At 36.9% G+C, this 57,671-nt stretch carries 55 protein-coding genes (2 of these 55 running past the window's edge); 32 read left to right on the plus strand and 23 right to left on the minus strand.

Annotated elements, in window-relative coordinates:
• The 8 genes from QOX35_RS13715 to QOX35_RS13750 all read left to right on the plus strand — a co-directional run.
• Positions 1–470: the 3' portion of a hypothetical protein gene (locus tag QOX35_RS13715; protein ID WP_283687413.1), read on the plus strand. 145 nt of this gene lie to the left of the window's left edge; 470 of the gene's 615 nt are visible here — the last part of the coding sequence; its start codon lies off the left edge, out of view; the stop codon is at positions 468–470.
• A gap of 74 nt (positions 471–544) precedes the next feature.
• Complete coding sequence (locus QOX35_RS13720) at positions 545–1,807, plus strand: PLP-dependent transferase (protein ID WP_283687414.1); 1,263 nt, start codon at positions 545–547, stop codon at positions 1,805–1,807.
• Between the two features lie 105 nt (positions 1,808–1,912).
• On the plus strand, positions 1,913–2,341 hold the full coding sequence (gene aroQ, locus QOX35_RS13725; protein ID WP_135107067.1) for a type II 3-dehydroquinate dehydratase: 429 nt from the start codon (positions 1,913–1,915) through the stop codon (positions 2,339–2,341).
• Between the two features lie 52 nt (positions 2,342–2,393).
• Complete coding sequence (gene pyk, locus QOX35_RS13730; protein WP_135107069.1) at positions 2,394–3,860, plus strand: pyruvate kinase; 1,467 nt, start codon at positions 2,394–2,396, stop codon at positions 3,858–3,860.
• 181 nt (positions 3,861–4,041) lie between these two features.
• Complete coding sequence (locus QOX35_RS13735) at positions 4,042–5,628, plus strand: DUF6377 domain-containing protein (RefSeq protein ID WP_283687415.1); 1,587 nt, start codon at positions 4,042–4,044, stop codon at positions 5,626–5,628.
• Between the two features lie 395 nt (positions 5,629–6,023).
• Complete coding sequence (locus QOX35_RS13740) at positions 6,024–6,770, plus strand: phage tail-like protein (RefSeq protein ID WP_283687416.1); 747 nt, start codon at positions 6,024–6,026, stop codon at positions 6,768–6,770.
• A 7-nt stretch (positions 6,771–6,777) separates the two neighbouring features.
• Positions 6,778–7,395 carry a hypothetical protein gene (locus tag QOX35_RS13745; protein ID WP_283687417.1) on the plus strand — a complete coding sequence of 206 codons (618 nt, stop codon included), beginning with the start codon at positions 6,778–6,780 and terminating at the stop codon, positions 7,393–7,395.
• Between the two features lie 54 nt (positions 7,396–7,449).
• Positions 7,450–8,385: a hypothetical protein gene (locus QOX35_RS13750; protein ID WP_283687418.1), complete on the plus strand. Its 936-nt coding sequence runs from the start codon at positions 7,450–7,452 to the stop codon at positions 8,383–8,385.
• A 46-nt stretch (positions 8,386–8,431) separates the two neighbouring features.
• Here QOX35_RS13750 and QOX35_RS13755 read toward each other — a convergent pair whose 3' ends face one another.
• Positions 8,432–8,785 carry a cupin domain-containing protein gene (locus QOX35_RS13755; RefSeq protein ID WP_006841992.1) on the minus strand — a complete coding sequence of 118 codons (354 nt, stop codon included), beginning with the start codon at positions 8,783–8,785 and terminating at the stop codon, positions 8,432–8,434.
• 125 nt (positions 8,786–8,910) lie between these two features.
• Between QOX35_RS13755 and QOX35_RS13760 the strand changes: the two genes are divergently transcribed.
• The 4 genes from QOX35_RS13760 (at position 8,911) to QOX35_RS13775 (ending at position 11,456) form a co-directional block, all read left to right on the plus strand.
• Entirely contained in the window at positions 8,911–9,111 is a 201-nt protein-coding gene (locus tag QOX35_RS13760) for a bacteriocin immunity protein (RefSeq protein ID WP_135107076.1), read from the plus strand.
• A gap of 3 nt (positions 9,112–9,114) precedes the next feature.
• On the plus strand, positions 9,115–9,759 hold the full coding sequence (locus tag QOX35_RS13765; RefSeq protein WP_135107078.1) for an O-methyltransferase: 645 nt from the start codon (positions 9,115–9,117) through the stop codon (positions 9,757–9,759).
• Between the two features lie 117 nt (positions 9,760–9,876).
• Positions 9,877–10,233, plus strand: a complete 357-nt coding sequence (rbfA, locus tag QOX35_RS13770; protein WP_283687419.1) for a 30S ribosome-binding factor RbfA — start codon at positions 9,877–9,879, stop codon at positions 10,231–10,233.
• Between the two features lie 2 nt (positions 10,234–10,235).
• The gene (locus QOX35_RS13775) at positions 10,236–11,456 is read left to right on the plus strand and encodes an FtsX-like permease family protein (protein ID WP_283687420.1); all 1,221 of its coding nucleotides are present in this window, start codon (positions 10,236–10,238) and stop codon (positions 11,454–11,456) included.
• Here the strand turns inward: QOX35_RS13775 and QOX35_RS13780 are convergent.
• Both QOX35_RS13780 and QOX35_RS13785 read right to left on the minus strand, forming a co-directional pair.
• A complete protein-coding gene (locus tag QOX35_RS13780) occupies positions 11,451–11,936 on the minus strand; it encodes a GNAT family N-acetyltransferase (RefSeq protein ID WP_283687421.1) in 486 nt (161 codons plus the stop codon). The genes QOX35_RS13775 and QOX35_RS13780 overlap by 6 nt on opposite strands.
• Before the next feature lie 21 nt (positions 11,937–11,957).
• The gene (locus QOX35_RS13785) at positions 11,958–12,374 is read right to left on the minus strand and encodes a hypothetical protein (RefSeq protein ID WP_283687422.1); all 417 of its coding nucleotides are present in this window, start codon (positions 12,372–12,374) and stop codon (positions 11,958–11,960) included.
• Positions 12,375–12,499: 125 nt separating this feature from the next.
• On the opposite strand from QOX35_RS13785, the gene QOX35_RS13790 reads away from it, so the two are divergent.
• The 10 genes from QOX35_RS13790 (at position 12,500) to QOX35_RS13835 (ending at position 23,126) form a co-directional block, all read left to right on the plus strand.
• Complete coding sequence (locus tag QOX35_RS13790) at positions 12,500–12,862, plus strand: MmcQ/YjbR family DNA-binding protein (protein ID WP_135107086.1); 363 nt, start codon at positions 12,500–12,502, stop codon at positions 12,860–12,862.
• Between the two features lie 15 nt (positions 12,863–12,877).
• Positions 12,878–13,483 carry a ribosome biogenesis GTP-binding protein YihA/YsxC gene (gene yihA, locus QOX35_RS13795; RefSeq protein ID WP_283687423.1) on the plus strand — a complete coding sequence of 202 codons (606 nt, stop codon included), beginning with the start codon at positions 12,878–12,880 and terminating at the stop codon, positions 13,481–13,483.
• Positions 13,484–13,558: 75 nt separating this feature from the next.
• Positions 13,559–14,200, plus strand: a complete 642-nt coding sequence (locus tag QOX35_RS13800; protein WP_283687424.1) for a carbohydrate-binding family 9-like protein — start codon at positions 13,559–13,561, stop codon at positions 14,198–14,200.
• Between the two features lie 158 nt (positions 14,201–14,358).
• Positions 14,359–15,006 carry a DUF47 domain-containing protein gene (locus QOX35_RS13805; RefSeq protein WP_135107091.1) on the plus strand — a complete coding sequence of 216 codons (648 nt, stop codon included), beginning with the start codon at positions 14,359–14,361 and terminating at the stop codon, positions 15,004–15,006.
• A gap of 10 nt (positions 15,007–15,016) precedes the next feature.
• Positions 15,017–16,066: an inorganic phosphate transporter gene (locus tag QOX35_RS13810; protein WP_135107093.1), complete on the plus strand. Its 1,050-nt coding sequence runs from the start codon at positions 15,017–15,019 to the stop codon at positions 16,064–16,066.
• A 185-nt stretch (positions 16,067–16,251) separates the two neighbouring features.
• The gene (gene rpsA / locus QOX35_RS13815; RefSeq protein WP_135107148.1) at positions 16,252–18,045 is read left to right on the plus strand and encodes a 30S ribosomal protein S1; all 1,794 of its coding nucleotides are present in this window, start codon (positions 16,252–16,254) and stop codon (positions 18,043–18,045) included.
• 164 nt (positions 18,046–18,209) lie between these two features.
• Entirely contained in the window at positions 18,210–19,604 is a 1,395-nt protein-coding gene (locus QOX35_RS13820; RefSeq protein WP_283687425.1) for a TolC family protein, read from the plus strand.
• A 154-nt stretch (positions 19,605–19,758) separates the two neighbouring features.
• Complete coding sequence (locus tag QOX35_RS13825; RefSeq protein ID WP_135107097.1) at positions 19,759–20,751, plus strand: HlyD family secretion protein; 993 nt, start codon at positions 19,759–19,761, stop codon at positions 20,749–20,751.
• A 3-nt stretch (positions 20,752–20,754) separates the two neighbouring features.
• Entirely contained in the window at positions 20,755–21,924 is a 1,170-nt protein-coding gene (locus tag QOX35_RS13830) for an ABC transporter permease (protein ID WP_283687426.1), read from the plus strand.
• Complete coding sequence (locus QOX35_RS13835; protein WP_283687427.1) at positions 21,921–23,126, plus strand: ABC transporter permease; 1,206 nt, start codon at positions 21,921–21,923, stop codon at positions 23,124–23,126. Before QOX35_RS13830 ends, QOX35_RS13835 begins: the two co-directional genes overlap by 4 nt.
• A 22-nt stretch (positions 23,127–23,148) precedes the next feature.
• Here the strand turns inward: QOX35_RS13835 and QOX35_RS13840 are convergent, their stop codons facing one another.
• Entirely contained in the window at positions 23,149–23,391 is a 243-nt protein-coding gene (locus QOX35_RS13840) for a putative signal transducing protein (RefSeq protein ID WP_006841975.1), read from the minus strand.
• Positions 23,392–23,592: 201 nt separating this feature from the next.
• Here QOX35_RS13840 and QOX35_RS13845 point away from each other — a divergent pair, with 201 nt between their 5' ends.
• From QOX35_RS13845 to QOX35_RS13865, 5 genes are all read left to right on the plus strand, one after another.
• The gene (locus tag QOX35_RS13845) at positions 23,593–25,716 is read left to right on the plus strand and encodes a TonB-dependent receptor (RefSeq protein WP_283687428.1); all 2,124 of its coding nucleotides are present in this window, start codon (positions 23,593–23,595) and stop codon (positions 25,714–25,716) included.
• A 30-nt stretch (positions 25,717–25,746) separates the two neighbouring features.
• Positions 25,747–26,400: a hypothetical protein gene (locus QOX35_RS13850; protein WP_283687429.1), complete on the plus strand. Its 654-nt coding sequence runs from the start codon at positions 25,747–25,749 to the stop codon at positions 26,398–26,400.
• Between the two features lie 15 nt (positions 26,401–26,415).
• Complete coding sequence (locus tag QOX35_RS13855) at positions 26,416–27,036, plus strand: hypothetical protein (protein WP_283687430.1); 621 nt, start codon at positions 26,416–26,418, stop codon at positions 27,034–27,036.
• Positions 27,029–27,313, plus strand: a complete 285-nt coding sequence (locus tag QOX35_RS13860) for a winged helix-turn-helix domain-containing protein (protein WP_135107109.1) — start codon at positions 27,029–27,031, stop codon at positions 27,311–27,313. Before QOX35_RS13855 ends, QOX35_RS13860 begins: the two co-directional genes overlap by 8 nt.
• Positions 27,314–27,392: 79 nt before the next feature.
• On the plus strand, positions 27,393–27,638 hold the full coding sequence (locus tag QOX35_RS13865; RefSeq protein ID WP_252638448.1) for a GlsB/YeaQ/YmgE family stress response membrane protein: 246 nt from the start codon (positions 27,393–27,395) through the stop codon (positions 27,636–27,638).
• Between the two features lie 83 nt (positions 27,639–27,721).
• Here QOX35_RS13865 and rlmD read toward each other — a convergent pair whose 3' ends face one another.
• The 5 genes from rlmD to QOX35_RS13890 all read right to left on the minus strand — a co-directional run bounded on the left by rlmD (position 27,722) and on the right by QOX35_RS13890 (position 35,980).
• Positions 27,722–29,131: a 23S rRNA (uracil(1939)-C(5))-methyltransferase RlmD gene (gene rlmD / locus QOX35_RS13870; RefSeq protein ID WP_283687431.1), complete on the minus strand. Its 1,410-nt coding sequence runs from the start codon at positions 29,129–29,131 to the stop codon at positions 27,722–27,724.
• 224 nt (positions 29,132–29,355) lie between these two features.
• Positions 29,356–30,561, minus strand: coding sequence for a hypothetical protein (locus QOX35_RS13875; protein WP_283687432.1), 1,206 nt, complete (start codon positions 30,559–30,561; stop codon positions 29,356–29,358).
• Between the two features lie 12 nt (positions 30,562–30,573).
• Complete coding sequence (locus tag QOX35_RS13880) at positions 30,574–33,078, minus strand: DUF2339 domain-containing protein (RefSeq protein WP_283687433.1); 2,505 nt, start codon at positions 33,076–33,078, stop codon at positions 30,574–30,576.
• Between the two features lie 162 nt (positions 33,079–33,240).
• The gene (locus tag QOX35_RS13885; RefSeq protein ID WP_283687434.1) at positions 33,241–34,737 is read right to left on the minus strand and encodes a POT-type proton-dependent oligopeptide transporter; all 1,497 of its coding nucleotides are present in this window, start codon (positions 34,735–34,737) and stop codon (positions 33,241–33,243) included.
• Between the two features lie 91 nt (positions 34,738–34,828).
• Positions 34,829–35,980 carry a sensor histidine kinase gene (locus tag QOX35_RS13890; RefSeq protein ID WP_283687435.1) on the minus strand — a complete coding sequence of 384 codons (1,152 nt, stop codon included), beginning with the start codon at positions 35,978–35,980 and terminating at the stop codon, positions 34,829–34,831.
• 381 nt (positions 35,981–36,361) lie between these two features.
• On the opposite strand from QOX35_RS13890, the gene glyA reads away from it, so the two are divergent.
• The 4 genes from glyA to QOX35_RS13910 all read left to right on the plus strand — a co-directional run bounded on the left by glyA (position 36,362) and on the right by QOX35_RS13910 (position 41,533).
• Positions 36,362–37,642, plus strand: a complete 1,281-nt coding sequence (glyA, locus tag QOX35_RS13895) for a serine hydroxymethyltransferase (protein WP_283687436.1) — start codon at positions 36,362–36,364, stop codon at positions 37,640–37,642.
• 160 nt (positions 37,643–37,802) lie between these two features.
• The gene (locus tag QOX35_RS13900; RefSeq protein WP_283687437.1) at positions 37,803–39,710 is read left to right on the plus strand and encodes an LTA synthase family protein; all 1,908 of its coding nucleotides are present in this window, start codon (positions 37,803–37,805) and stop codon (positions 39,708–39,710) included.
• A 228-nt stretch (positions 39,711–39,938) separates the two neighbouring features.
• Positions 39,939–40,781, plus strand: a complete 843-nt coding sequence (locus QOX35_RS13905; protein ID WP_283687438.1) for a hypothetical protein — start codon at positions 39,939–39,941, stop codon at positions 40,779–40,781.
• A gap of 11 nt (positions 40,782–40,792) precedes the next feature.
• Positions 40,793–41,533: an NUDIX hydrolase gene (locus QOX35_RS13910; RefSeq protein WP_283687439.1), complete on the plus strand. Its 741-nt coding sequence runs from the start codon at positions 40,793–40,795 to the stop codon at positions 41,531–41,533.
• Positions 41,534–41,572: 39 nt separating this feature from the next.
• Here the strand turns inward: QOX35_RS13910 and pdxB are convergent, their stop codons facing one another.
• From pdxB to QOX35_RS13980, 14 genes are all read right to left on the minus strand, one after another.
• The gene (pdxB, locus tag QOX35_RS13915) at positions 41,573–42,688 is read right to left on the minus strand and encodes a 4-phosphoerythronate dehydrogenase PdxB (RefSeq protein WP_283687440.1); all 1,116 of its coding nucleotides are present in this window, start codon (positions 42,686–42,688) and stop codon (positions 41,573–41,575) included.
• A complete protein-coding gene (locus QOX35_RS13920; protein ID WP_283687441.1) occupies positions 42,672–43,364 on the minus strand; it encodes an ABC transporter ATP-binding protein in 693 nt (230 codons plus the stop codon). The genes pdxB and QOX35_RS13920 overlap by 17 nt, the downstream gene beginning before the upstream one ends.
• Positions 43,365–43,450: 86 nt before the next feature.
• The gene (locus QOX35_RS13925; protein ID WP_283687442.1) at positions 43,451–43,957 is read right to left on the minus strand and encodes a ferritin; all 507 of its coding nucleotides are present in this window, start codon (positions 43,955–43,957) and stop codon (positions 43,451–43,453) included.
• Positions 43,958–44,381: 424 nt separating this feature from the next.
• Positions 44,382–45,230 (minus strand): RteC domain-containing protein, encoded by an 849-nt coding sequence (locus tag QOX35_RS13930; RefSeq protein ID WP_006801096.1) that lies wholly within the window; start codon positions 45,228–45,230, stop codon positions 44,382–44,384.
• A 126-nt stretch (positions 45,231–45,356) separates the two neighbouring features.
• Complete coding sequence (locus QOX35_RS13935; protein WP_006801095.1) at positions 45,357–46,208, minus strand: phosphatase PAP2 family protein; 852 nt, start codon at positions 46,206–46,208, stop codon at positions 45,357–45,359.
• Between the two features lie 73 nt (positions 46,209–46,281).
• On the minus strand, positions 46,282–46,530 hold the full coding sequence (locus QOX35_RS13940) for a hypothetical protein (protein ID WP_006801094.1): 249 nt from the start codon (positions 46,528–46,530) through the stop codon (positions 46,282–46,284).
• 28 nt (positions 46,531–46,558) lie between these two features.
• Complete coding sequence (locus QOX35_RS13945) at positions 46,559–48,427, minus strand: heavy metal translocating P-type ATPase (protein WP_306540389.1); 1,869 nt, start codon at positions 48,425–48,427, stop codon at positions 46,559–46,561.
• A gap of 66 nt (positions 48,428–48,493) precedes the next feature.
• Positions 48,494–48,718, minus strand: a complete 225-nt coding sequence (locus QOX35_RS13950; RefSeq protein ID WP_006801092.1) for a winged helix-turn-helix domain-containing protein — start codon at positions 48,716–48,718, stop codon at positions 48,494–48,496.
• A gap of 26 nt (positions 48,719–48,744) precedes the next feature.
• Entirely contained in the window at positions 48,745–49,086 is a 342-nt protein-coding gene (locus QOX35_RS13955; protein WP_006801091.1) for a P-II family nitrogen regulator, read from the minus strand.
• Positions 49,087–49,116: 30 nt separating this feature from the next.
• Entirely contained in the window at positions 49,117–50,313 is a 1,197-nt protein-coding gene (locus QOX35_RS13960; RefSeq protein ID WP_006801090.1) for an efflux RND transporter periplasmic adaptor subunit, read from the minus strand.
• A 9-nt stretch (positions 50,314–50,322) separates the two neighbouring features.
• Positions 50,323–51,576 carry a TolC family protein gene (locus QOX35_RS13965; protein ID WP_006801089.1) on the minus strand — a complete coding sequence of 418 codons (1,254 nt, stop codon included), beginning with the start codon at positions 51,574–51,576 and terminating at the stop codon, positions 50,323–50,325.
• Positions 51,573–54,692, minus strand: coding sequence for an efflux RND transporter permease subunit (locus QOX35_RS13970; RefSeq protein WP_083820982.1), 3,120 nt, complete (start codon positions 54,690–54,692; stop codon positions 51,573–51,575). Before QOX35_RS13970 ends, QOX35_RS13965 begins: the two co-directional genes overlap by 4 nt.
• Positions 54,693–54,776: 84 nt before the next feature.
• The gene (locus tag QOX35_RS13975; protein ID WP_006801087.1) at positions 54,777–55,094 is read right to left on the minus strand and encodes a DUF6660 family protein; all 318 of its coding nucleotides are present in this window, start codon (positions 55,092–55,094) and stop codon (positions 54,777–54,779) included.
• Between the two features lie 127 nt (positions 55,095–55,221).
• The gene (locus QOX35_RS13980; protein WP_006801086.1) at positions 55,222–55,647 is read right to left on the minus strand and encodes a Fur family transcriptional regulator; all 426 of its coding nucleotides are present in this window, start codon (positions 55,645–55,647) and stop codon (positions 55,222–55,224) included.
• Between the two features lie 182 nt (positions 55,648–55,829).
• On the opposite strand from QOX35_RS13980, the gene QOX35_RS13985 reads away from it, so the two are divergent.
• On the plus strand, positions 55,830–57,671 hold the 5' end (the start) of the coding sequence (locus QOX35_RS13985; protein WP_283687443.1) for a DUF7149 domain-containing protein. The gene runs 1,860 nt beyond the window's last position; 1,842 of the gene's 3,702 nt are visible here — the first part of the coding sequence; its start codon is at positions 55,830–55,832; the stop codon falls past the right edge of the window.

Below are 57,671 nucleotides of genomic sequence, written 5' to 3' on the forward strand. Positions count from 1 at the left end.
TCAATAGTGACATGCTCGTATCGTGGTATATTATCCCTTATCTTTTTTTGTTCACTGTTGGCACTATTTGGCTAAAAGCCCTGAAAAGGCACATATTGAAAGCTGCAATGACTACAGAAGGGGCTTTTCATATTTGTCTTGCCACACCATTGGGAGACAAAGGAGACTACACTTATGCCGCATTTGCAAACAATACACGCCGACATGATAAATACTATATCACAAATCTGGTAAAAGAAATATCTCTTCACGACCTCTTGGCTAAACATGAAGTGTCTTTCAAAAAAGAAGCTATTCTTATACGTGACGAAGAAAGTGACAGTGATATATATGTAAAAGCCTATCCTAAAAAAGAAATAAACAAGCGGAATGCAGGATGGAGCTTAAGCGAGGGTTATTTTCCGGTGTTATATATAAACGACAAAAATGTTCCGATAATAAGAAGAAAAGATTTAGTGAGGAAATCATAATTCAATTTCATCTTAACAGGATTTTCACAAGTCTTTTATACCTTTGACACTCAAAATATCAAAGAACATAATTCATGGTTGAAAAAGACTCCAAAAACAAGAAATTTTCCACCCGCATTATCAGTGAAAAATTTTTCAAAAAAGATGTGCATGGTGCAATATCTATGCCTATTTATCGCAATGCTGCCTTCGAGTTTGCCGACTCTGAAAGTATAGCGGCTGCTTTTCAGTACAAAGAAGAGATCCCTTCACACACATATACACGCATAACGAACCCGTCTGTAGAAAATCTGGAACGAAAGATTAAAACAGCATCAGGTGCAGAAAACGTAATGATGGTAGCATCAGGAATGGCCTCAATCTCGAATACTTTCCTTACCATTGCTTATGCCGGAAGTAACATTGTAACATCACCTCACTTGTTTGGCAATACATTTTCGCTATTTAAATTTACCCTTGCAGCATTCGGAGTTGAAGTGCGCTTTGTAAACACCGACAATCTGGAACAGATAGCGTCAGCTATAGACGAAAATACATGTGCCTTCTTTTGCGAATTAATAACGAATCCGCATTTAGAGATAGCCAATCTCCCCGAAATATCAAAGATATTGAGAGCTAGAAATGTACCTATGATCGTTGATAGCACTATTATTCCTTGGTGTGGCTTCGATGCCAGAAAAGCAGGTGTAGATATTGAGGTAGTTTCTACAACAAAATATATATCAGGTGGAGCTACGAGTATTGGAGGAGCAATCCTCGATTACGGTACGTTCGACTGGACGCACAACAAGCGTTTAGCAAATGTAGCAAAAACCGAGGGTGTATCTCAGTTCTCATTTAAGCTGAAACGTGAGATAGCCCGCAATATAGGGGCTGCAATGGACCCAGATACAGCCTACCAACAATCGCTAGGTATGGAAACGCTGGAATTACGTTTCGAAAAAATGTCTGAAACGGCATATGAATTGGCACAATTCCTTTCAGAACTGCCGGATGTCGTTAAAGTAGGTTATCCAAAATTAACCGGCTCTGCATATAAAAATATATCGGATTCCCTGTTTGTTGGTAATCCGGGTGCTATGCTGACATTTAGCCTGAAAGACAAAAAAGCTTGTTACGACTTCATGGATAAACTTTGCATTATCCGCAGAGCAACAAACTTGTTCGATAATAAAACATTAATTATACACCCAGACTCAACCATCTATGGCACATTTACACCCGAGATGAAGGAGATAATGGGTATAGAAAGTAATCTTATGCGCCTCTCTGTAGGTCTCGAAGATCCGGATGACCTTAAAGCTGACATATTGCAAGCTTTAGGTAAACAAAACTAATCTTGATTTTTAATTGTTATAAGATTATATCATTCAAAGAAAAAGTAGTACTTTTGTGCTCTGATTATGCGAAACGCAAATAATTGGGGCTAAATAGCTGATATAATGAAGATATTGATACTAAATGGACCAAATTTGAACCTGTTGGGAAAACGTGAACCGGAAGTTTACGGGAACATTTCTTTCGAAAATTATTTTACCCAATTGCAACAAAACTATCCAGATTGCGAATTATCTTATTTTCAGTCCAATCACGAAGGAGCTATTATAGACAAAATACATGAAACCGGATTTACATACGATGGCATTGTGCTCAATGCGGGAGCATATACGCATACTTCCATTGCCATACATGATGCCATAAAGGCTGTAACAACTCCGGTAGTTGAGGTGCATATCTCAAATATTCATACCCGTGAGAATTTCCGACACAAATCAATGATCGCTGCAGCCTGCAAAGGTTCTGTCGTTGGGTTAGGTCTGTTATCATACGAATTTGCTATCGACTATTTTCTGAAAGCAAAGAAAATATAAGATTGCAAGTGCAAATCTTTTAAAGAACTATATATTAAATAAAATTCCATTTATGACTCAGAAAAAAACGAAAATTGTAGCTACAATTTCAGACATGCGTTGTGATGTTGATTTTATTCGTGCATTATATAACGAAGGGATCAATGTTGTAAGGATGAACTCTGCCCACATGACAGAAGAAGGGTTTATCAAAGTAATGACTAATGTACGTGCCGTATCTTCACACATTGGTATTATGATGGATACTAAAGGACCGGAAATACGTACAACAGCTACAGCTTCAGGAGAAAAAATAGTTGTTAAAACCGGAGACAAAATCAAAGTTATCGGTGATATCAACATCCTATCTACTCCCGAGCAAGTTTCACTTTCATATCCAAGCATTATAGAAGATGTGCCGGTAGGCAGCACACTATTGATTGACGACGGAGAAACTGCACTAAAAGTAATCGATAAAACTGCAGAATATCTACTTTGCGAAGTACAAAACGATGGTACAATCGGTAGCCGCAAGAGCGTTAATATCCCTGGAGTAAAAGTAAACCTTCCTTCAATTACAGCAAAAGACAGAAGAAGTATCGAAATCGCTATCAAAAACAAAGCTGACTTCATCGCTCACTCTTTTGTAAGACATAAACAAGACGTATTAGACGTACAAAAGATTTTGGACGAATACAACAGCCCTATCAAAATCATCGCTAAGATTGAAAACCAAGAAGGTGTTGACAATATCGACGAAATCTACGAAACAGCTTATGGCGTGATGGTAGCTCGTGGCGACCTTGGTATTGAAGTTCCACAAGAAAAAATACCTGGAATCCAACGTTTGCTTATCCGTAAAGCCGTAGAATATAAAAAACCGGTTATCGTAGCAACTCAAATGTTGCACACAATGATCGAAAATCCACGTCCTACTCGTGCAGAGGTTACAGATATTGCAAATGCAGTATATTATGGAACAGATGCAGTGATGCTTAGTGGAGAAACTGCTTATGGTAAATATCCGATCGAGGCTGTTCGCGCTATGGCTCAGATTGCTGCTGCTGCCGAACAATCTAAATTAGAAGAAAAAGCTATGCCGGTTCCTTTCAAAGATAGAGAATACGGAAGAACATCATTCCTAGCTAAGCAAGCTGTTAAATCTTGCAATCAACTTGGAGTGAAAGCTATTGTTACAGACAGTATGACCGGACGTACAGCACGTACTCTTGCCGCATTCCGCAGCAAATGTCCTGTATATGCATTCTGCAACAAAGAAGAAGTTGCTCGCTGGTTATCATTGAGTTACGGTGTAGATCCTCACTTCCAAGAAGATGCTGGTCTTACTAAAAACCACAAAGAATATTTCGTTAGAGCATTAAACCAACTTCAATTAGACGGAGTATTAAGCTCAGGTGACTATGTTACTTATTTGAGTGGAACTTTCTCTGATGGTAAAGGTGGAACATCTTTCCTTGAAATCGAAAAAGTTGGTGCTGTAATGGAACAAGGTGAGAAATTTTTCGTTCCTGTGGACTAATCGAACTTAAAATTTATTTATATAAAAGGGTGCTTCCAAAAGCACCCTTTTTATTTTGCATCTGTTGACTCTTCCTAAAATAGCTTAATATAAAAACCATTAATCTCGAAAACAATGAGAAATCATGTATATTTGAAACCGGACAAACGCAATACTAACAAAATAGACAAAGGCCCACAAAATGAAAATCCATATTTTATTATTTATTCTCCTTCTTTCACCGATCGTTTATATCATTGGGCAAAATCATGATATTAATAAAATACTAAAAGAATTAGATGATGCTTTTGACAATCAAAACAAATATGACCAATTAAAAGAAGAACGTTTGAGCGAATTAAAAAAGAAAGTCAACCTAACCCAATCTCTAGAAAAACAATACGATATAAATAAGATTATAGTAAATGAATATAATACGTACATAAGTGATTCTGCAATTTTTTATGCTGCTAGAAATGTAGAGATATCTAAAGCGCTAAACAAAAAACGAGATGAAGATGAATCCCAGATATTACTTGCCAGAACATATGCCCGTGGGGGACTTTTTACTCAAGCAGAGGAAATATTAAAATCGATAAAAGTAAAAAAGTTACCTGATGATTTACGAGAAAAATATTATTCAGCCTATGCCCGTTCATATGAAGCACTGATAGATCATATAAATAATGAAAAGTACTCCGCTAGGTATGAAAAAAAGATGATCGCTTTTTTGGATTCAGCACGTCAAATATATTCAAAAGATAAAAATGATATCATTGATTATGTTTATATTGACTATTGGGAGAAGAAAACCGGACATCTTGAGCATCTATTAACTCTTCTACCAACATTAAATCCCGAGTCTCAAGATTATGCTATTATCTCTACTCTTATAGGAATAGAGTATTGGGAACGTGGTGATAATCTAGAACTGCCAATAATGTATTTAGCCCAAGCTTCTCTGGTGAATATCAAGTCTGCAATCAAAGATCCAATAATACTAATGAACCTAGCCCTCTTGCTTCATGAAACTAACGATTCGGAGAGAGCTTATAAAATCGCAATAAAAGCACTTAATGATGCAAATTTTTACAATTCAAAACATCGTAACAAAATCATATTAGAAACCTTTCCGATAATCGAAGAAACGTATCAAAACAAAATAATAGAACAAAGACAAGATTTAACAATGTACCTTATTATTATGATAGTATTTGCTATCGGACTTCTTTTTACATGCCTTTGCGTATACAGACAAATTCGTATTATTAAAAAGAATCGGAAGCAACTAAAACTACTTAATGATAGTTTGGATAAAGCGAACAATATCAAAGAAGAATATATTGGATACTTTTTGAAACAATACTCAATTTATATAGAAAAACTGGAAGAATTTAAACAATCTGTATACCGAAAGATAAAAGCGGGCCAAACAAATGACTTATTGGCAACAATGTCAGTATCAACAAATACAAAAAAAGAAATAGAAGGATTATATAGCAATTTTGATATGGCTTTCCTTAATATCTACCCAAGCTTTGTAAATGAAATTAATGCCCTGCTAAAAGAAGAAGAACGATATAAATTAAAGTCAAATGAATTAAATACAGAGTTACGAATATTTGCTCTTATACGCCTCGGAATAACAGATAATAAACATATCGCATCTTTTCTTCGCTATTCTATGCAAACGATATACAACTACAGGAGTAAAGTCAAAGCAAAAGCTCTGGCTGATAATGAAAATTTTGAAGAAAAAATAAAAAACATAGGTGCTATCATAAAATAACTTTACTTTAAGCACAATTCTAAAAACACACTACACAGTAATATACAAATAGTTGACATCAAATAAAGAGAAAAAATATTTACTAAAGAACTACTTAATATAAAAAAGAGCGCTTAGCGAGTATTGTAGAACTTAACTTTGCAGTCAAACAATTAAACTTACAAATACACTTTTTTACTACACTAAGAGAAATTGCCAACATGTAATCTATCCGAGTTAGAATTTATCTGGAGTATAACTTTATATGTTCATTGCTTATAGAAATTTTACTTGTAAGATTCTTTACAGATATTCTTCTTTACGAATAATCTTTACCAGAAAAGATATTCTTTCAGAAAATTGCAAACTACAAATGAATAAATGCAGTAAGAGTTCCTAAATTCATTTTTATCATTATGAAAATAATTAATCTAAAAAAAACAATTCTTTTGGTTTTACCAATAATAGTAACGACTGTAGCAAATGCTCAAGTAACAATTGGATCTAACGCAGAACCGTCCAGTGCAGCTATTCTAGAAATTAAAACAATGCACAATGCGTCGCACATAATCTCTATTACCGACGACAGCAATATTACCTCAGACAAAGGAGGATTAGGTTTGCCTAGGGTAAAACTTGTAAATAGAAAAACATTGGAGCCATTCATTCAAGGATCAATAGACGATCAGACCAAAATGAAACATGTAGGGCTAACTGTATATAATATAAAACAACAAATTACCAACTCTATTGACGAGTCATTCGAACCAGGTACATACGTATGGGACGGGAAGCAATGGAACATCTCAGGTGGCAGAGGAAGTGAAGGTGCTCGTTGGTTCTACCTTCCACCATTTCATCTATCGATAACCTTAGGCAGTGTAAATTCCGGAGAAATCAAATTACATGATATATATAAAAACCAATTTACCCAAACCGGAAATGGAGCATTTATATCTAGCGACACTAGCATAAATACAATACCATCTCCACTGAATGGTAAATTATATGAGAATAGTGAATTATACTATGTAGTTACTTATTATGATACGAGTATAATGTCTATAGCAAAAATAGATCCGAATGGTACAATGCACTATACAACCAATGGTACAGCTCCAAGCGCGAAATCATATATTAATGTTATAGCTATCGTAAAGTAGAAATGTGATGAAAAAATATTTTGTAATATGCATATTTCTCCTCTCCGCCATGTCAGCAAATGCACAAAGAGAGGGAACCTGGTGGCACTTTGGCTATAATGTAGGTTTCGATTTCACTGAGGTATTTAATGGCAATGCCACCTATCCAAAAGCTATATGCAATGCCCCCTTACGCCAGAACGAAGGGGTATTCTCTATCTCGGATAAAAATGGGAATTGGTTAATGAGTTCGGATGGAAAGTATGTCTACACTCCCGGAAGTATAAAAGAAGCCACTTTTCCTTTGTCAACGAATTCGGCTGATGGTGATTTTTCGATAAATAAAAACAATATATTATTTGGAAATTCCTCTGCTACCCAATCAGGCATCATGTGTCCAGTTCCGGGTGAACCGTCTTTGTACTACATTTTCACTATCGACGATAAGCAATCCAACCCCAGAAAAGGTATTAATTATTCTATTATCGATTTAGCTGCCAACAATGGAGTTGGGGAGCTTGTCATAGGTAAGATAAACAAATCAGTTACATATGGCTATCAAAAAAATAGTTTGACAGAAAGGTACACCGCAGCAAACGTAATGGAGAATATTACATTAACACCCTCTAGTGATGGAAACTATTAGCTAGTAAGCATTTTCGGCAGTCATTTTCATGCATGGAAAGTCACGAAAGACGGAGTGTCGGATACCCCTGTATTATCTCTATCTTCATATGAGTTTGCCAGTACAACCTCTTCCAATTCTTATCGTGGAGGATTGGGACATATTCGAATATCTGCCGATGGAACCAGAATAGCATACGCTATAGACCAAGCAAGTAATACTACCCCTGTAGGGGTATTCGGAACAGCTTTTTTCAATAATTCTACAGGAGAGGTAACTTCGTCGAAACACGCCACTAAAAATATCGCAGCCTATGGTATAGAGTTTTCGCCATCTAACGAATGGTTATATCTGACAAATATGGGAAGTGCCGGCTTTATAAAGTTTAGTGACCTTGCCAATGGCTCTATGAACAACTATAGGAATATGATTACAACAGGCGAATTCAATGCAGTTATGGGACCCAAAGGTATTATGTACATGATCGTTAGAGGCAGTTCTACACTATATACAATAGATGACCCTAACAATCCTAACACAGCAGTACCGGCAAATACATACAAGGCACATCCTAATTTTTTTGCTTGTGGAGGGGCCAGCGTTTATCCCTTTAATGGATTGCCTAATTTTATACCAAGCTTTTTCTTAGTCAAAGCTCTTACAGGACCGGCAGAACTATGCACAGGAGCAGAAGGAGAATTTATATTGGAAGCTGAACAGGGAACAAGTGGATATGGAGCTGAGTATATAGAATGGGATATGGGAGATAATACTAAATATTATACAGGAGACCACCCGTTAGCTGACCCATCAACCAAACCTTGGCCAACAGACAATTTACATAAAATAAAACACACATATACATCTAGTGGAGTTAAAACTATAAGAACAAATCCTTATAACTCAAATGGACTAATGCCCGACAAAGAAGTTACACTAAATATTACAGTCAAGGATTGCGTTACTTATATTTATATAAATCCACACTTACGAGCAAAAATTATACAATAACAATCCGTGAATAAAAAATAAAGGGTGCGATTACACCCTTTATTTTTTATTCACAATCTGTTCGGTCATTCGTTGAATCATTGTCAGGCTGAGAGACAAGAAGGAAATCGATAGGCTCTGAAGTCTCATTGGCAATATAATGCTTCACCATAGGTTCTATCAAGATACCTTGCTGCTCATTAACAACTTCACGCTCGCCTTCAACGTAAAATATTGCTGTTCCTTTTGTCACAAAGAAGAATTGCCTGGCAAGAGAGTGGTAATGTAAAGTTTCTCTTGTATTTGCCGGCATGGTTTCAATTTTTACAGATAAAGAATCCCTACTCATCAGGATCCAACTGCTACATTTGTCTCCCCAAAAATAATGGGGTGCTGAATTTTTATCGACTGCTCTTCCCATGATAATTAAATTTAGATGTAACAATATGCTAAATATAAAAAATAAATTACATAAGAATGCTTTTTTAAGCAACAATTTATAAATAAATATCTTAGTTTTGCAGAATACACCGATATCTGCAGGCTATGACCAGAAAAGAATTGATACAATTAGTAGAACAAATTCTGGATGTAGAGAAGTACACAGAAGATCAATTGAATGAGATGTTAGAGTTATTACACAGAAATGTGCCCCACCCTGCAATATCTGATTTGATCTACTATGAAAATTTATCTTCGGAAGAAATTGTAGACAAAGCGTTAAATTATAAACCGATTCAGTTATAAACCATGTCATTGGAAAAGGACGAAGCTATAGAAAGCTATATTCTTTCTCGTATCGATCAAGAAAGCGAGCTACTCAAACAATTAAACAGGGACGCTCACGTAAATTTATTAAAACCAAGAATGTTATCGGGACATCTGCAAGGGCGTATGCTCAAAATGTTTTGCAGAATGATGAATCCTAAATATATTCTCGAAATAGGAACTTATACGGCATACGCAACCCTATGTTTGGCGGAAGGAGCCGACAACGATGCTGAAATACATACCATAGAAGTAAACGACGAACTCGAGGACTTCATCTTAAAACACCTGCACAAATCGAAACTTAAAGATAAGATACATCTTCATATAGGAGATGCAATGGAAATAATTCCTCAGATAGACCGCACGTTCGATCTCGTATTCATTGATGCAAACAAACGCCATTACATTGAATATTATAATCTCATATTTGACAAGGTACGCCCCGGTGGACTTATCATTGCCGATAACACACTGTGGGACGGGCATGTACTGGAAACCCCGAAACCATCGGACAAACAAACCATAGGGATACAACAGTTCAATGACATGATAGCGAAGGATGACAGAGTAGAAAAAGTAATCTTGCCAATACGCGACGGGTTGACATTGATATGGAAAAAATAAGAGTCAAATCTCCACAGACTTGAATGTACGGATAGATATATTAAAGTTGCTAACGATTTAAATAGCTTGCTACTTGTAACTATTTTGTATTACCTTTGTAAGCTAAAATAATTAAGGATGGATACGACCAGACAACAAAAGATAAACAGGCTCATCCAGAAAGAGCTGAGTGAGATTTTCAGAAAACAAACCCAACAGATGAAAGGTGTACTTGTAACAGTGAGCACTGTACGTGTAACACCCGATCTTGGACTAGCAAAAGTATACCTGAGTATTTTCCCTTCCCAGAAAGGAAAAGAATTACTTGAGAATATAAGAACCAATGTAAAAAGCATTCGTTTCGACTTGGGACAAAAAGTCGGCAAACAACTACGTGTAATTCCCGAGTTGGCTTTTTATCTGGACGACTCGCTCGATTATCTGGAAAATATAGACAGGCTTCTCAACAAGGATAATAACGAAGTAAAAGAATAAGCTTGAATCTTGCGCTGCACATAGCCCGCCGTTATCTTTTCGCAAAGAAATCGCATAATGCTATTAACATCATATCGATGATCTCGGTATGTGGGATAACTGTTGCCACAATGGCGCTGGTATGTGCTTTATCGGTTTTTAATGGTTTTACGGATGTAGTAGCAAACACATTCAGCGCTTTCGACCCCGAATTACAAATTACTCCGGCCAAAGGGAAAGTATTTGACCCGACAAGTAAGAAGATAGAAGAAATCAAAGCTTTGCCCGAAATAGAATTCACATCCGAATCACTGGAAGACAATGCTTTGATTAAATTCGCAGACCGACAAGAACCGATTATACTAAAAGGTGTATCAGCCAATTTCATCAATCTCGCCAACGTAAACAATCTGATTATAGATGGAAAGTTTTCGTTACGCGAAGGTGATATCGAAAATGGAGTTATAGGGGCAGGCATGGCCATGTTTCTTGGTGTAAGAGCCGGATTCCTCGATCCGGTAGAGTTATATGCTCCCAAACGAAACGAACGCATCAATCTGGCAAATCCGGCAACAGCATTTACCCAGTCAGAAGTATTTGTATCGGGTGTATTTGCACTCAATCAGCAGAAGTACGACGACCAGATGTTCATTGTGTCAATAGACTTGGCACGCGAACTCTTCCACTACGACAAAGAAATATCATCCCTTGACATAAAAGTAAAAGACGGTTATAATGTAGACAAGGTACACGATAAAATAAAGTCTATACTTAGCAAAGATGAACTATTGGTAAAGAACAGATTCGAACAACAGGCTGATCTTTATCGGATGGTAAACGTTGAAAAATGGGTTACATTTCTCATTTTATGTATCATTCTTATAATAGCAGTATTCAATGTTATAGGCTCGCTTACGATGCTGATTATAGAGAAAGACGAGGATGTCAGGATATTAAAAAGCCTCGGAGCAAACAATACATTGATCACACGGATTTTTCTCTTCGAAGGCTGGCTGATCACATTTGTAGGAGCAGTTTTAGGTGTAACTCTCGGACTCACGCTTTGCCTGCTACAACAATACTTCGGATTATTGAAATTAGGCAATACTCCCGGAGCCTTTGTTATAGATGCATACCCTGTATCGGTACAAGCTGTGGATATTGTACTGATATTTGTTACTGTGAGTATCATTGGATTCCTCGCTGTAATCTATCCTGTAAATAATCTAAGGAAAAGGCTATAAGATCAGTTGCCAGAATTCGACATCAATCAGTTTCCCGAATTTAACTCCCGACTCCCTGAAATTGCCGACCAGTTCAAAGTTAAATTTTCGATGAAGTTTCCTGCTTGGATCATTGGGCAATGATATTACACCAATCAGTGAATGTATGTTTATATTTCGGGCTCTGTTTATCAGTTCCTGATATAAAATACTGCCCACTCCGCTTCCTATGGCATTGCGGTCAAGATATACGCTTGTTTCTAGCGTTATATCGTAAGCTACACGCTCACGCCAATTGTTGAGATAAGCATAACCAATTATTTGCCCATCTTTCTCGTATACAAAATAAGGAAACCCCTTTGCCTGCACCTTGCCTATCCGCTTCCGGATATCTTCGTCAGTAACAAGATCATACTCAAAGGTCACGACTGTTTCCTCAATATAATAATTATAGATGGCTGCTATCTGCGCAGCATCAGCGGGCGTTACATCTCTTATCATTCGATATAAAATAAATAATCTTTACTCTCCGGTATAAGGGGGAATTTCTTGTCCTTGACTTGGCACAGCAGGACTAGCAGCCACAATACTGTCTACAATAAACTTCGTATATCCCCGCCAAGGTAAAGCCCCGTAATATTCTTTGTAGTGCAGCTTCACATTCTGTCCACTGAGAGACATCAGTTTTAGAGCCAACTCTTTATCTTCTATCGAAAATTGGAATTCATTGGATTGCAAACCTTGCTGTCCGGGACGAAATCCGGATTGAATCAACTCTCCTTCGTAGGTTTTGAATATAATCCCTTTATGCTTCACATTGTTGAGCATACCGGCTTTTACCCCCGAATCACTATAAGGTACATAATAGCGGATATAAAGGAAGGTAAAAAGACCTGCTATAAGGACTGCTAAAATTATAAGAACAACTCTTTTTGCCATAATATTATAAGATGTAAGATGGAACAAAAATTGAAGATGTTTTATTCTGAAAACAAAGATATTCATATTTTTAAACTATTTTTGTTCTACAGTTTAAAAACATAACAGTAAAAACCGAATATTCTATGAATATAGAAGAACTCAGAGAATACTGTATATCTGTAAAGGGCGCATCGGAAAGCTTTCCTTTCGACGAATCTACTTTAGTCTTTAAAGTCATGGGAAAAATGTTCGCATACACAGGCTTAGACCCCAAAGATGGATTTTTCAAGGTAAATTTGAAATGTGACCCGGAAAAATCATCTGAACTACGCACAAGATATGAAGGAGTAACACACGGTAATCACACACGAGGACTCTTATGGAATGCCGTCTATCTTGCGAGTGATGTACCCGATAAGTTGATAAAAGAATTAATAGATCATTCTGTCGAAGAAGTAATAAAGAAGCTACCGAAAAATAAACAAGCAGAATATCGAAGTTTGTAAAAGAAATATAAAACAATGATAATAAAAGACGCTCAATTTGTAATAAGCAATACCGATTATAGAAAATGTCCTCAAGACGGTAAGCCCGAATATGCATTTATCGGACGCTCCAATGTCGGCAAATCATCCCTGATAAACATGCTTACCAACCGCAAAGGATTGGCTATGACATCGTCCAAGCCGGGAAAAACTCAGCTCATCAACCACTTCATTATCAACGACGAGTGGTATCTGGTCGATTTACCGGGATATGGATATGCACAACGAGGAAAAGACGGCAGAGAACAGATTCGTAAAATAATAGACAATTATATACTTAAGAGATCTGAACTAACCTGCCTCTTTCTATTATTAGATTGCAGACACGAACCTCAGAAAATAGACCTTGACTTCATCAATTGGCTAGGCGAAGAAGGAGTACCCTTTGTGATTGTATTCACCAAAACAGACAAAATAAGCAAAGGACGACTAAAAGATAACTCCGAAATATATATAAACAAATTACATGAAACATGGGAGGAAATCCCAACAATATTTTATACTTCTTCCGAACAGAGAGCAGGAGGCGATGAGATATTGGATTATATAGACAACATAAATAAAAGCTTGAAAGGGAAATAAAATTTGTCCTAAACCCTGAAAAGGGCAGAATACGAATCAACTCAATTCCATAAACTAATCATAAAAAATCAAGATATGTTATCTGTACCTTTAATAAATATAGCAGATATAAACAGAGCCGATCTGGTTCTGGAGAAGATGCAAAATATACAAAAGAATAACATCTCTACTGTCAATTGGCCGGAGCTATATCCTTCCAAGCCTGAAGTTGCATTCAAAATAGCACACGACGGTAACCATATCTTCCTGCAATTCTTTGTTGAAGAGAATGAGATTCTTGCAAAAACAGCAGAAGATAATGGGCATGTATGGACCGATTCGTGTGTAGAATTTTTCATTTCTTTCGATGGTTTATATTATTACAATACAGAGTTTTCTTGCATCGGAAAAGCACTGATGGGCTATCGTAAAGAAAAAAAAGATTCCCGGCATGCAAGCCCACAGATATTGGACTCCATTAAGCGATACCCAAGTCTTGGAATAGAGCCATTTGATAAAAAACAAGGCGATTTCAAATGGAATTTGCTGCTTGTTATTCCCGTTACAGCATATTGGATGTCTGATCTAAAATCTCTGAATGGAATAAAAGCCCATGCAAATTTCTATAAATGTGGAGATAACCTGACTATTCCTCATTTTTTATCATGGAATCCGATCCATACAGAGAAGCCAAACTTCCATGTTCCACAATTTTTCGGAGAACTTAATTTCGAATAAAACTATAGGATAGTGCTATACTTAAAGAGCAAGAATAGAGGAGAATACTCGTTATTACTTTTTTGTTAAAAAAATGTTACGACCGATTTTTTTTTCTATCTTTGCGGGACAAAAGCAGTTGGTACTGTTTTTCTTGATGAATATATTTTTAATCTTTTATGAAAAATAACTTATTCGATAGGTTTAAACCTAAAGAAAACAAATTCTTCCCTCTTTTGAGCGGAATGGCAGAAGTAATAGTCACCGCATCGGATCTCATCATTGAATGTGTTCAAGTAACTAACCACAACGAAGCTGTAGAGTATTACAAAAAAATTAAAGACCAGGAAAGAAAAGCCGATACCATCCAAAATCAAATCTTCGAAGAGCTCAACCAAACATTTATTACCCCTTTTGACCGGGAAGATATAAACCATCTTTCGTCAACAATGGATGATGTTATTGATCTTATCAATAGTTGTGCTAAGCGTATCATGCTTTACAGCCCGAAAGTAATGCCCGAGAGTGCTGTACGACTCGCTATGTTTGTAAGAGAATCTTCGGGCTTTCTGATTCAGGCAATCGGAGAACTTGATGTATTGAAAAAAAGTACATCCCGAATAAAAGAATACTGCGAGCAACTGGGTGTGATTGAAAAAAAGGCCGACGATGTGTACGAACATTTTCTTATCGACCTGTTTGAGAATGAAAAAGATGCCATTGAGGTTATTAAACTAAAAGATATTCTTCACGAACTCGAACGTGCTACCGATGCAGCAGAATCAGTAGGAAAAATTATCAAAACAATGATCGTTAAGTATTCATAATAAGACAGAAATGACATTATTAATAATAATCATTATTTTAGCGATCATATTTGATTTCATAAATGGCTTTCACGACGCTGCCAACTCAATAGCAACCGTCGTATCTACGAAAGTTCTTACACCGACCCAAGCTGTAATTTGGGCTGCCTTTTTCAACTTCGTAGCTTATTTTATCGCAAAATATATTATCGGCGGATTTGGTATTGCTGACACTGTATCCAAAACCGTGGATATGGAATTTATAATTCAAAGCTTTGGCAACCCATCTCTCGTTATCATAGCCGGACTGATAGCTGCTATTTCTTGGAACCTTATTACATGGTGGTTAGGAATCCCTTCATCTTCTTCGCATACTCTTATCGGAGGATTTGCAGGAGCCGGTATCGCCGCTTCAGGTTTTCAGGCCGTTCACTCAGGCGTTATTGGTATTATTGCGCTGTTCATTGTAGTAGCACCTCTGATTGGTATGGTTTCGGGTAACATCATCACGCTGATCACCCTCCACTTCGTAAAAAAGATAAAACCGGGTAAGGCCGACCGTTGGTTCAAGAATCTACAGCTCATCTCATCCGCAGGACTTAGTATAGGACATGGATTGAACGACTCACAAAAGGTAATGGGTATCATTGCAGCAGCATTGATTTCATATACTGCAACTACACCCGACGTTCACCCTTGGTTATATATGAATGACATGAACGATATGCACGACTGGGTGCCACTCGCATGTTTTACTGCGATTGCAATAGGTACAGTTTGCGGAGGATGGAAAATCATGAAAACGATGGGAAACCGTATTACAAAAATCACTCCTATCGAAGGATTCTGTGCTCAAACAGCAGGTTCTATAACCTTATATATATCCGAAATGCTGCACGTGCCGGTAAGTACAACCCACGTAATCACAGGTAGTATAATAGGTGTAGGCTCGGTAAAACGTCTTTCAGCTGTTCGCTGGGGAGTAACCAAAGATTTATTGATAGCATGGATACTGACTATTCCGGTTAGTGCCCTGATGGCTATTGTATTCTATCACATTCTGGGACTGATCGTTCAATAAGAACACTCTCTATAAAATAAAAGCGGATGGTTAAAGTTAACTATCCGCTTTATTCATTTAAATTTTTCTATAAAAGCATTGCTTTATACATTGAAAAACAATATCTTTGCACCGCTTTTCGAAGCAAGAATGTTTAACTCTTTAATGATACTGATCAGGACTGGTGCCAGATCTAATTTTGAATGATTGATAATTTAAAAAATGTACAACCGGTTGCAGATTTCGACTGGGATTCGTACGAAAAAGGAGACTCTTACACAGGTAAGAGCAAAGAAGAACTTGTAGAAACCTATGACCAATCGTTGAACAAAGTAAACGACAAAGAAGTGGTAATGGGTAAAGTAACTGCTATGAACAAACGCGAAGTTGTTGTCAATATCGGTTACAAATCAGACGGTATCGTTTCTATGAACGAGTTCCGTTATAACCCGGATCTAAAAATTGGTGACGAAGTAGAGGTATACATCGAAAGCCAAGAAGACAAAAAGGGACAACTTATCCTTTCTCACAAGAAAGCACGTGCTACACGCTCTTGGGATCGTGTTAACGAAGCTCTTGAAAAAGACGAAATCATCAAAGGTTATATTAAATGTCGCACTAAGGGCGGTATGATCGTTGATGTATTTGGTATCGAGGCGTTCTTGCCAGGATCTCAGATCGACGTGAAACCAATCCGCGACTATGATGTATTTGTAGGTAAGACTATGGAGTTCAAGGTAGTGAAAATCAACCACGAGTTCAAAAACGTTGTTGTTTCTCACAAAGCTCTTATCGAAGCTGAACTTGAACAACAGAAAAAAGATATCATCTCTAAGCTTGAAAAAGGTCAGGTACTTGAAGGTACAGTTAAGAACATCACTTCTTACGGTGTATTTATCGACCTTGGCGGCGTAGACGGACTAATCCACATTACAGACCTTTCTTGGGGACGTGTACAACACCCAGAAGAAGTGGTTAAATTGGATGAGAAAATCAACGTTGTTATTCTTGACTTCGATGATGACAAGAAACGTATTGCATTAGGATTGAAACAATTGACTCCTCATCCTTGGGATGCACTTAGCGCTGAGCTTAAAGTTGGCGACAAGGTGAAAGGTAAAGTTGTGGTTATGGCTGACTACGGTGCATTCATCGAAATCGCTCCGGGTGTAGAAGGCTTGATCCACGTTTCAGAAATGAGCTGGGCTCAACACTTACGCAGTGCACAAGACTTTATGAAAGTTGGCGACGAAGTAGAAGCTGTAGTGCTTACACTTGATCGCGACGAACGTAAAATGTCTCTTGGTATCAAACAATTGAAACCAGATCCATGGGAAAATATCGAAGAAAAATATCCTATCGGAAGCCAGCACACTGCAAAAGTTCGCAACTTCACTAACTTCGGTGTATTTGCCGAAATAGAAGAAGGCGTAGACGGACTAATCCACATTTCAGACCTTTCTTGGACTAAGAAAATCAAACACCCTAGCGAAGTTACTGCTATAGGTGCTGACATCGAAGTACAAGTACTTGAAATAGACAAAGAAAACCGTCGTTTAAGCCTTGGTCACAAACAACTTGAAGAAAACCCTTGGGATGTATTCGAAACTATATTTACTGTAGGTTCTGTACACGAAGGTACTCTTGTTGAAATGGTTGACAAAGGAGCAGTAATCTCTCTTCCTTATGGTGTTGAAGGTTTTGCAACTCCTAAACATTTGGTAAAAGAAGATGGTTCTCAAGCTAAGATCGATGAAAAACTTGATTTCAAAGTAATCGAGTTCAACAAAGACTCTAAAAGAATCATCGTATCTCACAGCCGTGTGTTTGAAGATGAAAAACCGGAAGCTAAAGAAGCCGCTGCTGAAAAAAGAGCAAAAAAATCTTCTAAGAAAGAACAAGCTGAAACTTCAACTCAATCTAACGTAGAAAAAACTACATTAGGCGATATAGAAGAGCTTGCAGCATTGAAAGAAAAACTTTCGGGAGATAACAAATAAATATCTTTTTGATATTCTGATAAAAGGGTTCACTAATTAGTGAACCCTTTTTCGTTTAAAATGTTAAAATAAAAGTGAAAGTTCTCTGTACATTTTGTATATATGAAAAGACTATCTAATTTTACAGTTTAGTTGCATAAGCAATCAACACATAAAACCACTATATGAATACTAAGAGTTTAGGATTAGCCTTATTTTTCTTTTTTAGTATAGCATCCACAGTTTCGGCACAACAGTTTCTATCGCTGGAGCAATGCCGACAACTTGCAATAGAGAACAACAAATCGCTCAAGATAGCTTCTGAGCAAGAGAGAATAGCATATTATGAGAAAAAGGATGCACTTACCAAATTCTTCCCCGAGATATCGTTTACGGGAGCATATTTGCGCAATCAGAAGAATTTGTACCTCATTCCATCTTCTGCCATACCTACATCTATACCTCTCCCGATAGAGATTCCCGGAATAGGCAATAATATTCCGATAGACGACAAAATCCGTAATAGCATTCATGATCTAGGAAAGGTAGACATCAAAAACGTATGGGCGGGAGGATTTACGCTTACACAACCGTTGTTTATGGGAGGAAAGATCGTTGCTTACAATGATCTGAGATCTTATGCCCAAGACCTAGCCAAAACAATGAAAGAGACTCAGATGACAGAGGTTATCGTGGAGGTAGACAATGCATATTGGCAGGTTGTATCAGTAGCTAATAAGAAGAAGTTGGCTGAATCGTATGTCAAACTCATGCAAAAGATGGACTCTGATATTTCAGCCATGGAGCAAGAGGGCGTAGCCACAAAAGCAGACAGGCTCTCTGTAAACGTAAAACTAAACGAGGCAGAGATGACTCTTACAAAAGCTGAAAACGGGCTGAGTCTTTCAAAAATGCTATTAGCTCAAATATGCGGACTGGAAATCAACGATCAGCTTACTTTAAAAGATGAAAATATAACAAACATTGCAACCGATGAAGGCGTAGATGCTATGCCCAACATAGACGAAGCCATATTGAGCAGGACAGAGATAAGAAGTCTCGAGCTAGCCACAAAGATATATGGCAAGAAAGAAAAGATTGCAGTAGCCGAGTTTATGCCGAATGTTGCACTTACAGCAAACTATTTATGGACAAATCCGAACTTGTTTGACGGTCTGGAAAACAAGTTCGCCGGAATGTGGAATGTAGGAGTACTACTAAAAGTCCCTTTGAATTTTGCTTCTAATTCGGCAAAGCTTAATGTAGCAAAAGCCGAAACACGTATCAAACAATTTGAAATGGAGGATGCAAAGGAAAAAATTAAATTGCAAATAAACCAATCAGCATACAAACTGTCGGAAGCAAACAAAAAGCTAAAGACTGCGCAAAAAAACACAGAAAAGGCGGATGAAAATCTAAGATACGCAAACGTAGGATTCGAGGAAGGAGTAATCCCTTCGTCGGACGTTATAGCTGCACACACAGCTTGGCTATCGGCTCACTCGGATCTGATAGATGCTCAGATCGACATTATCTTATGCCGAATATACCTGAACAAAGCATTGGGTCGTAAGTTTTAAAAACATCTTATATTTATCTATATATAAGGAACTAAGATGATAAAAGTATACAATTGGGAAAACAATAAAAAAGTGTCACTTTTGTCACCTTTTAGACCTAAAATCACTGATTAACAAATCGATATATATTTGAAAAAAAGTAACAAATAAAGATATGGATACAGAAAATAAAAAAACAGGTTCTAAACTCATACCTATTCTGATTTTTGCCGCCGTTATTATTCTAGTTGGCTTATACGGTTTCTTTTTCCTCAACCAAGAAGACAACATCATACAAGGAGAAGCAGATGTAACCGAAGTACGTATATCCAGCAAAGTGCCCGGACGTATAGCAAAATATATGGTGGACGAAGGAAGCTATGTAAAAAAAGGTGATACTCTTGCTATACTAAGTATCCCTGACATCGATGCTAAGCTGGCACAGGCAAATGCGGCACAGCAAGGAGCTGCGGCACAAAACCAGAAAGCAATAAAAGGGGCACGCGTAGAGCAAATCCAAGGAGCATACGAAATGTGGCAAAAGGCTAAAGTAGGAACAGACATAGCGCAGAAGTCGTACAAGCGTGTTCAAAACTTGTTTGACAAAGGTGTTGTAACCGCACAAAAGAGAGATGAAGCCGAAGCACAATACAACGCATCAGTTGCAACAGAAAAGGCCGCGAAGTCTCAATACGACATGGCTGTAAACGGTGCAGAAAAAGAAGACAAAGAAGCCGCCTTTGCCTTATTGGAAAGAGCAAAAGGTGCTGTTGCAGAAGTATCATCTTACATCTCTGAAAGCTATCTGATCTCACCTATTGACGGAAAGGTTACGGAAAAATTTCCGAACGAAGGAGAGTTGGTAGGTACAGGAGCTCCGATAATGAATGTTGCTAAACTAGACGATAAGTGGGGTTCATTCAACATCAGAGAAGACCATCTAAAGAACTATAAAGATATAGGTAAGACATTCAAGGCATACGTTCCGGCACTGGATCAGGAAGTAGAGATGACCGTATATTATGTCAAAGATTTGGGATCGTATGCAGCATGGAAAGCGACTAAAACAACAGGGCAGTACGACAGAAAGACTTTTGAGGTAAAAGCTCGATTCAACGACAAAGCCATCGATGTACTGCCGGGAATGTCACTTATCATTAAAGAATAACAAATGAGCTCTAAAACCGGTATACTAGCCATATTCAAAAGGGAGTGGATACGTATATCCTCATCCAAAATATGTATATGGGGAATATTCGTTGCTCCGCTATTATCCATGATTATTCTGATGTGGATGATGAGCGCAGGGCTACCCTCACGTATACCTATTGCGGTGGTAGACCTAGACAATACGACTACAACACGCTCTTTGATACGCCAGTTGGATGCTTTTGAAAAAACGGATATACAGTATAAAAGCCTTTCGTTTAAAGAAGCAAGGCATCAGATGGAGCGAATGGAAGTATATGCTGTACTAACTATTCCGAAAGATTTTACGAAAGATGCAATTTCAGGCAATCGCCCCAAATTGGTTTATTATACCAACAATGCTTTTTTGATATCGGGCTCTCTGCTATTTCAGGACTTAAAAACAATATCTACGCTGGCTTCTGCCTCAGTAGGGCTAAAGACTGCAACGGCAAAGGGTTATACAGAAAACCAGATTATGCCGATCTTGCAACCGATTACAATAGATGCGCATCCCACAGGAAACCCCTGGCTCAACTATTCGGTATATCTGAACAATGTTCTCTTGCCGGGTATATTGCAATTGATTATCCTGATGTTTACAGTATCGGCTTTCGGTTCGGAAATAAAAGCGGGTAACGGGCCAAAACTTATGTCTATGGGAGACAATTCCATCATCAAAGTAATGATAGGGAAACTACTTCCATATACGATCATATATATGGGGATAGCGTTATTATTTATGGCAGTCCTTTATTACATCAATCGATTTCCATTGCATAATGGTTTTTGGCCTATGTTCTTTAATTATGCATGCCTCATTCTGGCAGCACAGGGAGCAGGCGTCATACTTCTGGGAATATTCCGCAATTACCGGTTTGCCCTAAGCATAGCCAGCCTCATAGGAATGGTATCATTTTCCATTACAGGATTTTCATTCTCTACATTGGCGATGGATGGAAGCCTCAGCGCATTGAGCAACTTATTCCCGCTAAGGCATTTTTTCCTTATCTATGTAGATCAGGCATTAAATGGTATAGCGGTAGGCTACTCCATGTATCATTATGCGGCACTGCTTGGCTTTGTGTTGCTATCAATATTCTTCTTCGGTACTGTAAGAAAATTACTGAAGGATAACGTATATGAGCTATGAAAAGATTACTACTTGACATATATTATGTTTGGATCAACGAGCTAAAGGTCATATTCAAAGACCCGGCTGTTATATTGCTGTTCTTTATAGTACCGTTGGCCTATCCTGTACTGTATAGCTTTATATACAATAACGAAACTGTACATGAGGTAAAAGTTATATTTGTAGATGATTCAAACTCTTCGCTCTCAAGGGAATTTAAAAGAAAGGTAGATGCCACAGCCGATGTAAAGGTAATAGGATACGCCTCGGACATGGAAGAAGCCCGTGAAGCTCTCCGAAGAAAAGAGGCTTACGGGATAATGTATATCCCCAGAGACTTCAGCAAAGACATACATACTCAGCAACAAACGAAAGTCAGCGTGTATGCCGATATGAGCAGTTTGTTGTTTTACAAAGCAATGATACTCAGCGCTACCGAAGTATCGCTGGATATGGGTGCTGATATACGCGTAGTTGAAACCGGAAGCGGAAGTCAGGAAGAAGATGCCACTACCCGGCAAACAGTAGAAAATGAATGGGTTCCGATGTATAATCCACAGAATGGATTTGCAAGCTTCCTTGTTCCTGCGATACTTATACTCATTATACAGCAAACAATGTTTTTGGGTATAGCTACTATTGTTGGCACACACAACGACAAGAAACGATTTACAATAGCATCACACACAGCCCAAGGCAAAAATGTAGGAGCCATAAAGCTAACGATCGGTAAAGCCTTTTGCTATGCCTCTTTATACATGCTGATCTCGGTATGGGTACTGCGAGTAATACCATATATCTTCAAGTTTCCGCAGATAGGAGACCCACTGACAATTGCAGCATTTCTTATGCCATTCCTGTTGTCGGCTACATTCTTTACAATGACACTCTCCTACTTCTGCTCGCAGCGTGAATTCGGAATGATGCTGTTTGTATTCACCAGTGTCATATTCATATTTATATCGGGTATATCTTGGCCTTGGACTGAGATACCTACAGCCATAAAGGCGATAGCATACATTGTTCCGTCTACACCGGGCATTCACGGGTTCATTAAAATAAATACAATGGGAGCTACTCTGAATGATGTATGGTTCGAATATATAGCTCTTTGGATACAGTCCGGAATATATTGTATTACGGCAACCATAATGTATAAATGGTGGATACAGAATTACGACCCGGAATACAAAGGAATGATAAGAAAAAGAGTTGAATAAATCTTCAACTCTTCTTCATCTTCTATTGATATTTCTCGAAGTCAAAATCTTCTCGCTTAGCAAAGCCTCCTTCTATAAGTAACTCTGCGGCACGCCTGTAATCCTCCGATCTGACCTGTAATCTGGCTGTACCTAACCCTGCAGTGTAAACAGTAAGATATTCTCCATTTACAACACAGTCTATGCCATTGTCAATCAGAAATGATTTTGCTATAGCCAAATTAGCTTCAAAGTCAGCGCTTTTTAAAGTAACCAGTTCATCCATAATCTTTAGATTTATTATCCACTTATAAATGTAGATATAATCAACAAACTAGACAAGACGAACAATATTTATTTCAATTATTTATAAAATAATTTGGTTTATAATATAAACTACTTTACATTTACGGAATAAAATATTATAAACCACTTTAAGGAAAAAAATATGATACTCCGGTTAACTCTAATAATAATTCTATTAACAATGACTATCAACACATTGAGTCAGTCTCAAATACAAGGATATGTAAGAGATGAGAATAACAAAGGTATAGCTTTCGCAAATGTTTATATAGAAAACACAGTAGATGGAACGAGCACCGATGAGAACGGACACTTTACTTTAGAAACTGAAGAGAAAGGGTCTGTTACGCTGATAGCTTCATTTGTCGGATATAAACCGTTCTCTATCACTTCCGATGTTTCGAAATTGAATAACTTAGCTATTAACCTGAAGCCCGACCTAACAAACTTAAATGAAGTAGTCGTTACGGCAGGTAGTTTCCAGCTAAAAGGAGGATCAAATCTGGAGAAAAAGAATGCTATCGATCTAGTTACAGCGGCAGGCTCGGAAGGAGATTTATACAAATCGATAACAAACTTACCAGGTGCTCAAATATCGGGTACAGACGGCAAACTGCAAGTAAGAGGGGGAAGTAGCTATGAGACTCAGACCTATATAGACGAGATGCACGTAATGTCGCCATATACATCCATGCCGGCAAACACAGCAGTGAGGGGAAGGCACTCTACATTTATATTTGATGCGATAAATTTTTCAACGGGAGGCTTCTCGCCCGAATATACTCAAAGTTTGTCGAGCGTACTACCCTTGTCGACTAAAGACGAAAGTACTATTACGAAGATAGGAGCCAGCCTAACTAGCGTAGGATTGGGAACGGGAGGAACAAAATCGTGGGATAAAGGATCTGCTTCTTTTGATGTAAACTATACAAATCTTGAACCATATACAAAACTGATATTCCCTGACGAGAAGCCGGATTGGGATAAGTATTATCAAGGAATATCCGCAGCCAATCAGCTTCGGTTTAAGCTAGGAGACAAAACATATCTTAAAACATATTTCACTTACGACAAAACTCTTTTTAAGAAAAAGGAGACTCCCGCATTCAGCAATATTGACCGCAAACTAGATTTTGATGAAGATAACCTATACCTAAACAGCACATTCAAAAAGCGATTTAGCAATGGGATCAATTACTTCGCCGGAGTAGCTTATTCTTGGAATAAGAAGAATATAAATAATGCCAGAGTACCGAATGATCTATTTAAGTCGGATGAAAGCGAGCTCCATCTAAAGACAAAGGCAGAGAAACGATTCTCCGGCTTGTATAAGCTAGGAGTAGGGACAGAAGCTCTGATCAGAAAATATGAAATGACTTATCTGGACGAGAAGAGTGTAGAAAGAAAAGTAAATCATAACATCGAAGGATTATTCGTCAGTAATGATTTTAACCTATCAGCCAAGCTGCTCTTAAACGCATCATCACGTATCGAGTATGCTTCGTTAGACAAGTCATTTGCACTACTTCCCCGCATCGCCTTAAACTACAATATAAAGAAAGACATTGTATTATCAGCTGTCGCAGGAAAATATCAGCAGACTTCCCCCAACGAAAATTTGATTTACAACAATCACCTGTCACAAGAGAATACAACGCAATATATACTGAGTGCACAGAATACAATTACAAATTATCGAGTATTCAGGGTCGAAGTTTATCACAAGAAATACAACAAACTGACTACCATATATGACGACTTTTATCACTCTGATGGACATGGATATAGCCAGGGTGTAGACCTAATGTATAAAGATGGGTTCAGAACAGGGAACAAGCAATCCTTAGAGTATATGCTATCGTATTCATACAATGATTCGGAACGAAAGTATGCCGAATACAATGAAAAAATTATGCCTCCATTTGTAACAAAACATAACGCATCAGTCATTCTAAGGTATTCAAACGAAAAGTTAAAAAGCATAATCGGAGTAACAAACCGATTTGCCAGTGGACGTGCATATCACAATCCCAATTTGCCCGGAGTGATGAACGAAACAACTCCCGCTTATAACTCTTTAGATATTAGCTGGACTTTATTGGCACACAAAAGGCTAATCATATATGCGAGTGCCTCAAACATTCTTGGCAGAGCCAATATATATGGGTATGAGTATAATCCGAACCCGAATACATCGGGCAGATATGAAGCAAAACCAATAAAGTCGTATCAAAACAATTTCTTCTTCATCGGATTCTTCTGGACAATAAGTGGAAAAGTAGCATACGATCCGGCAACATTCTAAAATAAAACATTAACCCTTAATTATATTCTTATGAAAACGTTTAAATTTTATCTTTGTATAGCAATACTAATTGCACCAATGGCTTTATCAGCAATAACAAATACTGATTCAACCTATTTGAAAGTAATGGAGAAAACAGTATTAAAATTAGATTCTGCCAAATCGGTAAACGAGTTACAAACAATCCGGAATCAATTCGAACGGATATCTTTGAAATATGACAAAGAATGGCTACCTCTTTACTATGTAGCATACACAGGAATACAAATGGTATATTACAGCCCGAAGTCAGAAAACAATGAAGCCATTCTCGAAACGGTAAAAGCAAGTCTTGACAGGCTAAATTCATTTACCAATGCCGACAAGTCAGAAGTCAGTACTTTGTATGGGTATTATTACAATGGATTATCGATGACTAATCCGGCAGTAAATGGACAAAAATATTTTAATGATGTAATCAGTAACTATGAGAAGGCTATAAAGCTGAATCCGGAGAATCCGAGACCAATCTTTTTATTAGCTTTTTATGAAAGTTTTTTACCTGACTTTATTCGCTCGAAACGTGATTTTTGTGAAGAGATAAATAAGGCAAAGTCATTATATCAGAAAGAACAAAAAACAATAGAAAAACCGCATTGGGGCGAAGCTTTTATGATACAAATTTCAGCGAAGTGCAATAAATAAAATAATACCGGCATAATGGAAAATAATTTCACCGAACAAGATAGCTTGAAGCTTATCAATGAAATGATCTCGCAAGCGAGAAACAATTTTCAGGAAGGAGGCATTAGAACGAGTATATTCAGTGGATATGTGGTGGCAGGAACCGCTTTTGCCAATTTCATCCTCATCCATACATTAGAAAATCCGAATCAATCATTCTGGATTTGGCTAACAATGATACCAATGATAATAATATCAAGAATAATAAAGAGGAGATATTCGAGAAGTGCGACAGTGAAAACACATATAGATAAAATAGTAAGACACATCTGGAATGCATTTGCCATATCTGTTGGTATCTTTCTTATAACTATTTATGGAACAGCGTACGCTTTACATTCAGGCTTTCTGGGAATCCTTATAACCCCTATAATTTTAACAATGATGGGTGCAGCACAATTTACAACCTCGATCGCTTGCCGATTCAGACCATACCTTTATGGAGCATGTATTTTTTGGGGAGGAGCCTTAATTTGCACATTAAGTTATATTTTTGCCTGTGGTGATATTCAATTTATTATCTTGGGTATATGTGCTATCCTTGGACTTTGCGTACCGGGACATATAGCAAACCGTAAAGCCGTTAAAAATGTTTAAAGATCTTGATCCACTCTTACACTCGCAACTGCGGCTGGCAGTAATATCATTGCTGCTATCTGTAGAAGAAGCTGACTTTGTCTTTATCCGAGAGAAGACAGGTTCAACTGCGGGTAACTTGAGCGTACAAATAGAAAAATTAAGCGAAGCCGGATATATCAACGTCCGCAAATTCATTGATGGGAAGAAACCCCGCACCGTTTGCAAAATAACTCAAACAGGCATAGATGCATTTGACAAATACGTAAAAAATCTGCAAAGTTATATTAAGAAATAATGCAAGAAGCAAACCATATCTTTATTAAGCGTGTTATAAAAGATAGAGTTCAATTTTATTAACATAAAAATAAAAGAGTATGGGATTCATTTGGTCGATAATAATAGGTATAGCTGCCGGATTTATAGCCGGCAAGATTATGAAAGGCAGTGGCTTCGGACTTATACTAAACCTTATAGTCGGTATTGTCGGAGGATTACTCGGTGGATGGATATTTACGCTGCTCGGGTTAGATGTAAACGGTATTCTAGGTAACCTGGTAATGTCTACTATAGGAGCAATCGTACTGCTTTGGATAATATCCTTATTTAAGAAAAAAGAATAGAGTATAAAAAGAGATAATTCTTAAAAGCTGAGAAAGAGATATATTCCAACGAGTATGCCTCTTTCTCTGCTTTTAACTAATTCTTATTTCTTCACCAGCAATACTACATTCTCTACATGATGTGTATGAGGGAACATATCTACAGGCTGTACTCTTTCCACTTTATATTTTTCGTCCAATAAAGACAGGTCACGCGCCTGAGTAGCCGGATTACAACTAACATATACAATACGATCGGGCTCCGCAAAAAGAATTGTCTTTATCACATCATCATGCATACCTGCACGTGGAGGGTCTGTGATAATCACATCAGGGCGTCCATGCTCATTGATGAAGTCCTGTGTAAGAATATCCTTCATATCTCCCGCATAAAACAGCGTGTTATCTATCTTATTTATTTGGGAATTAACTCTCGCGTCCAAGATAGCATCCTCTACATATTCTATTCCTACCACTTTCTTTGCCTTAGAGGCTACAAAGTTGGCAATAGTACCTGTACCTGTATAAAGGTCATATACAAGTTCATCGCCCGATAGGTTTGCAAAATCACGTGCTATTTTATACAAATTATAAGCTTGCTCGCTATTTGTCTGATAAAAAGACTTAGGACCTATCTTAAACTTTAAGCCTTCCATCTCTTCATATATACAATCATTTCCTTTCCATACCAGAACGTCTTGATCTGTTATAGTATCATTCGCTTTCTGATTGACAATATAGAGTAATGACGTTATTTGAGGGAACTGTGTAGCAACAGCCGTCAATAAGTCTTCTTGTTGTTCTTTTTCATCATCATAGAATACAACAATCACCATCAGTTCACCCGTTGTGGATGTCCGTACAATAAGGTTGCGCATCAATCCACCCCTATTTCTTAAATCAAAGAAAGTATAGTTTTTATCGTAACAGTATTGACGTATAAAATTGCGGATCTGATTAGAAATGTCTTCTTGAAGCCAGCATTTATCTATATCCAACACCTTATCAAACATACCCGGAATGTGAAAGCCCAACGCATTCATATTATCAAAACTTTCGCCGGAATTAATTTGCTCCAAGGTAAGCCATTTTTTATTCGAAAAAGTAAACTCTAATTTGTTTCTGTAAAACTGTGTTTTTTCCGAACCTAATATATGATGAATATCGGGTAACTCTATTTTTCCTATACGCGTCAAATTATCCTCAACCTGCTTTTGCTTATACTTTAATTGCTCCGCATAGGGCAGGACTTGCCATTTACAGCCGCCACAGATACCGAAGTGTTCACAGAATGCTTCTGTACGGTTTGGTGAGTATGAGATAAAACGAACAGGCTTCCCTTCCGCATATTTATTTTTCTTGCGGGTTATTTGCAAATCGATCACGTCGCCCGGCACAACGTATGGTATAAACACAACCAAATCATCTACCTTAGCTATAGCTTTGCCTTCTGCGGCTACATCTATGATCTCTACATTTTCTATTAACGGAAGTTCTTTTTTCTTTCTGGCCATTGATCTTTATTTGAGTATAAAATGCGTGCAAAGATAATTCTATTTTTTCGCTTTTTTGTATTAGCTACACCCGCTATCTTGATAGCTTTAGAAAAAGGTGACAAAAGTGACACTTTTTTACTTATTTTTTATCGTCACTTTCCATATTAAAGAACATATCCACATCAGAGATCACGTATATAAGATAAATTAGAATGGAAGACATAACCAGATTGGCTTCCACCCTATTTTTTCTTCATCTCTTTGATAGTCTTGTAACAGACAAATGTCAGGAATAAGCCAATTAGAATAATAACCGCCCATAAGAAAAGAGGCTTTTCGATCAGTGACGGCTGCCTTTCAGGAACTGCAACCGGCATATTAATCTGTGAAAGATTCTCCGTTTTAACAATAGGCAAATCTACAGGAATATCATTCTTAAAGTGATCTATATCATAATCAGGTGATGATTTATATCTAATACCAACCTCCAAATAATACTTTTCACCCTTCTCTAGATAAGCGCACAAATAACGATTCAATCCATACACTTTGATTGAAACAATATCTAACGGAAGATTATTATTATTCTCAATAGCTATAAAAGTGTGCTTGCCAAGAGGAAAATAATCGACGATGAAAGAGTTATCCGTTTTGGAAGACAAATCGAACTTTAAAGACTTTTTGTTAATTGTATCAGACAAAAGAACATGTCGCAAATAATGAGCATCGCTTTGTACCGATATCTCCAGTCGATTGATCTTATATGTGTCCTGCAAATCGGGAAAACTGATATATGTTTTCTTGTTTATACTATCCTTAGCTACGAAACGACCCAGATTGATTTCGGAGAACTGTGCATAAATATTTGAGCTTGCATAATTTCCTACCCTTAATATTTTTAACGGACTGTTTTGATCATTTTCAATCGTTATCTCATAATACTTATAGTTTCCTTGGGGAATATCGAGCAGTAAGGCATCTTCGTTATTATCCGCCTTATGCTCAAGATTGTAGACATGAGTCTTCTGCTTTACAATATACCATTGCGACAAATCATTACTCCCTCTCACCGAAGCATATTTATTGACGTCGGCACTACGTATAAAAATATAAAAACGACTTATATTATCTAACTTTGTATTATCTACAATAACAATATTAAGACTATCCTTTTCAATATTCTGCTTTAATGAATAGCTTTCAAATCGACTTACTTCCTGCACCGGACTCACCGCTCGCAGAAAATAAGAGATCTCTTTATTTTTACTATTGTATATCCTCAAATCGGACAAGTCCGACGCAACAGACTTCGCTATTATATGCTGATCAAGTTCTATATTATAATACCCTTTTTCTTCTACTGGTTTTGTATCAGCACGCCAAAGTGACTGTCCATAGACTTGAAAGACAAAAAGAGAAAGCAGATATGTAAATATTATTTTTTTCATCAGGCTTGGTTTTTATTCCTTATTTTCTTCAATTTTTTCTACTCCATCAGCTTTTACCAATGTCTTTATCTTCTGTTGCAAGAAGGATACCGACAGCAGGATAACCCCTAAAATAATAAACGATACGATCCGGCCGGCCTGTGACATATGCCACACATCGTAAGCGTAAAACTTGAGTATAATAATACCAAAGAATATCAGTGATATTTTACGCAACAATACCTCTTTGACATTCAAGCCCCATATCATCAAAATCATCGCTAAAACACCCCATAAGATAGGATAGCCAAAGGTATGGACGTCGTACAAGATGAAGTCATAATTTTCTGCATTCCCAAGCAATGCGATGATGATATGATCGGTTTCTATACTTAATATCACTACACACAAGACAACCAACACCCAGCATATAGAAGAGAACCATTCTTGAGGCAATGATTTTATGTTTCTCACAAGCAGGTAAGCTATATATATAACCGCCGGCAGCGATAGATAGTGTATCAGAAAGTGAACTGTACTATACATTCCGGAAGAAAATATATCGAAGCGCAGGTCTATAGCCATATATGAATAGAAAGCGCCATAACAAATCATAGAAGCAAGCAGTAAAACATAAGTAAAAGCTGCCGACGCTTTTTTCCTGTATATAAAAGCCAATAATGCGACATACAATGCGGTATACGTAGCCATGCACAAATACCTAAAGCTCGAGTAAAACTCAACATCCGTAAAACGTTCTAATTGATAATTTAACTCTAGGAATGGCATTACATAAGCCAAGGTAATAAGAACATATTTAAATACATTGACTACAGCACCGACGGATAATAAATCAAATCCTCGTATTTCGATTTCCATATCAGGATCTTCTTTTCTCAAGATAAACAAACAAATGACAGAAGCAACTATTACCACTATTCCTGTGATAAATATCCTATTCACCAATATTGGTAATTCGGAATCGTAAGAATAAGTTTCGTGAACATCCATCACATAAGATATTACAGTCAGCAAACAGATAACGCCAAAGCCGAACCAAAACACATTAATGCGTGATCTACGCCACAGCAATAACAAGACAACAGCCTCAGCAGCCCAAAACATGGTAATAACATGTCCATTGAGCTGTATCGGAATAGCCAGACTGACAAAAGTCATCACTACAGCTATAATCAGATATATGAGGTTCCGGTCCACTTTGCTACGTCGGAATAAGGTAAACATAACAATTGCATTAAACACCGCCAAAACTATTGTTATCAGCCCCCTTACATCGTATTGACATTGATCCCACACATATAAACAGGCAAGGAATACAAACAGGTTATTGGATAATATAAGAAAACTCTGATAGGCCGTAACTTTTTTTTCTGTCTTCAGGTGATCTATTATAGCCAATAGATAAAACTGCACGAAAAACAATACAGTAAACAGAGTAACAAGTACTAAACTATGATTTCGATAAGCGGTTAACAACCAACTCCAAAAGAATCCCAAAGTAAGCATATAACACATAATACCTATAACACGCCAGTTCTTAGCAAAAGAAATGACAAGCATACCTGTATTCAGAATAAATATATAAGAGAACAATACAATATAATTTCCTGCTCCTGTACTTATCATCAGTGGTGATGCAAATCCACCAAGCAAGGAAAATATGGCTAATTCTTTACGGTCATATAAGAGTGAGAGAATAACGGAGAAAACTGTTATGGCTATAAGCAATACAAAAGCAATGGGTTGGCTAAACAATTCATATTCTCTGAATGCCAGTGTAATTGTAATATAAAAGACTGAAATACCACCGCCTACCAGTATCGAAGAAAAAACATGGTATTGTTTTTTGAGCTTATGAGCTATACCAATGATTATACCTCCGGTAAGTAACCCTATACCTACACGTCCGATTTCGTTGATCCAATCTCGGTCTATAGCATACTTTACAAAGAAGGCAATACCCAATACCAAAGTCACAATCCCTACTTTGCTCAGCCAGTTTTCACCAAGCAATCTTTCTATAAAGTTTCGTTCAGGCTCTATAGCCTCCTTTATAGGAGCTGGTTCGGATGGTTGAAGTATCCTCTCTCTAACATCTTCTTTTTCATGACTAATAGAGGCTGCAAACGAAGGAACAGTTTGTTCTTTCAGTTCAACAACTACTGATATAATCTCCTCAACAGGCTCGTTATCAAGCACCCTTTCCTTAAATGCAGCTACATGAACATCCGAAAGAGGAGCTTCTTCTACCACCTCCGGCTCCTTGGTTTCTGCATTTGTTTGTTTTACGTTCTCTATAGCCGATAGTTCATCAATTGATTCAAACCTTTCTTTTACAGCTTCGAGAGAACCAGCTTCTTTGAAAAAACTTGTTAGTCTGAAGTTAAGGTGATTGAAACTATTGTTCAAATATTCAATATCGTTCCGAATAGAACTTACTTTTACATATATAATAATTGGAAATACAACTATAACGATAAAAATAATGATAACTAATAATATCAGAAAGCCTTCCATAAGATTCTTGTTAAGTTGATGATATCTTTATAATCCTGTAAAAATACATGTAATATCGAACAATCACACTTTTTTATATAAAATATGATAAAATAGAAATTTTAACAAAAAAATCCCCAGAAAAATATTCCTGAGGATTTTTATATTTTCACTATCTATAAATTATTCTATCACTTTCTTTGCATCTATTCGTCGCACGACTATACCGTATATAACCAAAGCAATGGCAGAAACAAGCCCTATGGCAAAAAACACATACCAAAGGTAATGAGCGTTGGCTGTAGCTGCAGCATAATCAGCGGCAAAATTGGTAGAATTGGCAAAGCGCTCCGACAGTGGATCGGGACAAAATCTTTCCAATAAGAAACCGGCAACAATAAAGCTGACCAACGAGGAAACGAATGAATGTAAATGGCTGAACCCAAGATAAAGCCCCTCTTCTCCTTTAGGCGATTGCAATGAAAAATACTCGAGAAAACGAGGAGAAATAAAACATTCAGCTATGGCCTGGAAGGCGATACCCACGATAAGGGTAAGCGTTACAGGATGTATGGTCGTAAGTCCAAATACAGAAATAGGTTCACCACCCATTATATTTCCAAAGGACATGATCAGTGCTGAAAAAGGTATAATAAACATACCTACCATGATAGACGATAACGGCGAGCGCTTTTTCATTATCGTGGTAATCAGGTTTACCAACAGGAAGACAAAGAAGGGATTTACGTTAGCAATCCATCCCGGAGAAGCATCGGCTCCTACCATACGGATTACATATTTAGGCATAGAGGCATACATCTGCTGCTGTACAATCCAGAAACCGCTGGTGATAAGTATCAAAGCAACAAGGCGTCCGTTCTTACATACCTTTATCAAGGCTTGCCATATCTCCGAAAGGCTCTTACCTTGTCCTGCCGTTTGTGTCGACTTATACATAAAGAAAACGATAACAAGAGCAATTAAAGTCATCGTTCCCGAGAAATAGTTCAGGTAAACCAATCCCTGATCCCCAATACTTTTGCGAAGCGGATCGACTACAGTCTTACCCGTAAAAGCTCCGATATTCACCATCATATAGAAAATAGCAAAACCTCTTGCTCGTGTTTCGGTAGTCGTTTCTTTAGCCACAGTACCCGAAATCACTGATTTTATAAAAGCTCCACCCACAACAATCAGCAACAGTATAGGGACAATTGTCCATTGTTGGATACTTTCTCTGAGACCTGTAAACGTAGTGTATCTATCAAAATTACCGACTCCTAAAGAGGTAAAAAAGGAACGGAAAGTTTCTATTACCAGTCCGCTATCTTTAGCGCCGGACTCTAATCCTACTGCATTGGCAGCACCATATTGAACAAGCCCCGCACTCTCCAAAAGAGTAGGCACTAAGCCCAGCCCGAAATACCCGACGGTAAGAAGAGCAAAGGCAACCATTATAGCTTTACGGAAACCGATTCTATCGGAATATGCACCAACAAATGTGGGTAAGAAATACAACAATGCAGAAAACGAACCGGCGATAATACCGGCCTCAACATCATTGAAACCCCATACATTGGATAGATATAAGGTTAATGAAATAAAAATTGCATAATACGCTAGCCGCTCCAACAGCTCAACTGTGTTGGCGACCCAAAAGGCTTTTGAGAATTTAGTCATCAGTCTTTATAGAATTATTAAAAATAAATTGAATTGCGACAAAAATAAGAAAATTATCCGATTTAACAGTTAAAAAGTTTTCCGGATGACACTATTCAGCCTTTTTTAACTCAATACAGAATGTTGTCCCCACACCGATTTCTGATGTTTTGACATAAATCCGCCCCTTGTGATAAGACTCAATGATACGCTTCGCCAATGAGAGTCCGAGCCCCCAGCCTCTAGATTTTGTTGTATAACCGGGATTGAAAATAGTTCTGAACTTAGATTTGGGAATTCCCTTCCCTGTATCTTGTATATCAAGAGATACAAACTTCCCTTTTTCAGAAAGCCGATATATTATTTGCCCTTGTCCGCTCATAGCATCAACGGCATTTTTGGTAAGATTTTCTATTACCCAGCTTAGCAATGGCTCGTTCACCTGTGCATAGAGAGGCTTATCTGACAGCTCGACAACAAAAACAACTTTCTTTGATATCCGCTTTTCGAGATAAGCAATCGACCGATGAATTATATCTACCATATTTTGAGATTCTAAGGCAGGAACCGAACCTATTTTAGAAAACCGATCCGTAATCATTTGCAGTCGGTCTACATCTTTCTCCATATCTCTTACAATAGACTGATCTGTTTCTTTCAGTTTCAGATATTCCAGCCATGCTAACAAAGACGATATAGGCGTCCCTAACTGATGAGCAGTCTCTTTAGACAACCCTACCCACAGGCGATCCTGCTCCATTCTCATAGTAGTAAACAGAGCGAAGAAAGCTGTAATCATAAATATAAACAGCACACCCAATTGAACATAAGGATATAGCTGCAATTGTTTTAGCGTGTACGAATCATCATAATATATATACTGGTCGAACCCTTCAGCTTCAATAATGATAGGCTCATGCCTTTTCTTAAAAGATTCTGCTCTTTGCTTCAGAAAGATCTGGTCGTCAAGCTCGGGGAGATCGATGTTTGCCGAAGTATAAAAATTCTCTTTTTTATCGTATAGTATAACAGGTATCGTCGTATTACTTTTCAGTATCTGAGCAACCAGATTCATATTCATATTTTCAGCATTGCTTGCCATTTCTTTTGTAGCCTCAGCCCAAATCTCAATTTTATTTCTCTCTTCTTTTGACAGATTCTCGACCAAAAAATGTGACACAATAAGAGATGCCACAACAATAAGAAGAGCAATGACTACAAACAGATACCTAAATAATATTTTATTGTTTTCGAATAATTTCATTCAATATATGCTTTATTATACACCTAACGCTTAATACGCGTATTATATTTGATTTTAAACAACTTACCAACATCTATCTCACCAAAAGGTGACAAAGGTGACAGTTATTTGTATGTTTTTAGATGTCACTTTTCTCTTTACTGCGATACCAGTATATATAGATAAAATTTAATATTTCTTATATGCGATATACACAGAGACAATATTTTTATCCATTTCCTTAAAGGAAAAATCTTCCTCCGAAAAATTATATATTTTCTGCATCTAAGATACAAACTAGCTTTTACATCAAGAAAATAATTAAAGAAAAGACTACGATATAAATTACTAAAATAGTTACCTTTGCTCGATGATTTATTTACCTCATAATTTTATCATTTTATGAAAAGAGACACAGCCATTTTTGATATTATTGAAAAAGAGTATCAACGACAACTGAAAGGGATTGAACTTATCGCCTCTGAAAACTTTGTCAGTGAACAAGTAATGGAGGCTATGGGATCATGCTTAACAAACAAATATGCAGAAGGGTATCCGGGCAAAAGATATTATGGGGGATGCGAAATTGTAGACCTTAGCGAACAGCTAGCTATAGATAGGCTAAAAGAAATATTCGGAGCAGAGTGGGCAAACGTACAACCGCACTCTGGAGCTCAGGCAAATGCAGCAGTATTCCTTGCTTGTATGCAGGCCGGAGATAAATTCCTTGGACTGAACCTTTCACACGGAGGACACTTATCACATGGTTCGCCTGTCAACTTCTCAGGATTGATGTTTCATGCATTGGAATACAATGTAAAACAAGAGACAGAGCAAGTAGACTATGAGCAAATGGAAGAAGTTGCCCGTGCAGAGAAACCTAAAGTTATCATCGCCGGAGCATCGGCCTATTCTCGCGACTGGGATTATGCACGTATCCGCAAAATAGCCGACGAAATAGGTGCTATATTTATGGTAGATATGGCTCACCCGGCAGGACTAGTTGCAGCAGGATTGCTTAACAATCCTCTTCCTCACGCACACATTGTGACTACAACAACTCACAAAACATTGCGTGGACCACGTGGTGGCGCAATTATGCTAGGCAAAGACTTTGAAAATCCTTGGGGCAAGAAAACTCCGAAAGGAGAAGTACGCATGATGTCTGCATTGCTAGACTCGGCAGTATTCCCGGGCATTCAAGGCGGGCCTCTAGAGCATGTAATTGCAGCTAAAGCGGTATCATTTGGCGAAGCTCTCGATCCTTCATACAAAGTTTATCAGGCTCAAGTGAAAAAGAATGCAGCTGTTATGGCTCAAGCTTTTATGGATAAAGGCTACAAAGTAGTATCAGGAGGAACAGACAATCACTCTATGCTTATAGATTTGCGTCCAAAATTCCCTGAACTGACAGGAAAGCTTGCCGAAAAAGTTCTTGTAGAAGCCGATATCACCACCAATAAGAATATGGTTCCGTTCGATAGCCGCAGTCCATTCCTTACATCAGGTCTTCGATTCGGTACTCCGGCAATCACTACACGTGGTGCAAAGGAGCCTTTGATGGGAGAAATAGTGGAATTGATAGATACTGTTCTTTCTAATCCGGAAGACGGAAAAGTTATAAAAGCTGTACGTGAGAAAGTGAATGGAATAATGAAAGATTATCCATTATTTGCTTGGTAGAATACTATTCCTGTTTGATAGAACTTAACTAATATACAAAGATAAGAAGCTGTTTAATAAAGCAATTACACCTCATAGTGTTTGCTTTTAAACAGCTTCTGTATGTATTCCGATGAAAAAAATCAAAATAAGCATTCTATATGTATTGTCGATACATATAATGGCATTAATCATAATGTCACTGCAACGTACCTTATTATTACTCACAAATCTGCAACATATAGAAAGTGTAACTTCAAAAGCCAGTTGGATTTTCTCAGCTTTGCTCCGAGGGATCTGGTTCGACAATGTTATAGCATGCTACATCTCAGCATTACCGCTCGTAGTTATTTGCATTCTAGGTCTTTTTAATAAAGTAAATAAAATTACGTTCAGTTCATTCAACGTATACTATATACTGATCTATACAGTGGTTTTTGCCATTGGTTTTGCAGACATTCCTTACTTCGCTTATTTCTTCAAACATCTGAACAGTTCTATCTTCAATTGGAATGAAGAAAGCAGTACAACCGCCAAAATGATATTCGAAGAAACATCATATTACATATATATGGGTGTTTTTCTTCTAGTAGTTATTGCTTTTGGATATCTGGCTTTCAAGTTGAGCAAAAGACTTTTAAAACTACAGCAAGAAAATATAAAAGGAAAAGAATATTTCATTTACATTCCCACTTGTATTATCCTTGCCATAGTATGCATATTGGGTATCAGGGGGCGTTTCGGATACAATCCGATAAAAACAAGCCAAGCTTACTTTTGCAACAATTCATTCTTAAATCAGTTGGGAATAAACCCCTCTTTTTATTTCTTGCGGGATGTTATCGAATCATCGAAAACTCATCATAGCATAGACAATGTTATTTCAGAAAAAGACGCTATTTCATATACACAGAAGTTTTTCGGACTAAACCCGGCTGATGAGCAAAAGTCGCCTATTGCCCGATATATTAAAGCAGAAAGTCCGGCAAAAGATATGAATGTAGTTGTCATACTCATGGAATCGATGTCTGCCGATCTGCTAAAAGTCACAGAAAACGGAAAAGAAATAACTCCATTTCTCAACCAGCTTATAAAAAAATCATATTACTTCGATCATTTTTATTCAGCCGGCACACATACCAATCATGGTATCTTAGCCACACTGTACGGACTACCGGCCTTGTTTGATAAGAACATGATGAAAAATGTAACAATCCCTTTATGCCAGGGGTTACCAAATACTTTACAAGAGCAAAATTACAAAACGATGTTCTTCATGCCGCACGAGTCCCAGTATGACAATATGAATGCTTTCTTATTGGAAAATGGATTTGAAGAGATATATTCTCAAGAAAACTATCCACCCAAAATGCGAAAAAACAGCTTTGGTGTTGCTGATGATTTTCTACTCAGTTATTCGCTGAACAAAATAAATGAAAAGGCTCCGACGTCATCTCCTTTTTTTGCAACAATACTCACAGTGAGCAATCATCCTCCATATATTGTACCTGAAAAATTTGAAAATGTAAGCACAAAACCCGAATTCCAAATAGTAGCATTTGCAGATGATGCTATACGACAATTTTTTACTGATGCAGAAAAACAAAGCTGGTTTAAAAACACAATATTTGTACTGCTTGGAGACCATGGAAAAATAGTGGGCACACAAACCTATGAAATGCCTCTTTCGCTAAACCATATCCCACTGATCATATACTCTCCGGCGTTTACAGATATGCCCACAACGGTTTCCAATCCGGGAGGACAAGTTGATGTATTCCCTACCATTATGGGTTTACTAGACCGTTCGTACATGAATAATACTTTTGGGGTAGACATGTTCAAGACAAAACGTCCGTATATGTTTTTCTCTTCTGATAATGCGCTTGGATGTATCGATGAGAAATACTTTTATACTTATAACTTCAAATCGAAGATAGATGGGTTATATGAATATAGTGAAAATAGTAGCGACAATCTTCTTCGCGAATTCAAACAGAAAGCAGATAGCATGAACTTATATTCAGCAGCCATGTTTCAAACTGCTAACTATATGCTCAAACATGAACTGACAAGAGTAAAGAAATAAAAAATACATATCCCATAACGGACTAGACACCAAACACTCAGCGGCATAGTATTTTCAGACTAAAACATAAATAGCTTTATCTCTATCAAATAGGTGGAAACCAATACCGTATAGTGTAATATAGACAATTATTAGGCAATAGTAATGTTAAATTAAAAATTAATTTGTAATTTAGCCTAAAATTACATGAGTACAATTTCCCAGAATACTTATACAGAGTGTAGTCCAATGAAAACTTATTATAGAAGTATATTTATACTTTTGTCATTTTTACTATTCGCTTGTACATCTGAAAACGAAGAAGCACAAAGACAACTAAATACAGCCCGACAGCTTTATTCGCAGGCTGAATACGCTTTAGCTAAACAGACTCTTGATAGCCTGAAAGCAAATCACCCGAAAGCTTTTCCTCAATTACAAGCAGGCATCTTGCTCTTAGACTCGATTCGCAGAGGAGAGAACGAGCAAATAATAGCGCAATGCGATTCGCTTATATCTTCTTTTGAACCCAAAGTAGAACAAGAGAAAACGAAGTTTAGCTTTCAACAAAACAAGCAATACCAAGAAACAGGAAGCTATATCCCAAAAGAGAGTGTAACCTCATCTATTACATCTACAACTCTTCGTTCGGGAGTAGAAGAAAATGGACAGTTATATATTGAAAGTGTATTTATTGGCGGACAAAAACATAATAAAATAAAGATTTTGTCAAAAGATGGCTCATTCGCGGAGTCTATACCAGTGAATGACGATGGTTTGAACTATCGCTTCTCAAACATGGGCAAAACGTATGAAGTAATTCGATTCTCAGGTAGTAAGGAAAATGGAATTGCAAAGTTCATTTTCTCAAATACCAATAATCCTTTATCGGTCACTTTAGATGGACAAGGAAAATATACATATACTTTATCGCAACAGGTAAAGTCTGCGATTTCCAAATCGTATCAGTTATCAGTAATGATGTTGCAGCTAGATAGCCTTAAAACAGCTAAAGAGAAAGCCGAATTTCACATCTATTATCTGGATAATAAAAAAGACAGCACAAACACTTACAACACAAAGCTACAATAACTCTAATTTTTATGAAAAAAGAAAAATCTACTGCCGAGCCTCAGAGAAAAGAAAAGGATATTTTCAATCTTAATATCTCGGTCGATTGTACAATATTCGGATTTCACTCAGGAAGCCTCAAAGTTTTACTATGCAAACCCAGTGCCGGCGAAAAATGGATGCTTCCCGGAGGGCTTATAACAAGAGATGAAATACCGGATGAAACGGCACGCCGGATATTAAAAGCAAAAACAGGATTAAGCGATACCTATCTGAAGCAGTTCTCATTCTTTGGGAGAAAAGATAAAAAACAAGAAGAAAACGAAAACCCCGAAATACTTAGTGAAATTAGTCTGGCCTATTTTGCTCTTATCAAATCAGGAGATGCACAACTCGTCGAAGATAACGATACTGAACATATCGAATGGTTTGAAATAAATAATATCTCAGATTTACACCCGGAACATAAGATTATTTTTGAAACCGCTCTCTCTACCCTACGCAAACAAATTGGATTCATACCTATCGGTTACGAACTTCTACCCGAAAAATTCACAATGCCGGAATTAAGAAGTATCTACGAAGCAATATTAGGAAGAGAACTAGACCGTAGAAACTTCCAGCGCAAAATGCTCTCTATTGGCTTTATAAAAGCATTGAATGAAACACGGAAAGTAGGAGCTCACAAATCGCCCAATTTGTACTCTTTCGACAAGAAAAAATATGAGGAAGCCGAAAGACTTGGAATTCAGTTAATGAGCAACAACTTGTAATCGTAAAATAAGGAAATAACCCGGAACATTAATTTATAATTATTCAGCAAAACCGAAGTCCAGAAGGGATTGCCTCACATCAGAAGAAATATCAGCATTTATTTTATAAGCAAAATACTCTCTACGCAAAGGATAGTTATTCCGCTGCTGCTTGAAAGTCTCAGGAGATGCTTTTAGTCTTTCGAAGTCAGACATGGGGTCGTATGTATGCAATATAGCATCAAAGAGAAGATTATCGGAGTTTTTTAATCCTGTGAGGTCTATTATAGGGTTTACAGGATCAGGTGCTATTATGCGAGATAACGGTTCTTTGCTCATCCCATAGAAATCGGCAACAGATTCAAGAGACATACGCGTTGCGTTGGCTTTTCCGTCTGCCGAATAACCTGCTATATGCGGGGTGGCAATATCAACCATCTCCATATATTCAAGGTCTATATCGGGTTCTTTTTCCCAGCAATCGATAATTGCTCCCGATATAAGGTTGTTAGCTATAGCTATTTTTATAGCCGCTGTATCTACAATGCCCCCTCTCGCCGAATTCATTATAATCGGTTTTCTCTTGAGAGACGAAAAGAACTCGGTATTTGCTAAATGATAAGTCTTATATTCGCCTTCTTTTGTTAAGGGTGTATGGAAAGTGATAATATCAGCTTTATCTATTATTTCATCAAGACTGACAAATAAATCTCTCTGCTCGGCTTTTTGACGTGGTGGGTCATTTAGCAGAACCTTCATACCTAACATTTCGCAAGCTTTCGCTACCTTTTTCCCTACGTTGCCAACACCAACAATACCTATCGTTTTATCTTTAAGTTCAAAGCCTTTCTGGCGGGAGATTCTTATCAATGAAGAAACGATATATTGCTGCACCGAACCGGAATTGCACCCCGGAGCATTATGCCACACGATATCATGTGCATCACAGTAATCGGTATCGATATGATCATAGCCAATAGTAGCGGAGCATATAAGCTTTACGTTTGTATTTTTTAGTATTGCTTCGCCAAAGCGAGTTACAGTGCGCACAATTAAAGTATCAGCCTCTTTGATCGCATCGTGGGTAAAAGCAGCACCATCGAGGTAAGTAACGTCTCCGTAATATTCGGCTACACCTTTGAGATAGGGTATATTTTTGTCAGCTATTATTTTCATTTGTAAGAGTATGGAATGTATTTTCTATAGAATCTATTTCATCTATATTTTTATCTATCAGCAACTTTCCTTTATCTAAAAAGATCACACGAGAGCAAATAGCTTTTACATCAAATAGAATATGAGTAGAAAAAAGTATCATCTTATCTTTCGACAGTTCCTTGAAAAGAGCATTAAGGCTTTCGCGTTGATTCGGATCTAAGCCAGAAGTAGCTTCATCCAAGATAAGAAATTCAGGGTTATGAACCAATGCCTGAGCAATACCAACTCGTTGACGATTTCCTTTTGAAAGAGCCTTTATTTTTTTCTTGTATTCCCTCTCCAGTCCGGTTTCTTCAATAACACGAGAAACAGCATCGTGCCCTACATTATAGATTCCTGCAACATACTCCAGATATTCTTTTACGTACATATCTTCGTATAAAGGATTGTCTTCCGAGAGGTAGCCTATACGCTTTTTAACCGCTAAAGGATTAGAAAGGATATCTTCTCCTGAAAAAGTCACTCGCCCCTTATCTGCAAGTATACCACCTGCAAGAATTTTCATCAAGGTAGACTTCCCCGCACCATTTACTCCGAGAAGCCCTACTATATCGCCTTTCTGTATCGAGAAGCTCACATCAGATAAAGCTACCTGATCTCCATACGTTTTGGATATGTGCTCTATTTGTATCAAATGGATAATTGTTATGATGGTGTAAAAATAATAAATCTCTCCGGAATATTCCGGAGAGATTTACATTTATAATTTAGACATTGCTTTTAACCTGCTACTGGAGAATAAGATCTTGATTGCAATTCCTTATCCATTGTATAGATTCCAAAACCGTTATCTTTAATCATTTTCAACGCATCAATATAACCTTGTGCTGTAGCCTCTTCCTCTACTTGTTCGTCTACAAACCATTTCAACATACTTTCGGTAGCATAGTCTTTTTCGTCTTTAGCCAACGCCACCAAGTCATTGATTCGCCCTGTTACGATCTTTTCATGTCTCAAAGTTTCTTCAAAAGCATGAAGAGGAGATTCCCAAGCCAAATCCACTTTTTCAATTGGCTTCAATTCTACTTTTGCGCCTCTATCAGTAACGTATTTGAAAAATTTCATTGCGTGATCTTGTTCTTCCTTAAACTGGATTTCGAACCAGTTGGCAAAACCCGGTTTTCCGTCTGCTGCAAAATAAGCAGCCATAGACAGATATAAATATGCTGACCAAAATTCAGCATTGATTTGTGCATTTAATGCAGCTTCTAATTTTTTACTTAACATAATTGATGATATTTTTGATGTTAGTTTATTCTTTCAACACTTGTGTAATGGCAATTGTTCAATAGTTCGTCTAATACACAAATATGTTATGCAATATTACAAAATATAATTATTATTTCAAAAACTATTTATAATCATTAATGAGTTATCGAAAAAACCTATAATATAATATCAGACAACGACGAGAGACTTGTAGATATAAAAAAACAAAAGAAGTGACCTATTCGGTCACTTCTCTGCGGAAGCGGGGGCTTGTGAACCACACCTATCAACCATATATTATTCAATACTTTACTTGATCAGATCGCTTTGAGGTGAACACTTTAGGAGAAGCTAATTGACAGCTATTGGCTGTTCTTTGTCCGCTATTGAATAGTGTTATTTTCCTATCGACAAATATAGTGTATTTTTATAAAAATCATGCTCATTTATTATCTAATCCATCCATTCTTTCTTCGAGAAGCTTTATCAATTTATCTAAAAATAAAGTACGGCTACCTTTACGTTCTCGAATTTCCAGAAACGTGTGATAGAAGTCACCCAAATTGATATTGAAAACAGTTTCAATATATTCCGCTAGCTCTTTTATATTCGTATTGCCATTATTGAAACAACCTGCGTTATCCCATGCGTAAATCTGCTCAACAAGTTCTGCTTTTTTAGCAGTCCATGTCAGTCTTGCCTTTGGCAAATTAAATGAGTCTTGAATATTGGATTCGAGATTACTAATATGTAGGAGTTTATTGTTTACATATACCGTTAATCTCTCATTGGCAATCATCTTCGAAACCTTAAAATCAAAGCTCGTAGAGAATTTAGAGTCCCTTTCAAAGTAGAAGCAATCCTGTATTAACTGAATATCTGGCTTACCTCTTAGAAAGTAATATTTATCAAGGTGGGTACTTCCTGAACGATAATATTGATAGAAGTCAGCATTATTATCGAAAAAATACTTTATGCGTCCTAAAATTCCTTCTAAATAATTTTTGCGATCGATGCAACTTCCGGTGGGCATTCGCATTTCCAGATTATATATCTTTCTATGGTAAATTAGAATGCTAAAAAGTTGAGGTTTCGTCTCTTTAAAAAAGATGATTTCATCAAGCGGACTTTTAAATGTATAATTTGAAACAAATTCTTTTAATTCATCAAATGTAGACTCCAATAATGAAATAATACTAATAGATTTCTGAAAGATATTACATTCCTCAGAATCAATAAGCTGAATTTCTTTATTGATATTTTCTTTTATATTGCGAATAAATTGCTCCATTGTATTATTGTATTCTGTTTTTTATGTATTAGATACCTATTTTAGACTAGTCGAAGAAAGAATAAGTCATAATAATCGCTCAAACCTATAATTAGTTCATATAGGACATGTCTCCAACAATAGCTATTACAGAGATAAGGCTATAGCCAGACCTCCTTGTTTTCCATTATAAAAAGGGCTAAAAGAGATTTGTTTGCTAAATGTACCTTTGTTCATAAACTTCCTCTGCAAATAGGGATAAAGCCAGTAAGCAGCCTTGGTGCTTAGAATACCGAGTCCGGCTCCCACAATAACATCTGCAAACCAATGTTTGTCATTATATAAACGAAATATCCCTGTTCCGGTTGCAATGGTGTAGCCTGTTATGCCATACCATATTGAAACATCTTTATATTCCTGCCAAAGAAATTCTGCACCCATAAAAGCTACCGCTGTATGACCTGAGGGAAAAGAGTTTTTCGCTGATTTATCTGGTCTCTCTATCTTTGTTGAATACTTTATCGTATTTACTGATGCTGCCATAAAAAGAGTAGATATTCCTAGAATAAAGGTTCTGTCTTTAAAATTATTTTTACCTTTTATCCCCATTAAATTCAGTGCGTATACACTTCCTGCCGGAACATATTGAGAAATGTCATCTATGGTAAACTTCGAATCAATATGTTCTGTTACTTCATGCTTTACCTGCCTGTTAAGCAAATAATTATGCTCTATAGCTGTTTCAAATACACCATAAGCAATTAAAGCCGAAGGAATAATTAATTGCTTATATGAAAACTTAAGCTGTTTTACAGGTTTTATCTTGTCAGAAATGACTGTATCTACAGAAATTAAATTAGTAGAAGGTATATCACTGCCCTGAATCGAAAAATCGATGATTGGGTAGTTGCTTTGTAGTGTATCATTATCTACTGTATCCGCTTTTACCGATTGAAATAAGAGCAAGAAGAAGACAATACAAACCGATATGTTATTCATTGTTTTTTTATAAAAATAAGATTCGCTTGGCTGAGCTAAAGAGTTGTGTTCAGCCAAACGAAATTTTGAAAAATTACTTTCTGAAAATATAATTAGCTATAATCCATGTGTTAAACCCAAACACTACCATATATGGAATCGGATTAAAATGATTTGGACAATGTTCACTCTTACATCTGAAGAATATAAGCCATACAATTATTCCCATCAAAGCACCTATAGATATACTTATCAGAGAAAGATATCTTTTTATAATGGGATTCAGTTTTGATGGAGTTTCTTTTCTTGCTGCTAATCTTCTTATACGTCTCTTTTTACTCATGACGATAATAGTGTTAGTTACAAGACTTTCAGAACCTCATTTTTAATATTCTGACCGCATTTAGTATTGCTAGCAGAGAGACCCCAACATCAGCAAAGACCGCTTCCCACATGGTAGCCAAACCAAAACCACCTAAAATAAGTACAATCAGTTTAACCGAGAATGCCAATACTATATTCTGTATGACAACTTGCCTTGTAGCTTTAGCTATTTTAATCGAAGTTGCTATTTTGGATGGTTGATCTGTCTGAATGATTACATCGGCCACTTCGATAGCAGCATCACTCCCCATTCCTCCCATTGCTATTCCAACATCACTTAATGCCAGTGAGGGAGCATCATTTATTCCATCTCCGACAAAAGCAATGACATTATTCTTTTCTGTTTTCAGTTCCTCTATATGACGAACCTTATCTTCAGGTAAGAGGTCCCCATAGGCACTGTCAATACCAAGGCTGGATGCTACATTATTCGTTATGGAAGATTTATCCCCACTCAACATTACAACTTGTTTGATTCCAGATAAATGCATATCTGAAATAGCAGCCTGTGCATCATCTTTTACCTCATCCGCTATTGTTATATAGCCCGCATATTCTTCATTAATAGCTGCAATCACAATAGTCTCAACTATAAATTCAATTGTTCTGTCATAAGAGATATTAAATTTCTGCATCAACTTAGCATTGCCCACCAATACTTCTTCTCCATTTACGATCCCTTTAAGTCCATGCCCTGATATTTCTTCCACATCTGTAGCTGTATAATTATCTGAATCCTTTGCAAATTGAACAATTGCTCTAGCAATGGGATGATTTGAGAATTTCTCTATGGCAGCAACAATAGCGACAAATTCCTCTTGCTTATCTTCATCGACCGACGCAACTTTCTGCACATTGAACACACCTTTGGTCAAAGTACCTGTTTTATCCATCACGACTGTATTGACCTTAGTCATTAAATCGAGATAGTTAGCTCCCTTGAAGAGTATGCCTGCTTTAGAAGCTGCTCCGATTCCGCCGAAATAGCCTAATGGGATAGAAATAACTAATGCACATGGGCAGGAGATTACCAAGAATACCAATGCACGGGATAACCATTCGCTAAATATATAGTCGCTCACCACAAAATAAGGAATGACTGTTATAAAGAGAGCTAACAGGAATACAATCGGAGTATATATCTTGGCAAATTTACGGATCAATAACTCTGTCTTTGCTTTTCGGGAAGTTGCATCTTGCACCATTTCTAGGATTCTGGCAAGAGAACTATCCTGATACTTTTTAGCAACCTTTATTTCGATCACTTTATCAAGATTCAACATTCCTGCTAGTACAGTTTCACCGGCTGAAATAGTTTTCGGTTTGCTTTCCCCTGTTAATGCTGCTGTATTAAAGCTTGCTGATGATGTAAGCATTATTCCATCCAAAGGGACTTTCTCTCCGGCTTTTACCTGAATAACTTCGTCAATTTCCACTTCTTCAGGAGATATTGTTTGATATGAATCATTTCTATAAACAGTTGCTGTGTCAGGACGTACATCAAGCAATGCCTTAATGTTTCTTTTGGCTCTATTCACAGCCGAATCTTGAAACAATTCACCAATCGTATAAAATACCATTACAGCTACTCCTTCGGGATATTCGCCTATAATGAAAGCTCCAAGTGTAGCCATCCCCATAAGTGTAAACTCAGTAAAGAAATCCTTTTCCTTGATCGTTTCAACGGCTTCCCTAAAAACGGGAAAGGCAACAGGGATGTAAGCTATAATATACAACCCTAAACGAAGATAGCCGTTAAATATATCTGGAATAAAATTATCCATCGTAATACCAACAAGTAGCATAAGTAAACTTATTGAAACCGGGATATACTGCTTCCAGTTATTTTCAAACATCTGCGACTCGGTAGAGTCGCAAGATGTGCATTTATAATTATTCTCTGTATTCATTGCTATAAGTATTTAATAATACATTTCACTCGTAGAGCTATTCAACTCAAGATAGAGTATTTCATTTTTGTAAATGAACTGGATCTTATTCTCTCGAGATAACCATCCTAATGCCAAACATATGTTTTTATCATTATATCCGGTCAATTCCCCTATTTGTCTTACGGATAATGCTCCTTCATTAGACAATAATTGCCATATTACTCCGGCATTTATTCCAATATCATTTTTCAACATCTTGACTCTATTTTAAAAATTAATAACTAATCAAGAAGCCACCTGTCATCAGGCAATCCGGTTCTGACTCTGATTGCTCTTTCAACATCAGAGACATAGATTATACCGTCTCCTGAATTACCTGTTTTACCATATGTTGATATTATCGTAATTATTTTATCCACATCATCATTGTTACACACTATCTCAATCTTCGCAACTTTACTATTGGTAAGTGCAAAATTCATGGATAAAGAAGCATCTTCACTTTTTAAATGCCCTGTGCCTTCAGCCATTGAAACAGTAAGATTTGGAAATCCTGCATAAAGTAGTTCTCTTAGAATATCATTAACCTTAAACGGTTTAATAAAAGCTTTTATCTCTTTCATGTGATTTTATTATTTAATGTTTCAAAAAGATTAATGACCATGTTCACCATGATCTGTACTCATAGATGCTAAATAAAATGCATTAGCTTTAACGATAGTCACACCCTCTTCCAGTTTATTTACCGGAGTTATCTGTGTATATCCTAGTTCGCTTATACCTGTCAATACCTCAATCCTTTCAAAATGATAAGTTTTTACACCTTCTTCATTAGCTTCTTTCTCTAACACAAATATGTATTTCTTTCCTTCATTGCTGATAATGGCATCATTGGGTACAGCATCAGTTTTTTGTTTTCCAACATTAATCAATCCGGTAACATACATACCCGGAATCAATTTGATATCTGTCTTACCTTTTATATTTGCATGAACGATAATTGCCTTGGTATCCCCTTCGAAAGACTTGTTGATTTCATAAATCTCACCTTTCAGATTAACACCGGGTTGGTTGGTGAGGGTAATATCCACTTCCTGTCCGATTCTTACCATATTAATATCTTTTTCAAAGACTTTAACATCGCAGTGTATACCTGCATTATCGGTAATACTCATTAGTGGTGTTTGCATATCGACATAACTTCCGGTACTGATATTGATTTTGCTGACAGTTCCTGAAATAGGCGTTTTTATCGGAATTTGAGTAACCATATTACCTGAAGAAACCTGTTCGGGGCTAATGGATAATTGTCTTAGCTGCTTTTCCAAACCTGTTAGCTGCGCTTTAGTTATCTCGTAATTAGCTGTTGCCTGCTGCAAAGTTTTTTCAACCCCTGCACCTTGAGTGGATAAATCTTTTTGTCTTCTGTATTCTTGATCGGCAATCAATGCCTCTTTTTTAGTTGTCAGATAATTCTTTTGCAACTCCACTATTTCCGTATTTTCGAGATAGGCTACAGCTTGTCCGGCACTCACGGCTCGACCTTCAATCACCATTACCTGTTTGATGATCCCTCCTAACAAAGAGGTTACCTCCGCTTTTTTCTGTGGATCCAAGGCCATTTCGCCATTTACTCGAATAATACTATTTAAGTCTCTCTGTTCAATTTTGCCAAGTTGAATATCCACAGCTTTCATTTGTGATTCGGTTAGCTCTACTTCTACCGATTCGCCACCATGAGATTCTTCTGTACCTTCTTTTTCTTTTTCAGCCTCATTTTTAGGCTTCTGTCCACATGACCCTAAAAATATAAGAGACAAAGCAATTATCGCTATATATATTGTTTTCATAATTTTTTGTTATTTATTTCCTTGCAGGTAGTTTAACATAATGATTGTTTGATTGTAGTCATTGATAGCATTTGCATATAGCAAATGTATCTCTACTGCGGTCTTTAAATTCTGGATATACTCGACATAATCTATTTCTCCTTTTTCATATGAAACCTGTGATATCCGTGTTATATCTTCTGCTTGTTTGCTGCCACGAAGTGAATAATAGTCCAAAGCATTTTTAGCCTTGGTATATTCATTCAGATAAGTCTGATAATTCTTACGCATAGTAAGCATAACCTCTTCCTGCTGAACCCTTGCTATTTCGACTTCTCTTTTAGCAGCTTTTGTTTTGGCTCTTTGTTCTCCAAAAAATAGAGGAACACTTATTCCTACTTCAAATCCCATGAAATTACCTTTGTCAAAACGTTCTCTTTGTAAATCATACGGGTTAAAACCTTTTATAAGAAACTGGTTTTTCAATGCAAAATTGAAACTGGGCAGATATCCTTGTTTAATCACACTGAGGTTCTTTTCGCTTATGATCTTTTTATTAGCATAAACCTCTCCAAGTGGTGTTTGCTCCGGATTGAAATCATTAAAAGGATAGACTGCATCCAAAACAGTCAGAGTCGGCTCAACAGGTTCGACTGCCTCATCCGTATTCATCCAGCGTTGTAAGATTAGTTGTATGCTCTGATAATTCTTTTCAGCCTTTTGTAACTCAATTCTGTTTTCATTATAGAGTCGTTCAGCATTCATCTGTTCCAAACGTCCTGTTTCCCCTGATTTCAACTTTGCATTGGCGAGGAATAAGAATTTACCATAAATACGGTCCTGTTCCTGTAATATTTTGATATTTTCCTTTGCATAAAGCAATTGATAATATGTTGCTGATATTTCTTTTACAAGTTCATTGCGTGTAACGTCCAAATTACTTCGTTCCAGATTCGTTTCGGCTTTCAATAAGCCTCTGCGAGAACCATACACTGTAGGGAACTCAAAACTTTGGCTTAATGATATGCTATTATCAGGGCTTCCTCCTGATGTTGGGTCCTGACTTAACGAAAAGCTTGTTTTATCAATATTAAAAGCTGTGCCTTGCAAGTCTTTTGCTCTTTCAATTGAGATACGACCCGACTTCATGGTCAGGTTGTTATCTATTGCCGATTGAATGCATTCCTCCAATGATTTTGTTGTATTTTGCCCAAATAAAGACGGAGCTAAAACAACAGTCATTGTTATGAATACAATAGTCGATATTATTATTTTTGTTTTCATTCCTGTTTATTTTTAGTAAATGTTTTATAGATAGAAGGTAACACAACCAATGTTAGAGCCGTTGCAGTTAATAATCCTCCTATTACCACTGTTGCGAGAGGCCTTTGCACTTCGGCTCCATCGCCTGTAGATAAAGCCATTGGTAAGAATCCTAATGATGCGACAAGCGCAGTCATAATTACCGGACGAAGGCGCAGCATACACCCTTCGATTACTCTCTCACGAATGTTTGTCATCCCTTCTTTTTCAAATATGTTGAATTGCCCAATCAGAACAATGCCATTTAATACCGCAACACCGAACAGAGCTATAAACCCGACACCTGCCGAAATACTGAAAGGCATGTCACGTAACCATAGAGCCCAGATACCTCCAATAGCCGAAAGTGGTATGGCAGAGAATACAAACAAGGACTCTTTTACACTTTTCAATGTGGCATATAGAAGAAAGAGTATTAATAACAATGCTAATGGAACGGCAACCATCAATCTGTCTTTTGCTTCTTTCAGATTTTGAAATTGTCCTCCGTATGTATAATAATATCCTGCCGGTAGTTTGAATTCTTTGTCTAATATATTCTGAATATCAAACACAGTGCTTTGGACATCACGTCCTCTGACATTAAATCCGACATAAATTCGTCTCTCTCCATTTTCGCGTGTTACCTGTGCAGGTGCATCTTCATATTTAATTTCAGCCACTTGAGAAAGAGGGATTGTTCCTCCTGATGAAAGGGGCAGATATAGATTTTCTAATGAAGAGATATTATTTCTCAGATCATTATCCATTCTTAATACTAAATCAAATCTACGGTCTTCCTCAAACACATATCCAGCCTCATTTCCGGCAAATGCTGTTTTAAGTACCATATTGGCATCTTTGACTGATATACCATATTTCGCTAATTGATCTCGATTATAAGTAACCTGAACCTGTGGTAATCCGGTAACTTTTTCAACAAACGGATCACTTACTCCATCTACTTTTTTTATCAAAGAGGCTATCTTATTGGCTGATGAGCTAAGTACTTCCAGGTCATTCCCATAAATTTTAATGGCTACATCCTGTTTAATACCTGTCACTAACTCATTGGTTCGCATCTGTATCGGCTGTGTCATTTCCACTCCTAATCCGGGTATCTCTCCGATAGCTTTTTCCATCTTCTCCATCAGCTCCTCTTTGGTTTTGGCTGATGTCCATTCTTTTTTAGGAATTAAAGCAATCATCATATCCGCTCGTTCAATAGGCATCGGATCAGTTGGAATTTCGGCACTACCAATACGGCTTACGGCTTGTTTTACTTCAGGAAACTGTTCTTTGAGTATTTTTTCAGCTTGAGAACAGCTTTTAATCATCTGTGACAAGGATGTTCCCTGAGCCATACTTATTTCTGCCGCAAAGTCGCCTTCTTCGAGATTAGGTATAAATTCGCCACCCATTCTATTAAACATGAATACACTGACTGCAAACAGTGCAACCATACTTATGATTAGAGTTTTGCTCCAATTCAAGCTTTTGGTTATAATAGGACGATAGAAATTGTTAAGCTTATCCATTAGCTTATCTGAGATATTCCGCTTGTGCTCAGTTTTCTTACTTAAAAACAACGCACTTGCCATAGGCACATAAGTTAGAGATAGAATAAATGCACCCAATATGGCAAAGAACACTGTCATAGCCATTGGCTTGAACATCTTACCTTCTATACCGACCAAAGTGAAAAGTGGAATATAAACAATCATGATAATGATTTCTCCAAATGCGGCACTATTCCTTATTTTAGAAGCTGAATCAAATACTTCCTGATCCATTTCTGCCTGTGTCAGCAACCTCCCTTTATATCGGTCTTTCATGACTCCTATATGATGACAGACGGCCTCGACAATGATGACCGCCCCATCCACAATCAATCCGAAGTCGATAGCTCCGAGGCTCATCAGGTTTCCACTTACACCAAACACACGCATCATACCAAATGCAAACAGCATAGATAGTGGTATTACGGAAGCTACTACCAATCCGGCTCTGTAATTCCCTAAGAAAAGTACAAGAATGAAGATAACGATCAATCCTCCCTCTATCAGGTTTTTGGTAATAGTATTCGTTACTCTGTCTACCAATTGTGTCCTGTCAATAAACGGCTCAATAATGACTCCCTCCGGTAAGCTCTTTTGTACCTGAGCCATACGCTCTTTTACATTTTTTATTACCTCTTGAAAGTTTTCACCCTTCAACATCAGGGTAATACCTGCAACAACTTCTCCGTCTCCATTTCGGGTTACAGCACCATAGCGTGTTGCATTTCCATACTGTACTTTTGCTACATCCCGAACAAGGATAGGAGTACCATTGACTGTTTTAATCGGTATTTTTTCTATATCTTCCAAAGACTTGACAATACCTAACCCTCGTATGAAATACTGATTACTGTATTGTTCAATGTAGCTCCCTCCTGTATTTTCGTTATTGTTTTCAAGTGCAGTATACAATTCAGGGATTGTTATATTTACAGCATTGAGTTTATCCGCATTAATGGCTATCTCGTATTGTTTTACAAAACCTCCCCAGCCACTTATCTCTGCTACACCTTCTGTGCCTGAGAGTTGCTTTCTAACGATCCAATCCTGCATGGTACGCAAGTCAGATATACTGTATTTATCCTCATAGCCTTCTTTTGCCCGTATTGTATAGTGATAGATCTCTCCTAATCCGGTAGATATAGGAGCTAAACTAATCTTACCTACTCCTTGAGGAATAACTTCCTCCGCTTCTTTTAGTTGCTGGTCTACCTGCTGACGTGCCCAATAAATGTCAGCATCTTCTTTAAATACAATGGTTATAACGGATAAGCCACTTCGGCTGATACTTCTTCTTTCTATAACTTTGGGAATATTGGCTAAAGCCATTTCTAAGGGAGTAGTAATAAACTGCTCCACTTCCTGTGCTCCTAAGGATGGAGCCTGAGTAATGACCTGCACCTGATTATTGGTGATATCAGGGGTAGAGTCGAATGGTAATTGAGACAGGGAATAAGTCCCCCAAATAATGAGGGCTACAGTCATGACTCCAATTACCAATTTATTCTCTATCGAGAATTTAATCAGTTTTTGAAACATAATTTGAATATTAAAATATAACAATAGGATTGTACGATACATCTACCTTTAGACGTATCAAATTGGATACAAGAATGTTATATTTTAAGCCTTAGGGGGTCTCCAAAGACTATCCAGATGAGATGAAGTTTGGTTTTCATTATAAATAGCAATCTTCTTGACCGGAGTACTATCTATATTTCGCAGGTCAAAGCTATTTTTTGCTATAAAATTGGGATTGTGAAAGCTGGAACATGCGCAAAACGGAGTACATATTTCCTGAGCAGTATCGCTTTCACTATGAGCTGTTGAAACTTGTTCTGTCTTATCTTGTAAAGAATCTATAGTCTGTATATTGCAATTGCATGGAAGCAAGGCAAGACACAGAAAATAAATACTTATTATAAAGACAAATGGTCTCATTTTGTTTTTCTTTATGCTACAAATATAAAAATAAATTTATGCAACTCAGTTGCAGACTTCTATTATTTGTTAAAGAAAGGTTTTAAGTTTGTATATTTATTGAAAAAAGGATTGTAGATAACAAATATCATGAATTAATGAGCTTATTACACTGGCCGCAATATCCTTTAATTACAAGATTTACACTTTCTATTTGCATAACGGGTGATAATTGAAATCCGGGAATAGATATATTATCCAGGCAAAATGCCTTTTTGCAATAATTACAATAAAAATGAGCGTGCATATCTTCAATGCTGCAATGGCAATCTCGACTACATACAGAATACTTAACAGAACCTGAGCCATCATCGAAGCTATGTATTAATTGATGCTCATGAAATAAATGTATTGCTCTTGATATTGTAGATTTATCTATCGTGTCAAGTTGAGATTCTAAATCTGACAAACTAAATGCTCTGTCAAATTCAAGCATAGCTTTTAGTACCAGTATGCGAATAGCTGTTGGTTTTATATCCCGCTCTTCTAATAAATTTACAAAAAGACTGTTCATAATGCAGTATTTTATAATATAGAGTTTATAAAGTTATATCTTTTATTGAAAAAACTCCTCCTCTTTCTGGCTTTATTCTTCACATGCTCTCATTACATATTTCTAAACAAAAAGGATACTTTACATTTTATATGTTATATTTTTGTGTTTAATAAAAACGTATCTATATATCATACAATATTATGAAAACTCCTAAACAAGCTTTAAATCCAGCATTTTTAAAACAAAAACCGGATCGCAAAGAAATAGAATTGTTTAAACAAGAGTTTATTTCTCTGTTGGATAAAATAAACGATACTGAATCGGAGGAGTTTCATAAAAACCTAATTATAGATTTCCTAAATTCCGTTTACTATAAAAACAATCACTATATTAATACATATGGTAGAACAGATTTAGTTATTCATAACGAGAAAGATACTAAATCACCTGTTGGCGTCTTGATAGAAGTAAAGAAGCCAACTAACAAGAGTGAAATGATCAGCAAAGAAAACCTCAATGCTAAAGCATTTCAAGAATTGGTTCTTTATTATCTCAGAGAACGTAAGGCAAACAAGAATCTAGAACTACGATATTTAATTATTACGAATATCAACGAGTGGTTTATTTTTGATGCTCAAGACTTCAAAAAACTATTCTATGATGATAAGAAATTTGTAGACTTATTTGAACAATTCCAAAATAAACGTTCGGATGATTCATCTACAAACCACTTTTACAAGGAGATCGCATCGCCTCAAATAGAGAAAGTGAAAGATCAAATCCCATATACTCATTTTGATATTAGGGATTATGATAAAATTATGCGTAATAAGGATAAGGAGGACGATAGAAAACTAATTGCTCTTTATAAGTTTTTATCTCCGATTCATTTACTCAAACTATCCTTTGCTAAAGATTATAATGAGTTAAACAAAGAGTTTTATGCAGAGCTTTTACATATACTTGGCTTAGAAGAGGTCAAAGAAAAGTCTCAAAAATTTATTGTTCGAAAGTCTCAAGGAAAAAGGGATAATGGTTCAATTATTGAAAATGCGATAAACGAATTAGATGCGATGGATAAATTATCTATGCTATCTAACATAAAACAATATGGAAACACCTATGAGGACCAATTATATAATGTAGCTCTAGACTTAAGCATTACGTGGGTCAATCGAGTCCTGTTTTTAAAATTGCTAGAAGCTCAAATTATTAAATATCACGACGGGAATAAAAAATATTCTTTTCTTTCAACTGATAAAATTGAAGGGTATGATGATTTAAATAGTTTATTCTTTCAAATATTAGCTCGCAAAGAAGACGAGCGGCGAGATGGAAATTTAAAAGAAAAATTCTCTCATGTTCCATATCTGAATAGCTCTCTTTTCGAACCAACGGAATTAGAGGGTTATACTATTGCGATTAGCGGACTTCAAGATAAAGCAAAAATAGAATTATACTCTAAATCTGTATTGAAGATTAAAGGACAAGTTGATAAGAGGCTTACTCCTTTAGAATACTTATTGAAATTTCTTGATGCCTATGATTTTAGCAGTGAAAGTTCAGAAGATATACAAGAGGAAGATAAAGCATTGATATCAGCGTCTGTTCTTGGATTGATCTTTGAAAAAATAAACGGATACAAAGATGGCTCTTTCTTTACTCCAAGCTTTGTTACTATGTTTATGTGTAGGGATACTATAACTCGCACTGTTATACAAAAATTTAATGAGACTAAAGGTTGGGAATGCAAAACAATCATAGATCTACATAATAAAATCTCAGATATAAAAGAAGCGAATGAGATATTCAATTCTATTCGGTTGTGTGATCCAGCTGTCGGATCAGGTCATTTTTTAGTTTCAAGTCTAAATGAAATGATCTATTTAAAATCAGAACTCGGTATTCTTACGGATAGAGAAGGGAAATTATTAAGAGGCTATAAGATTAGTGTAGAGAATGATGAGTTGATAGTCAGCGATAATGAATATGGTATATTCAAGTACAACCCTCACCATCACGAGAGTCAGCGTGTACAAGAA

Source organism: Dysgonomonas sp. Marseille-Q5470, assembly GCF_951230145.1.
Classification (GTDB): Bacteria; Bacteroidota; Bacteroidia; order Bacteroidales; family Dysgonomonadaceae; genus Dysgonomonas.

Excerpts from the sequence above, each read along its gene's own strand:
- QOX35_RS13720 (WP_283687414.1), top strand. The coding sequence starts at position 545 with ATGGTTGAAAAAGACTCCAAAAACAAGAAATTTTCCACCCGCATTATC.
- aroQ (WP_135107067.1), top strand. The coding sequence starts at position 1,913 with ATGAAGATATTGATACTAAATGGACCAAATTTGAACCTGTTGGGAAAA.
- pyk (WP_135107069.1), top strand. The coding sequence starts at position 2,394 with ATGACTCAGAAAAAAACGAAAATTGTAGCTACAATTTCAGACATGCGT.
- QOX35_RS13735 (WP_283687415.1), top strand. The coding sequence starts at position 4,042 with ATGAAAATCCATATTTTATTATTTATTCTCCTTCTTTCACCGATCGTT.
- QOX35_RS13740 (WP_283687416.1), top strand. The coding sequence starts at position 6,024 with ATGAAAATAATTAATCTAAAAAAAACAATTCTTTTGGTTTTACCAATA.
- QOX35_RS13745 (WP_283687417.1), top strand. The coding sequence starts at position 6,778 with ATGAAAAAATATTTTGTAATATGCATATTTCTCCTCTCCGCCATGTCA.
- QOX35_RS13755 (WP_006841992.1), bottom strand. The coding sequence starts at position 8,785 with ATGGGAAGAGCAGTCGATAAAAATTCAGCACCCCATTATTTTTGGGGA.
- QOX35_RS13760 (WP_135107076.1), top strand. The coding sequence starts at position 8,911 with ATGACCAGAAAAGAATTGATACAATTAGTAGAACAAATTCTGGATGTA.
- QOX35_RS13765 (WP_135107078.1), top strand. The coding sequence starts at position 9,115 with ATGTCATTGGAAAAGGACGAAGCTATAGAAAGCTATATTCTTTCTCGT.
- rbfA (WP_283687419.1), top strand. The coding sequence starts at position 9,877 with ATGGATACGACCAGACAACAAAAGATAAACAGGCTCATCCAGAAAGAG.
- QOX35_RS13780 (WP_283687421.1), bottom strand. The coding sequence starts at position 11,936 with ATGATAAGAGATGTAACGCCCGCTGATGCTGCGCAGATAGCAGCCATC.
- QOX35_RS13785 (WP_283687422.1), bottom strand. The coding sequence starts at position 12,374 with ATGGCAAAAAGAGTTGTTCTTATAATTTTAGCAGTCCTTATAGCAGGT.
- QOX35_RS13790 (WP_135107086.1), top strand. The coding sequence starts at position 12,500 with ATGAATATAGAAGAACTCAGAGAATACTGTATATCTGTAAAGGGCGCA.
- yihA (WP_283687423.1), top strand. The coding sequence starts at position 12,878 with ATGATAATAAAAGACGCTCAATTTGTAATAAGCAATACCGATTATAGA.
- QOX35_RS13800 (WP_283687424.1), top strand. The coding sequence starts at position 13,559 with ATGTTATCTGTACCTTTAATAAATATAGCAGATATAAACAGAGCCGAT.
- QOX35_RS13805 (WP_135107091.1), top strand. The coding sequence starts at position 14,359 with ATGAAAAATAACTTATTCGATAGGTTTAAACCTAAAGAAAACAAATTC.
- QOX35_RS13810 (WP_135107093.1), top strand. The coding sequence starts at position 15,017 with ATGACATTATTAATAATAATCATTATTTTAGCGATCATATTTGATTTC.
- QOX35_RS13820 (WP_283687425.1), top strand. The coding sequence starts at position 18,210 with ATGAATACTAAGAGTTTAGGATTAGCCTTATTTTTCTTTTTTAGTATA.
- QOX35_RS13825 (WP_135107097.1), top strand. The coding sequence starts at position 19,759 with ATGGATACAGAAAATAAAAAAACAGGTTCTAAACTCATACCTATTCTG.
- QOX35_RS13830 (WP_283687426.1), top strand. The coding sequence starts at position 20,755 with ATGAGCTCTAAAACCGGTATACTAGCCATATTCAAAAGGGAGTGGATA.
- QOX35_RS13835 (WP_283687427.1), top strand. The coding sequence starts at position 21,921 with ATGAAAAGATTACTACTTGACATATATTATGTTTGGATCAACGAGCTA.
- QOX35_RS13840 (WP_006841975.1), bottom strand. The coding sequence starts at position 23,391 with ATGGATGAACTGGTTACTTTAAAAAGCGCTGACTTTGAAGCTAATTTG.
- QOX35_RS13845 (WP_283687428.1), top strand. The coding sequence starts at position 23,593 with ATGACTATCAACACATTGAGTCAGTCTCAAATACAAGGATATGTAAGA.
- QOX35_RS13850 (WP_283687429.1), top strand. The coding sequence starts at position 25,747 with ATGAAAACGTTTAAATTTTATCTTTGTATAGCAATACTAATTGCACCA.
- QOX35_RS13855 (WP_283687430.1), top strand. The coding sequence starts at position 26,416 with ATGGAAAATAATTTCACCGAACAAGATAGCTTGAAGCTTATCAATGAA.
- QOX35_RS13860 (WP_135107109.1), top strand. The coding sequence starts at position 27,029 with ATGTTTAAAGATCTTGATCCACTCTTACACTCGCAACTGCGGCTGGCA.
- QOX35_RS13865 (WP_252638448.1), top strand. The coding sequence starts at position 27,393 with ATGGGATTCATTTGGTCGATAATAATAGGTATAGCTGCCGGATTTATA.
- rlmD (WP_283687431.1), bottom strand. The coding sequence starts at position 29,131 with ATGGCCAGAAAGAAAAAAGAACTTCCGTTAATAGAAAATGTAGAGATC.
- QOX35_RS13875 (WP_283687432.1), bottom strand. The coding sequence starts at position 30,561 with ATGAAAAAAATAATATTTACATATCTGCTTTCTCTTTTTGTCTTTCAA.
- QOX35_RS13880 (WP_283687433.1), bottom strand. The coding sequence starts at position 33,078 with ATGGAAGGCTTTCTGATATTATTAGTTATCATTATTTTTATCGTTATA.
- QOX35_RS13885 (WP_283687434.1), bottom strand. The coding sequence starts at position 34,737 with ATGACTAAATTCTCAAAAGCCTTTTGGGTCGCCAACACAGTTGAGCTG.
- QOX35_RS13890 (WP_283687435.1), bottom strand. The coding sequence starts at position 35,980 with ATGAAATTATTCGAAAACAATAAAATATTATTTAGGTATCTGTTTGTA.
- glyA (WP_283687436.1), top strand. The coding sequence starts at position 36,362 with ATGAAAAGAGACACAGCCATTTTTGATATTATTGAAAAAGAGTATCAA.
- QOX35_RS13900 (WP_283687437.1), top strand. The coding sequence starts at position 37,803 with ATGGCATTAATCATAATGTCACTGCAACGTACCTTATTATTACTCACA.
- QOX35_RS13905 (WP_283687438.1), top strand. The coding sequence starts at position 39,939 with ATGAAAACTTATTATAGAAGTATATTTATACTTTTGTCATTTTTACTA.
- QOX35_RS13910 (WP_283687439.1), top strand. The coding sequence starts at position 40,793 with ATGAAAAAAGAAAAATCTACTGCCGAGCCTCAGAGAAAAGAAAAGGAT.
- pdxB (WP_283687440.1), bottom strand. The coding sequence starts at position 42,688 with ATGAAAATAATAGCTGACAAAAATATACCCTATCTCAAAGGTGTAGCC.
- QOX35_RS13925 (WP_283687442.1), bottom strand. The coding sequence starts at position 43,957 with ATGTTAAGTAAAAAATTAGAAGCTGCATTAAATGCACAAATCAATGCT.
- QOX35_RS13930 (WP_006801096.1), bottom strand. The coding sequence starts at position 45,230 with ATGGAGCAATTTATTCGCAATATAAAAGAAAATATCAATAAAGAAATT.
- QOX35_RS13935 (WP_006801095.1), bottom strand. The coding sequence starts at position 46,208 with ATGAATAACATATCGGTTTGTATTGTCTTCTTCTTGCTCTTATTTCAA.
- QOX35_RS13940 (WP_006801094.1), bottom strand. The coding sequence starts at position 46,530 with ATGAGTAAAAAGAGACGTATAAGAAGATTAGCAGCAAGAAAAGAAACT.
- QOX35_RS13945 (WP_306540389.1), bottom strand. The coding sequence starts at position 48,427 with ATGTTTGAAAATAACTGGAAGCAGTATATCCCGGTTTCAATAAGTTTA.
- QOX35_RS13950 (WP_006801092.1), bottom strand. The coding sequence starts at position 48,718 with ATGTTGAAAAATGATATTGGAATAAATGCCGGAGTAATATGGCAATTA.
- QOX35_RS13955 (WP_006801091.1), bottom strand. The coding sequence starts at position 49,086 with ATGAAAGAGATAAAAGCTTTTATTAAACCGTTTAAGGTTAATGATATT.
- QOX35_RS13960 (WP_006801090.1), bottom strand. The coding sequence starts at position 50,313 with ATGAAAACAATATATATAGCGATAATTGCTTTGTCTCTTATATTTTTA.
- QOX35_RS13965 (WP_006801089.1), bottom strand. The coding sequence starts at position 51,576 with ATGAAAACAAAAATAATAATATCGACTATTGTATTCATAACAATGACT.
- QOX35_RS13970 (WP_083820982.1), bottom strand. The coding sequence starts at position 54,692 with ATGTTTCAAAAACTGATTAAATTCTCGATAGAGAATAAATTGGTAATT.
- QOX35_RS13975 (WP_006801087.1), bottom strand. The coding sequence starts at position 55,094 with ATGAGACCATTTGTCTTTATAATAAGTATTTATTTTCTGTGTCTTGCC.
- QOX35_RS13980 (WP_006801086.1), bottom strand. The coding sequence starts at position 55,647 with ATGAACAGTCTTTTTGTAAATTTATTAGAAGAGCGGGATATAAAACCA.